The following is a 56,095-nucleotide window of genomic DNA, read 5'->3' as shown; positions in this document are numbered from 1 at the left end:
CGATTGGAGCCGACACATCCCCTTGCTGAGCGGCATCGTGCAGCAACTTTCCCAACCGCTGGACGCGGTGTTCCAAGGCGAGCTGTACTGGCGCCTGGACAACCATGTGCAGGCCGAGGCAGGCAGCGTCAATGCCCGCGGCACCGTCGCCGGGATGCTGGCACGCACGCGGATGACCGAAGAGCAGGGCGCAGGCATCGGACTGTTCGTCTGGGACTGGCCACACGGCCCGGATAACCAGGCCGAGCGCCTGGCACGCCTGGCAGCACTGGGCTTCACCGACAGCCAGCGCCTGAGCGTGGCCATCGATGGCTTTGCCGAAGCAGCGCGCTGGCGCCAGCACTGGTACCACTCGCCCCTGCCCTTCGCCACCGACGGCGTGATCCTGCGCCAGGACAGTCGCCCGGCGGCGCAGCGCTGGCGCGCCCAGGCGCCCTATTGGATCGCTGCCTGGAAATACCCCTTCACCCAGGCGCTGGCGCAGGTCAGGGATGTGCAGTTTCGAATCGGCCGGACCGGGCGCATCACACCCTTGCTCGTATTGCAGCCGGTGACCCTGGACGACCGCCGGATAAGCCAGCTCAGCCTCGGCTCGCTGGCGCGCTGGAAGCAGCTGGATATCCGCCCGGGTGACCAGGTAGCGATCAGCCTGGCCGGCATGACCATCCCACGCCTGCAAAGCGTGGTGCATCGTGCCGCTCGACGCCCCATCGTGCAGGCTCCGGATCCGGCGACCTACCACACCTTCAGCTGCTGGCAGGCACTCGAGGGATGCCAGCAGCAGTTCATCGCCCGCCTCGCCTGGTTGAGCGGCAAGCAGGGCCTCGACCTGCCAGGGCTGGGGGCCGAAACCTGGAAACGCCTTGTCGAAAGTGGCCATATCGTGCAGTTATCCGATTGGCTGAGCCTCGATCAGAAACAGCTGTTCGAGGTACCGGGGATCGCCGAGGCACGAGCCAGGCAATTGCATGCGGCTTTCGCCCAGGCCCGCCGACAGCCCTTCCAGCGTTGGCTGCGAGGCCTCGGCATACCCGCGCCGTCCGGCCTGCAACTGGGCCCCGACTGGCCCACACTGGCCTCCAGAAACATCGAGCAATGGCTTGCCGAACCTGGCGTCGGGCCGGGTCGGGCCGAGCAACTGCAAGCCTTTTTCGCCCACGAGCAGGTCCAGGAACTTGTCCGAAACTTGCGCTCCCATGCAATCGAGGGTTTCTAATTTGCGCGGATCAGGGCAGCATTTCGCTTTCTGCTGCCCAGCCTCGAATGGAGCCCCCCGATGAAACTGCTTTCGTCCATCGCCCTGTCCACCCTGCTCGGCTTCGCCGCCAGCCCGCTGCTGGCCGCCCCAGAGCAGCCGCGACTGACCGGTTGCGCGGCCAAGCGCCAGGCCCTCAGCGAACAGATTGAACAAGCCCGCGCCCATGGCAACAGCGACCAGCAGGCGGGGCTGGAAAAAGCCTTGAGCGAAGTCACTGAACACTGCACCGATGCCGGCCTGCGCAAGGAGCGCGAGCAGAAGGTGCTCGACGCCCGCCACGAAGTGTACAAGCGCACCAAGGAACTGGACGAGGCCATGAAGAAGGGCGACGCGGAGAAGATCAACAAGCGCAAGGACAAACTGGCCGAGGCGAAGAAGGAGCTGCAGGAGGCCCTGGACGAGCTCGAACGCTAACCAGATAGCCCCCACAAGAGCCCCTCTCGGCTCAGTGATTGCGAAACTCGTTATGACAGGCCTTGCACGCCGCCTCGACCTTGTCCATCGGCGCCTTCACCTGGGCCGCGTCCAGTGGCTGGGTACGGGTGACCGCGACCAGCTCGCCAGTGACGCCCTCCAGTTGTCGGGCCAGGTCCTGGAACCGCGCCTGACGCTCCCAGACCTCGGCCCGCGCGCTGCTATCACCCTCGTCACGCGCCTGCGGGAAGTGCTGCCACGGCTCATGGGCCAGGGTATCCAGCTTCACCGCGCCCTCGGCGAACTTCCCGCCATCGAAGGGCAACCGCCCGCGCAGCATGCCGCCCATGTCTTCGCTGGTCTTGAGCATCTGCTTGAAGATCGCCTTGCGCTGGCCCAGCGGCGAGTTGGGGTCGACGCCGTCACAGGCGCTCAGGGCAAGTGCGGCGAGCAGTACTACGGTCAATCGCTTGAACATCACGGTCTCTTCGGCCAGGAAAACGGGCGGCCAGTATCGCCGCCCCGGGGGCAAAGACCAATAGCCACACAGAAAACAGGGGTGAACCTTCATGCTTTTCCCCACACAGGATCGACAACATGAAATCTGCATTGCGCCATCTCGCCTGGGCACTGCCCGCCCTGGCGCTCCTGGCCGGCTGCAATGGCGGTGAAAGCGTCAAGCCCGAACCCCACGCCATCGCCACCTACGTACCAGCTACTTTCAAGGATCTGCCCCAGGTCAGCGACGACGACCTGTTGGCCGGCTTCTACGCCTGGCGCAATGGCTGCGAGAAGCTCAGGCGCGACCCGGTGTGGTCCGCCACCTGCGAAGCAGCCGGCTCGGCAACGGCGAATGCCGCCCAGGTGCGCACCTTCCTCGAACAGAATCTGCAGGTCTATGCCCTGCGTTCCGCGCAGAACAGCGCCAACGGCCTGATCACCGGTTACTACGAGCCGGTCTACCCCGGCAGCCTGGCCCGCACCGACAGCGCGCATGTCCCGGTATATGGGGTGCCCGAGGACATGATCGTGGTCGACCTGGCCAGCGTGTACCCCGAGCTCAAGGGCAAACGCCTGCGCGGGCGCCTTGAAGGACGGGTGCTCAAACCCTACGACACCGCCGAGGTGATCAACCGCGACGGCGCCAAGGCGCCGGTGCTGGCCTGGCTGACCGACCCGATGGACCTGCAATTCCTGCAGATTCAAGGCTCCGGCCGTATCCAGCTGGAGAACGGCCGCCAGTTGCGCCTGGGCTACGCCGACCAGAACGGCCACCCGTACCGCCCGATCGGACGCTGGCTGGTGGAACAGGGACAGCTGCCGAAAGAGGAGGTGACCATGGGCAGCATCCACGCCTGGGCCCAGGCCAACCCGCAGCGCGTGCCCGAGCTGCTGGCCAGCAACCCGAGCTACGTGTTCTTCAGTACCCGCCCGGACAGCAACGAGGGGCCGCGCGGCTCGCTCAACGTGCCGCTGACCGCGGGCTACAGCGTGGCGATCGACCGCAAGGTAATCCCCCTGGGCAGCCTGCTGTGGCTCTCCACCACCCGCCCGGACGGCAGCCCGGTGGTGCGCCCGGTCGGCGCCCAGGACACCGGCGGCGCCATCACCGGCGAAGTGCGTGCGGACCTGTTCTGGGGCACCGGCCACGAGGCCGGCGAGCTGGCGGGGAACATGAAGCAGCAGGGACAGATCTGGATGCTGTGGCCCAAGGGCCAGCCTTTGCCTGAAGTGCCGAAAGTACCCTGACAGACGCTATCGCGGGGCAAGCCCGCTCCCACGATGATTGCGTGGGAGCGGGCTTGCCCCGCGATGCATTCAGATCGATACGACGAAGAACGCCACAATCAGCGCCATCCCGACGAACCACACCAGCGAACGCAGCACCGCCCAGTCCGCCAGGTAGCAGATGATGTAGAGCAGCCGGCTGGTGATGTACACCACCCCCAGCACATCCTGGGTCACCTGCTCGGCATTGCCGACGATATCGGCCACAAGAACCGCCGCGGCAAACGCGGGAAACGCCTCATAGCCGTTCAGCTGGGCAGCATGGGCGCGTCGAGGCAACCCTTCTAGCTTGTCCAGGAACGCACGCGGGTCGTGATTGGCGCGCAGGCCGAAACACCCGCTGCTGAGCTTGGCGATCAATGCGCACAGCGGCGGCAGGAACAGCGCGACGAGAATGCACCACAGGGCAACGGTCATCTACAGGACTCCTTGTTCACAGAGGATCGGTTCACAGCTTCATCACCAGCATGCCGGCCAGGACCAGCCCGCAAGCTAGGAGTCTCGGCCCGCCAAAAGGTTCTTTGAGGTAACGCATGCCCAGCAACACCACGAGGATCACGCTCAGCTCGCGCAGCGCCGCCGCCTCCGCCACCGATCCCAGGTGCATGGCCCACAGCACCAGGGCGTAGCTCAGCAGCACGCACACCCCCACCGCCAGCCCGAGACGCCATTGAGTGCGCCAAAACATGGCGAACGGTGCCCGCCGCGCCATCCCGGCCAGCAAGGGGAACGGCCAGGCGCTGAGCAGGGTCAGCCACACCAGGTAATCCCAGGGCTTGCCCCACAGGCGCACGGCCTGGCCGTCGAACCAGGTGTAGCAGCCGATGCACAGGCCGATCAGCGCCACCACCGGCAGCATCGACCAGGGCAGGCGATCACCGCCACCACCCTGCCACAACAGGCAGGCCATGCCGCAGGGGATCAGCAGGATGCCGATGATCTGCTGCTGGCTGAGCGACTCGCCGGCAAAAGCCAGGGTAAGTCCGAGCACGACCAAGGGCGACAAACCACGCATCAACGGATAGACCAGCCCCAGGTCACCGACGCGATAGGCTTTGATCAGCAGGTAACGGTAGAGCTGCTCGGCCAGCGCCGATGCCAGCAGCCAGGGCCAGATGCCCGCCGGGGGAAAATCGACGAACGCCACCGCCAGAATGGCGAAGACCAGTGCTACCAGGTCCATGCTGGCGATCACCAGAAGGCGTTCGCCGCTGAATTTGACGAGGGTGTTCCAGGTCGCGTGGAGCAGGGCTGCGACCAGTACCAGGGAGGTTGCCAGCACGCGGGGCTCCTTGCGCAATGACCAGGCGGCTGCACGCACTATAACGCTTGCTCCCATAAAGAATCTGCAATCCGTTCTGAGGAACGAATTCGGTATTTCCGGTCATAAGGTGTGTCCCGAGCCCCGCGCCAGATCATCCAAGAACTGCCGAGTTACTCGGGAAACGACTTGGAAGCCACTGTTACAGGATTCGGGATGCTTGAATTAGTTGCCGCGTTTATCTGCCTCACCACCCTCCTCACCTATGTGAACTACCGCTTCATCGGCCTACCGCCGGCCATCGGCGTGATGGTCACCGCACTGCTGTTCTCCCTGATACTGCAGGGCCTGAGCCTGATCGGCTTCCCCGGCCTGGAAGAGCGCGTCGAAGGCTTGATGAACCAGATCGACTTCAATGACCTGTTGATGCACTGGATGCTGTCGTTCCTGCTGTTCGCCGGCGCCTTGCACGTCAACCTCGCTGACCTGCGCAGCTACCGCTGGCCGATCGGCCTCTTGGCCACGATCGGGGTGCTGATCGCCACCGTGGTAATCGGCTACCTGGCGCACTGGGTGTTCGCCCTGTTCGGCTGGAACGTGCCGCTGATCTACTGCCTGCTGTTCGGCGCGCTGATCTCGCCGACCGACCCGATCGCCGTGCTCGGCGCGCTGCGCACCGCCAACGCCTCGAAACCACTGAAGACCACCATCGTAGGTGAGTCGCTGTTCAACGACGGCACCGCGGTGGTGGTATTCACCGTGCTACTGGGCATCATCCAGCTGGGCGAGACCCCGAGCGTGTCTGACACGGCCCTGCTGTTCGCCCGCGAAGCCATCGGTGGAGTGGTGTTCGGCGGGCTGATCGGCTACGCCACCTACCGCATGATCAAGAGCGTCGAGCAGTACCAGGTCGAGGTCATGCTGACCCTTGCGCTGGTGATCGGCGGCTCGGCCATGTGCTACGAGCTGCATGTGTCGGCGCCGATCGCCATGGTGGTGGCCGGCCTGATTATCGGCAACCTGGGGCGCAACCTGGCGATGAACGACATGACACGTCGCTACATGGACGGTTTCTGGGAACTGATCGACGACATGCTCAACGCCCTGCTGTTCGCCCTGATCGGCCTGGAGCTGCTGCTGCTGCCGTTCAACTGGCTGCACCTGGCGGCCGGTGGCGTGCTGGCGCTGGCGGTGCTGGCCTCGCGCCTGCTGACCGTGGCGCCGGCCATCGTGTTGCTGCGCCGCTGGCGGACCGTGCCGAAGGGCACCATCCGCGTGCTGACCTGGGGTGGCCTGCGTGGTGGCGTGTCGGTGGCCCTGGCGCTGTCGCTGCCACAGGGCGATGAACGTGACCTGCTGCTGTCGATCACCTACATCGTGGTGCTGTCGTCGATCCTGGTGCAGGGTCTGACGGTCGGCAAGGTGGTACGCAAGGTCAGCACACAGCCCGAGTAACAACGAGGGAGCGGCGGTGCGCCGCTCCCACGAGCCCTCCAGCGCTTATTCGACCGCGCTGTCCGGGAACTGATCCTGGATGTACTTGATCTCGGTCCGCCCGTGCGGCGCCGGCTGACCATCCTCGCCCAGGTTGACGAAGACCATCTTGTCGACGGTCAGGATCGCCTTGCGGGTGATCTTGTTGCGCACTTCGCACTTGAGGGTGATCGAGGTGCGGCCGAACTCGGTGGCGGTGATGCCCAGCTCGATGATGTCGCCCTGGCGCGAGGCGCTGACGAAGTTGATCTCGGAAATGTACTTGGTCACCACGCGCTGGTTGCCCAGCTGGACGATGGCGTAGATCGCCGCCTCCTCGTCAATCCAGCGCAGCAGGCTGCCGCCGAACAGGGTGCCGTTGGGGTTGAGGTCTTCGGGTTTTACCCATTTGCGGGTGTGAAAGTTCATCTGTACTCCTGACCTGCCTGGCTCACATGGGCTAATGATGGCAGACCGCTCGGCCACCCTCCATTGAACATCGACTATCGTCTCGATTAATCGACAGAAAGTCTTGGGTGTGTCACACGCCCGCGGCTATAATCCCTGCCGTTTAACATGGTCTCCCGCAGTGGTGGCCATCCCGCCACCCGACCGAGGGGCGCTGCAGCAGGCTCGGCCTGTCAGGCTCGGTCGGGGCGTTGTCCGCGCAAGCGGACGCTTAACGCACAACGGCGCCCATTCGCACACTACGAATGGAGGCTCTCAATGAGCGCTGTAAACACGCCTGCTGGTTTTTCCGACTTCAAGGTCGCCGATATCTCCCTGGCCGACTGGGGCCGCAAGGAAGTCATCATCGCCGAATCGGAAATGCCGGCACTGATGGGCCTGCGCCGCAAGTACCAAGCCGAGCAACCGCTCAAGGGCGCGAAGATCATCGGCTGCATCCACATGACCATCCAGACCGCCGTGCTGATTGAAACCCTGGTCGCGCTGGGCGCCGAAGTGCGCTGGTCGTCGTGCAACATCTTCTCCACCCAGGACCAGGCCGCCGCTGCCATCGCCGCCGCCGGTATCCCGGTGTTCGCCTGGAAAGGTGAAACCGAGCAAGAGTACGAGTGGTGCATCGAGCAGACCATCCTGAAAGACGGCCAGCCATGGGATGCCAACATGGTCCTGGACGACGGCGGTGACCTGACCGAAATCCTGCACAAGAAATACCCGGCCATGCTGGACAAGATCCACGGCGTGACCGAAGAAACCACCACCGGCGTGCACCGCCTGCTGGACATGCTGGCCAAGGGCGAGCTGAAAGTCCCGGCGATCAACGTCAACGACTCGGTCACCAAGAGCAAGAACGACAACAAGTACGGCTGCCGTCACAGCCTGAACGACGCCATCAAGCGCGGCACCGACCACCTGCTGTCGGGCAAGCAGGCCCTGGTGATCGGCTACGGCGACGTGGGCAAGGGCTCGGCCCAGTCCCTGCGTCAGGAAGGCATGATCGTCAAGGTCACCGAAGTCGACCCGATCTGCGCCATGCAGGCCTGCATGGACGGTTTCGAAGTGGTCTCGCCATTCAAGGACGGCATCAACACCGGTACCGAAGCCGGCATCAACAAGGACCTGCTGGGCCGCATCGACCTGATCGTCACCACCACCGGTAACGTCAACGTCTGCGACGCCAACATGCTCAAGGCCCTGAAGAAACGTGCCGTGGTCTGCAACATCGGCCACTTCGACAACGAGATCGACACCGCCTTCATGCGCAAGAACTGGGCGTGGGAAGAGGTCAAGCCGCAGGTGCACAAGATCCACCGCACCGGCGCTGGCGTATTCGACCCGCAGAACGACGACTACCTGATCCTGCTGGCCGAAGGACGCCTGGTGAACCTGGGCAACGCCACCGGCCACCCAAGCCGCATCATGGATGGCTCGTTCGCCAACCAGGTGCTGGCGCAGATCTTCCTGTTCGAGCAGAAGTTCGCCGAACTGCCAGCCGCCAAGAAGGCCGAGCGCCTGACCGTGGAAGTGCTGCCGAAGAAGCTGGACGAAGAAGTGGCCCTGGAAATGGTCCGCGGCTTCGGCGGCGTGGTCACCCAGCTGACCCCACAGCAGGCCGAGTACATCGGTGTGACCGTCGAAGGTCCGTTCAAGCCGGACGCCTACCGCTACTAAGCAGCGGCGCCAGCGCCGGGCTATCGCCCTGGTGCTGGCTGGCAACGCGTCGAACCGATGTCCGAGCCAGGCCGGCCCCAACCGTCCTGGCTTTTATTTGCAGGTAGCCGCCCCAGGCGCGCCACCGAAGGAACGAGAGATGTCACAAGAACGCCGCTACAGTTTCGAGTTCTTCCCCACCAAGACCGACGCCGGCCACGAGAAGCTGATGGGCGTCGCCCGCCAGTTGGCCAGCTACAACCCGGACTTCTTCTCCTGCACCTACGGTGCCGGTGGCTCGACCCGCGACCGCACGCTGAACACCGTGCTGCAGCTGGAAAGCGAAGTGAAAGTCCCCGCCGCCCCACACTTGTCCTGCGTGGGTGACAGCAAGGACGACCTGCGCGCCCTGCTCGCCGAGTACCAGGCCGCCGGCATCAGGCGCATCGTCGCCCTGCGCGGCGACCTGCCATCCGGCATGGGCATGGCCAGTGGCGAGCTGCGCTACGCCAGCGACCTGGTCGAGTTCATTCGCCAGGAAAGCGGCGACCACTTCCACCTGGAAGTGGCTGCGTATCCGGAGATGCACCCACAGGCACGTAACTTCGAGGCAGACCTTGCCAACTTCGTGCACAAGGTCAAGGCCGGCGCCGATAGCGCCATTACCCAGTACTTCTTCAACGCCGACAGCTACTTCTACTTCGTCGAGCGCGCACAGAAGCTGGGCGTGGACATCCCGGTAGTGCCCGGCATCATGCCGATCACCAACTACAGCAAGCTGGCACGCTTCTCCGACGCTTGCGGCGCCGAGATCCCGCGCTGGATCCGCAAGCAGCTGGAAGCCTATGCCGACGACACCGTCAGCATCCAGGCCTTCGGCGAGGAAGTGATCACCCGCATGTGCGAGCAATTGCTGCAAGGCGGCGCACCGGGCTTGCACTTCTACACCCTCAACCAGGCCGAGCCGAGCCTGGCGATCTGGAACAACCTGAAGCTGCCACGCTGAAAGATGTTGCCGGTAACAATTAATTAGAGCCATGAAGAAGGCTTTGCCTTAGGCTAAAGCCTTCTTCACTTCCGCCTCGCAATAGGTTACCGGCCAGCATGCAGCACCCTCATTCCGCTCACCCTCAGCTCGTCTACCTGGCATTCGGTCCGGCCACTTACCATCAGGAGGCCTGCTTCAGCATCGTCAGTGCCTTGGCCCACCTGCGATCCACCCCCGGCGTGTCCATGGACATCCAGGTCTACACCGACAACGCCGAGCCCTATCGCAACCTGCCGGTCACCGTTCACCTGCTCGACGAGGCCACCCGCAGAGCCTGGAACCAGCCACACGGCTACCATTTCCGCAGCAAGCACGTGCTGCTGCGCCAGGTCCTTGGGCACCACCCGCTGGCCGTGCTCATCGACACCGACACCTTCTTCCGTACCTCACCCAAGCACCTGTTCGACCGTGTCACCACCGGCAGCCTGCTGTGCAACGCTATTGGCGGACGCTACGGCGAGAACCAGAAATGCCTGCTTTACAAGAACCTGGTCGGCATTCTCGAAGAACGCGGCCTGGCCGACCGCCAGATGCCGCTGGTCAACTCCGGCGTGATCGGGCTCACCGCACAGGATGCCCCGGTCCTGGACCAGTCCATCGCCCTGATGGACGAACTGCACCCATTGGCCAGGGAAGCCTATACGCTCGAGGAGTTCTGCCTTGCAGTGGCGGCTTACCGTACGCTCAAGCTCAACGAGTGTACCGACGTCATCCACCATTACTGGAGCCGCAAAGCCCAGTTCCGCGCAAAGATCCAGGCCTGGCTGCACAAGCACGGCGACGCGCCGTTGAGCGAGGCGGCACTGGCGGACGTTGCGCTGGTCAACGACCAGCTCCCCCGCCCACCGGCCCTGCAACGCCTGGCATACAAGGCCTTGAGCCTTACACTGCCCAGCAAGGAGCGGCAATTCGCCCGCGAGCTGTTGTATGGCTGCTACCCCTACGAAAACGAATTCGATCGGGCATGCGCCTGCGCGTGGTGGGACAAAGCCCTGGAAAACCTCACCCAGCGCGAGGGGCAACCGGCCCCTGAGCAATTGCGCAAGTGCCTGCGCCACCCCGGCCTGCGCCTGGCACTGGGCCAGCGCAGGCAAGAGATCGAGACGCACCTGCTGAAACAGCGGCAGGCCTGACCCGCATGCCGGGCGTGCAACTGCGGGGGTTCCCCACATTGACCCCGCCACGCGCCAGGTACAAGGTCATCCATGCGCTCTGCCTGTTATGGCTTGTCTGCCTGAGTTCCCTGGCCCATGCCGAACGCCTGCGCATCGTCAGCGACGACTGGGCGCCCTACCTCTACCAGGAAAACGGTCAGCCCAAAGGCATCGACTACGAGGTAACCGACGAGGTGTTCAAGCGCCTGGGCGTCGAGGTGCAATGGCAGTTCCTGCCCTGGCGGCGCTGCCTGGCCATGGTCGAGCAAGGCCAGGCGGACGCGGTATTGGATATTTTCCGCGTCGACTCGCGCCAGGGTTACCTGGTCTACCCGGACGAACCCATGTCAGAGGTCGAGTTCGTCCTTTACCAGGCCCGCTCGCGCCCCCATCCGGTCAAACACCTCGAAGACCTGGCCGGGCTGACCGTGGGCACCTCGCCGGGCTACGCCTACGACGGCGACTTCGCTGAATCGCCGCTGTTCCGCCGGGAGCCAGCGCCCAGCCACGAAGCCAACTTTGGCAAGCTGGCGCTAGGGCGCATAGACCTGCTGGTGACCGACCGCAAGGTTGGTCGCTATGTCAGCCGCCAGCTTGGCCTGGAGCAGAACGTCGAGGCGCTGCCCCTGGTGATCAGCCGCCGCCAGCAATACCTGGGGCTGGCCCGCAAGCCAGGTCGCGAGCAGTTGGCACAGGCGTTCAGCGATGAACTGCGACGCTTCAAGCAGGAGCCGGCCTATGCGGCGATCAACGCCCGCTACCTGGGCAATCGGGATTTTCCTATCGCCGTTGAGCAGCAGGAACGCAGCACACCCTGATTGCTCTGTTATACTCGGGCCTTCCCGCCAGGCTCACGCCCGGACGCTCGGCCTCGCAACAGGCATCTCGACCCGCAGCAGCGCACCTTGCGCGCCGCCCGCAGGCTCCAGGATGCGCCGTGAACGCCCAGCTGGACCGGACGCGATCGCATCCCTCCGATGCCCGTCGCGCCAGGCAGAACACCCCATCGGGCCCAGCCCCCACGAGAACAGGATTGCCCATGTCCTTTGCTTCCCTCGGTCTCTCCGAGGCTCTTGTCCGCGCTATCGAGGCAGCGGGCTACACCCAGCCCACTCCGGTGCAACAGCGGGCCATTCCCGCCGTGTTGCAAGGTCGCGACCTGATGGTCGCCGCCCAGACAGGTACTGGTAAAACCGGCGGCTTCGCGCTCCCCATCCTCGAGCGCCTGTTCCCGGGTGGCCACCCCGACAAATCGCAACGCCACGGCCCGCGCCAACCGCGCGTGCTGGTGCTGACCCCGACCCGCGAGCTGGCCGCCCAGGTGCATGACAGCTTCAAGGTCTATGCCCGCGACCTGAACTTCATCAGCGCCTGCATCTTCGGCGGCGTCGGCATGAACCCGCAGGTCCAGGCCATGGCCAAGGGCGTCGACGTCCTGGTCGCCTGCCCGGGCCGCCTGCTCGACCTGGCCGGCCAGGGTAGCGTCGACCTTTCGCGGGTCGAGATCCTGGTGCTGGACGAAGCCGACCGCATGCTCGACATGGGCTTCATCCACGACGTCAAGAAAGTGCTGGCGCGCCTGCCGGCCAAGCGCCAGAACCTGCTGTTCTCGGCGACCTTCTCCAAGGACATCACCGACCTTGCCGACAAGCTGCTGCACAACCCCGAGCGCATCGAGGTCACGCCGCCAAACACCACCGTCGAGCGTATCGAGCAGCGTGTCTACCGCCTGCCGGCCAGCCACAAGCGCGCCCTGCTGGCGCACCTGATCACCCTGGGTGCCTGGGAACAGGTACTGGTGTTCACCCGTACCAAGCACGGCGCCAACCGCCTGGCCGAGTACCTCGAGAAGCACGGCCTGACTGCCGCGGCAATCCACGGCAACAAGAGCCAGAACGCCCGCACCAAGGCCCTGGCCGACTTCAAGGCCAACACCGTGCGCGTGCTGGTCGCCACCGACATCGCCGCCCGCGGCCTGGACATCGACCAATTGCCCCATGTGGTCAACTTCGAGCTGCCCAACGTCGAGGAAGACTACGTTCACCGCATCGGCCGCACCGGCCGTGCCGGTCGCTCGGGCGAGGCCATCTCGATGGTCGCCCCGGACGAAGAGAAACTGCTCAAGAGTATCGAGCGCGTCACCAAGCAGAAGATCCCGGACGGCGACCTGATGGGCTTCGACGCCTCCCAGGTCGAGGCCGAGAAGCCGGAAGTCCGCGAGCGCCAGCAGAACTCTGGTCGCGGTGGCCGCAACCAGCAACCTCGCGGCGAAGGCGGCAAGGAAGGCAGTGGCGGACGCAAGGACAAGGGCAAGGACAAAGGCCGCAACAAACCTGCGGGCGAGAAGCAGGCCGACAAGGAAAAGACCGGCGACAAGCAGCAAGGCCAGCAGCAGCGCAAGCCGCGTGACAAGAAGCCACGCCAGCAGCAGGTCGCACAGGGCCAGAAGGCCATCCCCCCGGTCCCCGCCGATCGTGACCCGGAAGAGTTTCTGGACGACGATGTGGATAACTTCGGCAACCGCGCCGACTACGTCAGTCCTTATCAGAACGCCAAGAACCAAGGCCGCAACCGTCGCCCAGGTGGCAATGGCGGGCAAGGCCAAGGCCAACGCAGTGGTGGTGGCCAGGCTCAAGGTCAAGGCCGTGGCAATGGCCAACAGCGCCAAGGCCAGGGCTCGGGTGAAAAACGCCCGCGCAACGGTGGTGGCAGTAATGGCGGTGCTCGTCGTGACAACAACGGTGGCCGTAACCGCCGTGACGAATCGGCTCGCCAGGAACCCGCCGTGCGCAACCCGCGCGAGTCCCAGAGCGCGCCGGTGATCATTCGCAAGGAATCCAAGCTCGACCGTTACCCAACGCCCGAGCAACTGGACGACCTGCCGAGCCGCCCACGCGGTGAGCGTCCGGCGCTGCTGACCCGCAAGGGCTGATCGAAACACCGAGGGGCCGCTACGCGGCCCTTTCGCGACACAAGGCCGCTCCCACAGGTACTGCGCTACGCCAAAGGGCTACGCTGAACTTGTGGGAGCGGCCTTGTGTCGCGAAAGGGCTGCATAGCAGCCCCTCGGTCGTTCAACTATTATTGCTAATTACTTCTGCTTCACACCTTCAACACTGATATCCAGGTCCAGGGTCTGGGAGGTCTCGCCTGGGCCTTTGATCCCGAAGTCGTTCAGGTTCAGCGTAGTGGTGGCGTTGAAGCCAGCGCGCTCGCCACCCCATGGGTCCTTGCCTTCACCATTGAACACAGCCTTGAAGGTGACCGGCTTGGTCACGCCGTGCAAGGTCAGGTCGCCGGTGACATCAGCGGTCTTCTTACCGGTCGACTTGACGCTGGTGGAGACGAACTTGGCCTGAGGGTACTTCTTCACATCAAGGAAGTCGGCGCTGGCAATGTGCTTGTCACGCTCGGCGTGGTTCGACCACAGGCTGGCGGTCTTCAGGTCGACGCTGATCTTGCTGGCTTCGGGCTCGGCACTGTCCCAGGTGAAGTTGCCGTCGAAGTCCTTGAAGGTGCCGTGGATGAAGCTGTAGCCCAGGTGGCTGATCTTCCAGTCAACGAACGCGTGCTGGCCTTCCTTGTCGATCTTGTATTCGGCGGCCATGGCCTGGCCGGCGGAGATCAGGGCGGTACCGAGCGCCAGAGCGGCAAAAGTCTTTTTCAACATCCTTACTTCCTTCCTTTGCAATTGAGGTTGAGAGTCAAGCTTTGCGGCCCAGCATGCGAGTCAGGGTCGCGTCACGGTCGATGAAATGGTGCTTGAGTGCCGCCAGGGCATGCAGCACCGCGAAAATCACCAGGCCCCAGGCCAGCCAGAGATGGATCACCCCGGCGGTGTCGGCCTGGTCAGGCAGGTCGCTGATCAGCGCCGGCACCTCGAACAGGCCGAACACCGGAATGCCGACACCGTCGGCGGTGGAAATCAGGTAGCCGGCGACCATCACCGCGAACAGGCCCAGGTACAGCGCCAGGTGACCCAGCTTGGCAGCCAGGCGGGTGACCTTGCCATGGTTGACCGGCGCCGGCGGTGGCGGGCTGATGAAACGCCAGAGCACACGCAGCAGCATGACGGCCAGCAGTACCAGGCCGATGCTCTTGTGCAGGTCGGGGCCGGTCTTGCGCCATGGGCTGTAGTAGTCGAGGCCGACCATCCACAGGCCCAGGCCGAACAGGCCGAAGACCGCCAGCGCCACGCCCCAGTGCAGGACGATGCTGACCAGGCCATAGCGGGAAGATGAGTTGCGCAGTTGCATGTTGGCGTATTCCCCGTGAAAGCTGCGCACAAGACTAGCGCTTAACGCATCGAATAAAAGCGTAAAAAATTGCTTCGGATTATCTAAAAATCCGATATTTAGTCTGCAAGCTTCCTATTAAGGAAACATTAACGATAGTCGTTTGGATGTGCCGACGCCATCGCGGGAGCCCGCGATGGCGGCTATAGCGAGATCAGCCGGCCTTGGCCTGGCTGTTGACCACCGGCTTCCTGGCCGGTTCCGACTTGGCGGTGGCCTTCTTCACCGGCGCTGGCTTGGCAGCGGGCTTGTGTGCCTGCTTGGCCGCAGGCTTGGCTGGAGCAGGCTTGGTGGAGGCAGGTTTAACCGCTTCCTCCTTGGCCACAGGTGCCGGGGCGACCGGGGCGGGGGCCGCTGCAGGCGCCGGGGCGATCTCCTCGGCCTTGGCGATTGGCGCGGCCTTGACCTCTGGCTTGTCAGCACCGCCGAACAGACGCGAGAAGAAGCCTGGCTTGTCCTGCTTGGCCTCCTCGACCTTCACAGGCTCCGCCTTGGCCGGAGCCTTGTCGGAGCCGCCGAACAGGTTGGAGAAGAACCCGCCCTTGTCCTTTGCCGCCACGGCGCCCGCTGCTCCAGCGGCGGCGGCGGCGGCAACCGGTGCGGCCTTGGCCGGGTCGAAGGACTTGCCTGCCGCCAGGTCCTGGACCTGGCTCGCAGCGCGCTGGCCGCTGCGCAGGGCGCCTTCGAGGGTGCCAGGGTAGAGTGCGTCGGTATGCTCGCCGGCAAAGGCGATACGCTGGACCGGACGCTCCCACAGACGCCAGTACTTGCTGATCTGGCCTGGGCCGTAGGCCAGGTAAGCGCCTCCCATGCCGGCATCGGTGCTGTAACGACGTACTTCGTAGCCGGTGAAGGCGCCACGGGCCTGCGGATAGAAGGCGTGCAGACGGATCAGCACCTGGTCGACCATCTGCTTGTCACCGAAGGCCTGCAGCAGACGAGCGTTGTCGCCGGACAGGTTGATCACCACGTTGGCGCCGCCCTTGAGCGCCGGCTCGATCCACAGCATGCCCAGGCCGGTGTTGGAGAAGATCTCGCCGGACATGCGCGCACGGCTTTCCCACACCGGGTTCTTGAACTTGAGCATCAATTGGTCGCGCCAGCCGTAGTTGGTGCCCTTCAGCGCGGCCAGGTGCTGGTTGTCCAGGCCCGGGGTCATCTGGATCTTGGCCAGGGCCCGCAGCGGCACGGCCATGACCAGGTAATCGGCCTGGTAACCCACGGCACCGACCTTCACCGTCACCCCATCCTTGTCCTGGACGATGGCGGTGACCGGCGAGCTGGTCTTGATGGTCTTGAGCTGCTTGACGAAGGCCTGGGCCAGCACCGGGCTGCCGCCTGGCAGGCGCGCGGCGCGCAGGTCGCGGTCGCTGACGTTGCGGTAGACGCGGCTCTGCTGGGCGAAATACAACAGCGACAGGCGCGAAGGTTCGTCGTATCGGGTACGGATCTGCTGGTTGACCAACTGACGGGCGGTCGCCGGCAGTTGCAGCTTGTCCAGCCAGGTGGACACGTTCATCTGGTCGAGGGCGAACAGGGTGCTGTTGGCCGCCGGGTTCAGCGGGTCCTCGATGGAGCGGGCCAGGTCGTCCAGGGTCTTCTCGTAGCGCTTGAGGGCCTCGGCAGTGGCCGGTTGCTTGGCAACCAGATCGGTCGCGTTGAAGTACTCGCCGTCGATCAGGTAGCCCGGGGTGCGCACGAATTCCGGCGCCGGCAAAGTGCCGACCTTGAAGCGCTCCAGGTACTGGTTGAGCACCGGCTGGGTCTTGCTGTTGCCGATCCACTCGCTGGTGGCCAACCCCGAACGCCCACCCATGCCCGACTTGGCTTCCAGCAGGGTGACCTGCCAGCCCTTGGCCTGCAGCTCGTAGGCTGCGGTCAGGCCTGCCAGGCCACCACCGACGACGATCGCCGTCTTGTCCTTGGCCAGCGCGGCACCGCTGGACACCCCGATCAATACCAACGCGCACAGGCGCACCCAAGCAGCAGCCATGATGGCGAACTCCGGTTAGAGAAGCGATAGAAGAGACGGGGAAGAATGCCCCGGGAGAGATGCGTTAAGAATACGTCACCTCTGCCGACCCTGCCACCGCAGTGACATCAAGTGCCTTTGACAACTGGTATTTTTGTCAGTAGCCGCTTGTCGCAGGAGCGTGCAGGCTTGGCGGGTACTCCACGGGCATGTCGAGGAAACCGCAGTGATCTACATGGAAGACGTTGCCAGCTGGATTGCCGCACCGCCCATGCCGGCGATCAACTGGCGTACCCCCTCCGGGCTGAGCATCATCTCCAGTGGCATTGCCTACAGCTCGCATTACCAGACAGACGAGGGGCGTATCGGCACCGAACTGATCGTCCGCGGCCAGTGCGATGTGGAATTCATCTTCGGCCAGACAGTCGACTGCCTGCTGCTCGAGGTCGACATCGACACGCCCGAGTGCGTGTCGACTGCCTATTGGCTGACCTTGCGCGACCAGCAATACATCGAGTTCACGCCAGGCCCTGGCCAGCCCGGGCCCTGCTGGCACGACGTGCCTGGGCCGCTCGACCGCCTGACCCTCTCCACCCTGCCCCAGTGCACCGTGCATGTGCGCCAACTGGAGTGGCGCCCGGCCTGGCGTCATTGAGCGGTTGTCCTGCCCCCCGGCATTGCTTAGGCTTACGCGGTCAAACCGTGCCGTAACGCCAGGAGAAGTGCCCATGGGCCTCAACGATCAGTGGATGCAACGCGACCTCAAGGTCCTGTGGCACCCCTGCACCCAGATGAAAGACCACGAGCAGCTGCCGCTGATTCCGATCCGCCGTGGCGAGGGCGTCTGGCTCGAGGACTTCGAGGGCAAGCGCTACCTGGACGCGGTCAGCTCCTGGTGGGTCAACGTGTTCGGCCATGCCAACCCGCGCATCAACCAGCGCATCAAGGACCAGGTCGACCAACTCGAGCACGTGATCCTGGCCGGCTTCAGCCACCAGCCGGCGATTGAGCTGTCCGAACGGTTGGTAGCCATGACCCCGGCCGGCCTGGAGCGGGTGTTCTACGCCGACAATGGCTCGTCGTGCATCGAAGTGGCGCTGAAGATGAGCTACCACTATTGGCAGAACATCGGCAAACCGCAGAAAAAGCGCTTCGTCACCCTGACCAACAGCTATCACGGCGAGACCATCGCGGCGATGTCGGTGGGCGACGTGCCGCTGTTCACAGAGACCTACAAGGCCCTGCTGCTGGACACCATCAAGGTGCCCAGCCCGGACTGCTACCTGCGCCCCAAAGGCATGGGCTGGGAGGAGCACTCACGGAACATGTTCGCGGCCATGGAGCAGACCTTGGCCGAACATCACGCCAGCATCGCCGCGGTGATCGTCGAGCCGCTGATCCAGGGCGCCGGCGGCATGCGCATGTACCACCCGGTGTACCTCAAGCTGCTGCGCGAGGCCTGCGACCGCTACGACGTGCACCTGATCCACGACGAGATCGCCGTGGGCTTCGGCCGCACCGGCACGATGTTCGCCTGCGAGCAGGCCGGCATCCGCCCGGACTTCCTGTGCCTGTCCAAGGCCCTGACCGGCGGCTACCTGCCCCTGGCCGCCTGCCTGACCACCGACAAGGTGTACCAGGCCTTCTATGACGACTACCCGACCCTGCGCGCGTTCCTCCACTCGCACAGCTACACCGGCAACCCCCTGGCCTGCGCCGCGGCCCTGGCGACCCTGGACATCTTCGCGCAGGACAACGTCATCGAAGCCAACAAGGCCCTGTCGGCGCGCATGGCCAGCGCCACCGCGCACCTGGCCGACCACGCCCATGTCGCCGAGATCCGCCAGACCGGCATGGCCCTGGCCATCGAGATGGTCCGGGACAAGGCCAGCAAGACCGCCTACCCCTGGCAGGAGCGTCGCGGCCTGAAGGTCTTCGAGCATGCCCTGACACGTGGCGCGCTGTTGCGCCCGCTGGGCAGCGTGGTGTACTTCCTGCCGCCCTACGTGATCACCCCGGAGCAGATCGACTTCCTGGCCGAAGTGGCCAGCGAAGGGATCGACATCGCCACCCGCGACCGCGTCAGCGTGGCGGTGCCGGCCGACTTCCACCCGGATTTCCGCGATCCGGGCTAGGCCCCAAGCCTTCACACGGCCCCCTGTAGGAGCGGCCTTGCCGAGGCGTCGGACCGGTCGGAAAGGGCTGCGCAGCAGCCCCAGGTTTTCAGCTTCGCAGCAGAAATTGCCGGGGCCGCTTTGCGGCCCTATCGCGACACAAGGCCGCTCCTACAGGGACGCTGCCCCCATTCAGATTCCGAGTAGAACCATGAGACTCTCCCGCTTCTTCATCGACGCCCCGCTTGGCCTTGGCGAGCACGAGCTCCCCGAAGCCCAGGCCCACTACATCGGCCGCGTCCTGCGCATGGCCGCCGGCGACGCCGTGCAGCTGTTCGACGGCAGCGGCCAGGAATACCTCGGCCAACTGCTCGAGGTGGGCAAGAAAAGCGTGCGCGTCAGCCTCGACCAGGCCCTCCCCGGCCAGGCCGACTCGCCGCTGCGCATTCACCTCGGCCAGGGCCTGTCCCGCGGCGAGCGCATGGACTGGGCGATCCAGAAGGCCACCGAACTGGGCGTCAACGAAATCACCCCGATCGTCAGCGAACGCTGCGAGGTGCGCCTGAAGGATGAGCGCGCCGACAAGCGCCTGGCCCACTGGCGCCAGGTGGCGATCAGCGCCAGCGAGCAGTGCGGTCGCTCGACCCTGCCGGTCATCCACCCGCCGGTTACCCTGGCCGAATGGCTCAAGGACACCGAGGCCGACCTCAAGCTGGTGCTGCACCCGGTGGCCGAACCGCTGACCCGTCACGAAAAACCTGCAAAGCTGGCCTTCCTGATCGGCCCGGAAGGCGGCCTGAGCGATGCGGAGGTCGAACAGGCCAAGGTCAGCGGCTACCACGCCGCTCGCCTCGGCCCACGGGTGCTGCGTACCGAGACAGCGCCGGTGGTGGCCTTGTCGGTAGCGCAGCAGTTGTGGGGCGACTTCTAAGACACGTAGAAGAACACCGCGACGAAGTGCATCAGGCTGCCGGCGATAACGAACAGGTGCCAGATGCCATGCCAGTGGCGGAACCGGCTGTCGAAGGCGAAGAAGATGATGCCGACGGTGTAGAACACGCCGCCGGCCGCCAGCCAGGCGAAGCCGGCACCGCCCAGGCTGTGCAGCAGCGGCTTGACCGCCACCAGCACGATCCAGCCCATCAGCGCGTAGATGATGATCGACAGGATCCGTGCCTCCGAACGCGGCTTGATCTCCTGCAGCATGCCGACCAGCGCCAGCCCCCAGACTACCCCGAACAAGCTCCAGCCCCACGGCCCGCGCAAGCTGACCAGGCAAAAGGGCGTGTAGCTTCCGGCAATCAGCAGGTAGATCGACAGGTGGTCGAGCTTGCGCATGATCCGCTTCGCTCGTCCGCGGGTGCTGTGGTAGAGGGTGGAGATGCTGTAGAGCAACAGCAGGGTAAAGCCGTAGATGGAGAAACTGACGATCTTCCAGGGATCGCCCTGCAGGCCGGCCACGACGATCAGCCAGACTGCGCCAATACAGGCCAGGACCGCACCGACCAGGTGGGTCCAGGCGTTGAAACGTTCACCGTAGTACATGCAAGCACAGACCTCGCTACGCCGTTCGGGTTCCTGAAAGCCCTATCACGGGGCAAGCCCAGACACCATCCTAGCCGGCGGCAGGTTGCAGTTGCGCGTCACGCACCAATCTTTCCAGCCCCGCCAGGTCCGGCACCCGCGCCACCTGCTCGCCCACCTGCACCGCCGCCAACTCCAACCCCGCCAACGGCACGTCGACATAGTTCAGCTGGCTGTCGAGCTTGCACGAGCGCGGGATACCCTGCAGCAGCAAAGCCAGGTAGCGCAGCCCGGTATCCCCCAGGGCGTTGAGCACCATCACCCGCGCCCGCTCGCCGCAAGGAGTCTGCCCGCCGCAAGCCGCCTCGAAGCCGATCAACGGCAGCCGTTGCTGGCGCCAGTCGACCCAGCCCAGGTGCCAGGCCGGTTCCCCTGGCTCACAAGCAATGACACGGTGTCCGATCAGCTCAGCCACCGCCACGTTGGGCAACACCAAGGTGCGGTCGCCCAGGGGCAGCAGCAACCCGGTCAGGCTGCTGCGCTGGCCGGCAATATGTTCAAGCATGGGGTTGGCTCCAGTGGGCGATGCTCTGCAGCAGCACCGATTCCTGGTACGGCTTGCCGAGGTATTCATTGACGCCAATGGCCATGGCCCGGTCGCGGTGCTTCTGGCCGGTACGCGAGGTGATCATGATGATCGGCAGCTGGCTCAGGCGCTCATCGCGACGGATCCGCGTGGCCACTTCGAAGCCGTCCATGCGCGGCATCTCGATATCCAGCAACAGCACATCCGGACGGTGCTCCTCGAGCAGCGCCATGGCATCGACGCCGTCCTTGGCCGTCAGCACGCTCATGCCGTGACGCTCGAGCAGGCGGCTGGTGACCTTGCGCACGGTCACCGAGTCGTCCACCACCATCACCAGCAATGGCCGCCGGGGCACCGGGCCAGTCAGCGCATGCGCCGCCTCGGCCACGCCCGGCAGGCGCGCCAGACGCCGTTGCTGTCCGCGCAACTGGCCAAGCAGGTCGAGAATCAGCACCACCCGCCCGTCCCCGAGCAGGGTGGCACCGGACAGCCCCGGCACTGCGGCGAACTGCGGGCCGAGGCTCTTGACCACGATCTCGCGGCTGGGCGACAGGCTGTCGACCTGGATGGCGAACGACTGCTCATGGGAATGGGTCAGCAGCACCGGCAGCGGCACGCTCTGGCCCAGCAGGCCGGGCTGGCCGCCGCCCTGCAGCAGGTCGCCGAGGTAGCGCAGCGCGTAGTCGTGGCCCGCGTAGCTGTAGCGCGGCGGGTCGAGCCGGTAACAGGCCTCCAGCTCCGCCGGTGGCACGCGCACGATGCCCTCGATGGTGTTCAGCGGAATGGCATACTGTTCCTCGTCCACGTGCACCATCAGCGCCCGGTTCACCGACACCGTGAACGGCAGGCGAATCAGGAAACGCGCGCCCTTGCCGGGACTGGACTCGATGCTCATCGAGCCGCCCAGTTGCTTGACCTCTTCATGGACCACATCCATGCCCAGGCCGCGGCCGGAGATCTGGGTGATCTTCTCGGCCGTGGAGAACCCGGGACGCAGGATGAACTGCAGGATCTCGTGGTCGCTCAGGCGCGCCTGCGGATCAAGCAGGCCACGCTTGATGGCCTTGTTGCGTACCGCCTCCAGCGGCACCCCGGCGCCGTCGTCGCTCATCTCGATGACGATGTCGGCGCCTTCGTGCAGCAGGTTCAGGTGAATGGTGCCCTGCTCCGGCTTGCCGGCGGCCAGGCGTGCCTCGCGGGCCTCCAGGCCATGGTCGACGGCGTTGCGCAGCATGTGTTCCAAGGGCGCCACCATGCGCTCGAGCACGCTGCGGTCAAGTTCGCCCTCGGCGTTGCCGACCACCAGCTCGACCTGCTTGCCCAGTTCGCTGGCCACCTGCCGTACCACCCGCTGCAAACGGGGTACCAGCCGCTCGAAAGGCACCATCAGGGTAGCGGTCAGGCCCTCCTGCAGCTGGCTGTTGACCCGCGCCTGCTGCTGCAGGAGGCTGTAGGCTTCCTGGGCCCTCTGCAGCAGGGTTTCCTTGAGGTCGAGCAGGTCCGAGGTGGATTCGAACAGTGCCCGCGACAATTGCTGCAGCTGGGAATGGCGGTCCATCTCCAGGGGGTCGAAATCGTCATAGGTGTCACCCTCGAACTGGTGACGGCTGGAAATCCGCCCCTGGGTCTCGATGTCCAGGCGCAACAGCTGGTCGCGCATGCGCTCCAGCGTGGTTTCCATCTCGTTGAGGGCGAACTGCGCATCGTTGACCTGCTGCTCGATACGCCCACGAATGACCGAGTGCTCACCGGCCAGGTTGCCCAGGTCGTCGAGCAGTTCGGCATCGACCTTGACCATATCGCCCGCCCGCTCGGGGGCTACGGCCGGGATTTCGGCGGGGGCCGGCTCGACCTGGGCCTGGCCGGCCACGCTGTCGGTCAGGGCGGCGCTGGAGAAGTTGCGGATGTAGTCGATCAGCGCCGTGGCCGCATGCAGCGGCTCGCCCAGGCGCGCCGCGTCGAGCATGTGCGCCAGGCGGTCATGGCAATTCTGCAGCAGGCTGAACAGGGCCGGCGTCGACGGCAGGCGCCCGGCGGCGAGCAGTTCGTAGAGAAATTCCAGCTCATGGGCGAGGTCGCCGATGGCGGCGATCTCGACCATGCGCGCGCCGCCCTTGAGCGTGTGCAGGTCGCGCAGCAGGTTCTCCACCTCGACCGTGTTGCGCGGGTCGGCCTGCCAGCGCGCCAGGGACTCGGCCGCGCTCTCGAGGATATCGGAGCTCTCTTCGAGGAATACCTCAAGCAGCTGCTTGTCGCCCTCGGTTTCTTCGTTGTCCTCCTGCGGCTCGCAGGCGACGGGAGGCGGGGCGCTGTGGCGGAACTCGCGCAACTCGCCCAGCAACGCCACCGCCGACAGCGGTGGCTGGCCCTCGCGCAGGCTGCGCAGCATTTCGGCCAGGGCGTCATGGCTGCGCCGGAGCAGCTCGAACAGCGCCGGGCCGGCACCTAGCCGGCGGTCCACCAGGCCTTCATAGAGCAGCGCCAGTTCCTGGGCCAGCACCTCGACGGCGCCGATCGCCGCCATCTGCGCCCCGCCCTTGAGGGTGAGCACATCGTGCTGCAGCGCCGACAGCGGCGACAGGCTGTCCGGATCGGACTTCCATTGCCGCAAGGCCTGGTCGGCACCGTCGAGGATATCCCCGGCTTCTTCGAGGAACAGCTCGACCAGTGCGGGGTCCGGCAACTCGCCTGGCGCTGTCAGCACCGTCACGCCGTTCGCCCCGACCAGCCCCAGGGCGGCAGGGTCGAGGGCATCGTCGAGCAGGCCATGCAGGGCAGCCAGGCATTCAGGCCGTGGGTTCGGGTCCTGGCCGGCGGCAATCTCGTCGAACAGGTCGAGCAGCGCCTCGTGGGCTTGCCGGGCGACAGCGAAGAAGCGCGGCGTGACCGCCAGGCTGCCCTCCTCAACCGCGCCATACAGGTCCAGCAGCCCTTCGCAGACCTCATCGACCTGCCACAGCTCGGCCTGGTGCGCGCCATGACCGAGGGTGGTCATTTCCTCGAGCAGCAGGTGCAGTTCGTGGTGCTGCGCAGGGTCGCCCTGCCAGTTGGCGAGCCGTGCCTCGGCATCGAGCAGGATGTCCATACCCATGGTCAGGAAGGTGGCCGTCAGCTGCGGGTCGCGTCGGGCCCGCCGCGGCGGGTGCGGTTCGGCCTGGAGCTGGGCCAGCCGGGCGTCGACCGTCTGCCCGACCTGCTCGATCAGCCCGGCGGCCCCGGGGATGGGCGCCAACGGCGTGCTGCCCAGCTGGGCCAGGCCCAGGTGGAACAGCGCACGCGCCGCCTCCAGCAGTTCGATCTCGGCCACTTGCAGGGGCAACTGGTGCCCCTTGTATTCGCGCACCAGGCGGTCCAGGGCGGTGGCCAGCTCCGCCACCGGCATCACGCCGGCCATGGCGGCGCTGCCCTTGAGGGTGTGCAGGGCGCGTTGCAGGCTGTCACTGACCGCGCTGCCGCGGCCGTCGACCGCCAGCAGGAAGCCTTCGAGCCCGGCCAGGTGACCTTGGGCCTCGTTGCGGAAGATCTCCAGCAATTGTGGATCGAGCCCATCGATACTGGCACTGGCCGGCGTGTCGTTGAGCGCCAGCGCATGCAGGTGCCCGGCCAGTTGCTCGATCTCGGCCGTGGGCGGCAACTGGCTGGCGGCGAAATCGGCCAGCAGGTCGGGCAGGCGCACGAACACCTGCTGCAGGGCCACCAGGCCTTCGGCGCTGAGCACGATGCGCCCTTCCAGCACCCGATTGAGGAGGTGCTCGGCGCCCCAGGCCAGCTCGGCCACGGCTTCGGCGTGGACCATCCGCCCACTGCCCTTGAGCGTGTGCAGTGCCCGGCGCACCTCGATCAATGCCTCGCGCAGGCCGTTGTCGGCGCGCCAGCGCAGCCATTGGCGCTCGATTTCCGGCAGCAGCTCGCCGGCTTCTTCGAGGAACACCTCGCGCAATTCATCGTCGATACCGTCCAGCGCCTGCTCGCCGCCGGCGGCTGCCGTGTCGCGCGCGCACTGCACGCCCAGCGCGGCCAGGCTGGCCCGGGCCATGTCGATGAAGCGCTGGGCGTCGGCCAGCGGATCGGCCACCCGCCATTGCAGCCAGGCCTCGCCGGCACTCAGGGCATCGGCCAGGTGCGCCAGTTCGTCCGCTTGCGGCTCATCCTCCAGGTGCACCAGCCAGCCCTGCACATAACCCGCGCAACCGGCAAACACCTCGGCGGCGGCCGGCAGCATCAGCATCGCCAGCGCCCCGCGCACCTGCTGGAGCAAGCCGGGCAGGGCCTGCAGGCGCTGGCGCGACCAGTCGGACTCCAGGCAATCGCCGATCAGGTCCTTGGCCTGCTGCAGCACGTTGAGCGACTCGTTGAGCACCAACTGGCGGATTTCGGCCAGGTCCGAGCCGGGCAAACTGCCGGGGGTGGTTTCCTCCAACGGTCCGACCATGCCGTTGAGGGTGGCCTCGACATACAGCAGTGCCCCGGCGACATCCATCAGCAGCGCTTCATCCACGGCGCCGTCCTTTTCGACCAGTGCCTGCAGCGCCAGCACCTGGTCGATGATCACCCGCCGCGGCTGCTGGAAGCCCAGCACCGCCAGGGTGTCGGCCACATGCCGCAAGGGCGGCAGCAGCGACTCCAGTGGCTCGCTGGGCGAGCGCTCGCCGCCGACGAAGGGGTCGAGGCGGTCCTTGATGCGCATCAGGTCGTCGCAAAGTGCCATCACCACCGAGCGCAGCGCATCGCGCCCCGGGCCGGCCTGCATGTGCTCGCGCCAGCTGCCCAAGGACAGGTCGAGGTTGGCCAAGTCCGCCGCCCCGGCCAGCCGTTGCCCCAGGTCGCCCAGCAGGCTGCCCTGGGCCAAGGGCTCGGCACCACGGCAGACCCGCAACTGGTTGAGCAGCGGCATGACCACCAGCGGCAGGTCGTGGCGCGCGCCGCGCAGGCGGTCCAGGTACGGCGGCAATTGCTCGAGCCCGCGGAACAGCGCCCCCAGGCAATCGCCGCGTGGGCTCACCTGACCGTCGGCCATGGCCCGCCCGAGCAGCTCCAGTTCCTCGGCCAGGCGCATCGCGCCCGGTAGCGCGAGCATGTGCAGGCAGCCGTGGACCTGGTGCAGGTTGTCGACGAAGAACGCCAGCATCGACAGGTCGCCCGGTTCCGCCGAGAAGCGCTCCAGGGCCTGGCGCGCCTGGCCCAGGCAATCGAGGATCGGCGCCTTGGTCCAGGCCAGGGCCACCGTGTCGTGGCGCTCGCCGGACGGGTTCAGGTGCGCCTCGCTCACGAGCGCTCCACCGGCTTGGGCAGGGTGAAGCCGGACACCGAGCGGCGCATCTCGCTGGCCATGCGCGCCAGGTGGCGGATACTGTCGGCGGTGGCGCCGGAGCCGGCGGAGGTCTGTGCGGTGATCTGCTGGATCACCGCCATGGTGTGGGAAATCTGCCCTGCCGAGGAGGTCTGCAACTGGGCGGCGTCGGAAATGCTGTGGATAAGTTCGGCCATGGTCTGCGACACACCCTCGATTTCCGCCAGGGCCACCCCGGCATCCTGGGCCAGGCGCGCGCCACGCACCACTTCGGCGGTGGTCTGCTCCATGGAGATCACCGCCTCGTTGGTATCGGCCTGAATGGTGCGCACCAATGCCTCGATCTGCCGCGTCGCCGAAGAGGAGCGCTCGGCCAGGCGTTGTACTTCATCGGCCACCACGGCGAAGCCGCGACCGGCCTCGCCGGCCAGCGAGGCCTGGATCGCCGCGTTGAGGGCGAGGATGTTGGTCTGGTCGGCAATGTCGTCGATCAGGCTTACGATGTCGCCGATCTCTTGGGAGGACTCGCCCAGACGCTTGATCCGCTTGGCGGTGTCCTGGATCTGCTCGCGGATGTTGTCCATGCCGTGGATGGTGTTGTGCACCACCTCGTTGCCCTTGTTGGCGATGGCCACCGAGCGCTCGGCCACCTTGGCCGACTCGTAGGCGTGGGCCGAGACGCGGTCGATCGACTCGACCATGTCGCCCACCGCCTCGGAGGCCTCGCTGATCTGCTCGGCCTGGTGCTCGGAGGCCTTGGCCAGCTGGCGGGCGGTGTTCTGGGTGTCCTGCACGGCGGCGGCGACCTGCTCGGCGCTGTGGTTGATGGTGGCCACCAGGTCGCGCAGCTGGTCGACCGAGTAGTTGATCGAGTCGGCGATGGCGCCGGTGAAGTCCTCGGTGACCGACACCGTGACGGTCAGGTCGCCGTCGGCCAGTTCCTCGATCTCGTCGAGCAGGCGCATGATCGCCTGCTGGTTGCGTTCGTTCTTCTCGGCGGTCTCGCGCAGCTGGCGGTGGGTGGCGCGCACCATCACCAGGCCGATGAGGATGATCGAAGCCAGCGCCAGCAGGCCGAGCACGTAGCCGCCGACGGTGTCCAGGGTGCGCCCGCCGGCCAGGTTCTCGAAACCGTTGGCCAGGTGCGAGGCCTCGTCGAGCAGGGTCTGCGACAGGCTGAAGATATTGCCGGCGGCCTCGCGTACCCGGAACAGTTCGGGCGAGGTCTCGAGGATCTCGTCCACCGAACCCGAGACGAACTGGAACAGCTCGGCGATCTCGGCCAGTCGCGCCCGGGCGTCGGCGTCCTCGACCCGGGTGACCTGGATCGCCGGGTTGCCGGCGAGCATGCCTTCGAGCACCTGGCCGAAGCGGCTGGCGTCGCGACCGAAGGCATCGGCGGCCTGCACCGAGGATTCGTCGCCGGCCAGCACGGTATTGACCGAGCCGAGAATGCGTTCGGCCAGCAGCAACTGGCGCTGGGCCACCGCCACCTGGTTGGCAGGCGCGCCGCTCTGCAGCAGGATCTCCACCACCTTCTCGTACTCGACCTGCAGCTGCGGCACGGTTTCGGCCAGGGTGGCCGCGACCTGATGCAGCGACAGCACGGTCTGTTCGCTGGCGAGGATGGTGTCGGTGTTCTTGCGCAGGTTCTCCCAGTCCTGGCGCACCGCGTCCATCTCGTCGCGCACCGTCACCGGCGCGGCGGGCAGGCCGGTGGTCTTGTCGCCCTCGCGCAGGTAGCCCCAGCGCCGCTCGAAGTCGTTGCGCGCGTCGCTGAGCAGCTTGAACGCCAGCGCCTTGCCCGCCGCCGCCTCGGTGGCGTTCTTGGCAATGCGCTGGGACAGCACGCGCAGCTCGCCGGCATGGCCGATGTACTGCTTGTCGTGGTTGGCCTGGGTGTTGAGGTAAGCGAAGTTGGCGAACAGCAGGACGATCGACAGGATCAGCACCACGAACAGCACGGTGATCTGCGCAGTGCTGCGCGGGCGCTGGGCCAGGGCGGCTGGCGAGACGCCTGCGGTGGCTACGGAAGGTCCTGGCTTGTTCACGTCGAAAATCCTCTACAACGCCACATCGAGAAAACCCGGGGCCTGTGCCAGGGCGAACGGGCTGAAGATCGCCCAATTGCGTTCACGGGGGAAATGGCCCTGCACGAAGGGCGTGGCCGCGCGGATCAATGGCTGCGGCGGCGACAGCTCGAGGCTGCTCAGGGCGAAGTGCTGCAGGCCGACCACTTCGTCCACCAACAGCCCGGCGAACAGCTCCTCATGGTCCAGCACCAGCACCCGCCGTTGCTTGCCCGCCGCCGCCGGGCCAAGGCCGAAGAACGCGCACAGGTCCATCACCGGCAACAGCCGCCCGCGCAGGTTGGCCACCCCGCGAACCCACGGCTGCACCCCCGGCACTCGACTGCTACGGGGCTCGCGCAGCACCTCGGCAACCTCGCCCATGGGCGCGACGAACCACTGCCCGGCAATGCGAAAGCCGATGCCGCTCCACTGCTGCAGGCGGGTGTCCTGCGGTGGCTGGTCGGCCACCAGCAGGCGGCAGCGCCGGTCGATGTCCAGCAACAGCTCGAAGGCGGTCAGCGACGCGCCCTGGGGCCGGGTGGTCAAGCGCCGAGCACTTCTTTCAACTTGGCGATCAGCGCCTCCTCCTCCACCGGCTTGGTCAGGAAATCGCGGGCACCCTGGCGCTGGGCCCAGATTCGGTCGGTTTCCTGGTCCTTGGTGGTCACCACGATCACCGGAATGGCGCTGGTTTCCGGATCCTTGCTCAGTTGCCGGGTGGCCTGGAAGCCGTTCATGCCAGGCATGACGATGTCCATCAGCACGGCATCGGGCTTCTCCTGGCGGGCCAGGGCCACGCCGTCGGCGCCATTGTCAGCCTTGAGCACCCCATAGCCGCTTTTCTCCAGCCATTCGGTCAATCTGTACATCTCTGTCGGCGAGTCGTCGACAATCAGAATTCGGGCCATGCTGTTTCCCCATCAGGAAATAGAGACGCCGTCCGGCGAGGGCGGCGTCAGGGTGCGTGTGGGTCCTGCGCGGCGAAACCGGGCACACTGGCACGGATCGCGTCGAGCAGTTCTTCCTTGCTGAACGGTTTGGTCAGGAACTGATCGGAGCCGACCACCCGGCCGCGGGCCTTGTCGAACAGGCCATCGCGGGAAGACAGCAGGATCACCGGGGTGTCCTTGAACGTATTGTTGTGCTTGATGATGGCGCAGGTCTGGTAACCGTCAAGGCGCGGCATCAAGACATCGACGAAGATGATCCGGGGCTTGTGATCGACGATCTTGGCCAGGGCGTCGAAGCCGTCACTGGCGGTGATCACCTCGCAGCCGGCCTCGCCGAGCAACATCTGCGCGGTGCGGCGGATCGTGCGGGAGTCGTCGATCACCATCACCTTCAGGGGTTGTTCCATAGTTGCGCTTCTGCCTGGGAGCGAATTCGCCAAAAGGCCGTGCAGGCCATGTGCCTGGCCTTTTTAACACAGTCCAGAGGGCCATTCCATCCGCCCGCCCCTTGACCGTGGGCGCGCCCGGCGCCACCCTGAGCCACTTTTCTTTCGTGCCATCGCGGCCCCTGCCGCCAAGAGGAACTACCCCATGAGCGTTCGCCTCGGGATTGTCATGGACCCCATCGCGTCCATCTCCTACAAAAAGGACAGCTCGCTGGCCATGCTGCTGGCTGCCCAGGCCCGCGGCTGGAGCCTGTTCTACATGGAACAGCGCGACCTGTACCAGGCCCAGGGCAAGGCCCGCGCGCGGATGCGCCCGCTCAAGGTGTTCGCCGACCCCGCCCGCTGGTTCGAGCTGGGCGAGGAGCAGGACAGTCTGCTGAACGAGCTGGACGTGATCCTGATGCGCAAGGACCCGCCCTTCGACATGGAGTTCGTCTACAGCACCTACCTGCTGGAGCAGGCCGAAGCCGAAGGCGTGCTGGTGGTCAACCGCCCACAGAGCCTGCGTGACTGCAACGAGAAGCTGTTCGCCACGCTGTTCCCGCAGTGCACGCCGCCGACCCTGGTCAGCCGTCGCCCGGACATCATCCGAGAATTCGCGGCCGAGCACGGCGATGTGATCCTCAAGCCGCTGGATGGCATGGGCGGCACCTCGATCTTCCGCCACCGGGCCGGCGACCCCAACCTTTCGGTGATCCTCGAGACCCTGACCGCCCTCGGCGCCCAGCAGATCATGGCCCAGGCCTACCTGCCGGCGATCAAGGACGGCGACAAGCGCATCCTGATGATCGACGGCGAGCCGGTGGACTACTGCCTGGCGCGCATCCCGGCCAGCGGCGAGACCCGCGGCAACCTGGCTGCCGGCGGACGCGGCGAAGCCCGGCCGCTGAGCGAGCGCGACCGCTGGATCGCCGCCCAGGTCGGCCCGACCCTGCGCGAGAAGGGCCTGCTGTTCGTCGGCCTGGACGTGATCGGCGACTACCTCACCGAGATCAACGTCACCAGCCCGACCTGCATTCGCGAGATCGATGCTGCCTACAACACCGGCATCGGCGGCCGCTTGATGGACGCCATTGATCGCAAGCTGCAGGCGCGCTGACCGCCGACACGTGGCAAACCCGCGGAGTGGGGTATGATGCCGGTCCTTTTTCGCTGACCTGCGCCCTGTTTCGCGGTTGCTGGATACCTGATGACGCTGCCTGCCGACATCCCCGCCGACCTGCTGCCACCCCGCGTTCGCCCGGTGGACAGGCTCGGCTTCACCCTGTTCCTGGCCGCCCTGGTGCACCTGGCGCTGATTTTGGGCGTGGGATTCACCGTGGTCAAACCGGCCGACATCCGCCACACCATGGACATCACCCTGGCCACCTTCAAAAGCGAAAAAGCGCCCGAGAAGGCCGACTTCCAGGCCCAGGACAACCAGCAGGGCAGCGGCACCCTGGATAAAAAGGCGGTGCCCAAGACCACCGAGGTCGCGCCGTTCCAGGACAGCAAGATCAACAAGATCACCCCGCCGCCGGCGGCCAAACCGGAAAACCCGCCCGCACCGGCGAAGTCCGTGGTCGCCACCCAGGCGCCGAAAACCCAGAAAGTCGAGCCCAAACCGAAGGAAAGCAAGCCGCAGCCCAAGCCCGAGGCCAAGGTGCCGGACTTCGACAGCTCGCAGCTGTCCAGCCAGATTGCCAGCCTCGAGGCCGAGCTGTCCCATGAGCAGCAGCTGTATGCCAAGCGCCCGCGCATCCATCGCCTGAACGCTGCCTCGACCCTGCGCGACAAGGGCGCCTGGTACAAGGAAGAGTGGCGTAAGAAGGTCGAGCGCATCGGCAACCTCAACTACCCCGAAGAGGCCAGGCGCCAGCAACTGTACGGCAGCTTGCGGATGATGGTATCGATCAACCGCGATGGCTCGCTGTACGAAGTGCTGGTGCTGGAGTCCTCTGGCCAGCCGGTGCTGGACCAGGCAGCCCAACGCATCGTGCGTCTGGCGGCGCCATTCGCGCCGTTCACCGGCGACCTGGCGGAGTTCGACCGCCTGGAGATCATCCGCACCTGGCGCTTTGCCCGGGGTGACCGGCTGTCGAGCAACTGATCGGAGCCGCGTTGCGGCCCATCGCTGGCAAGCCAGCTCCCACAGGGACAGCGCATGGCTTGAGTTCTGCACGATCGGTGTGGGAGCCGGCTTGTCAGTCTCGTCACCTGGCGCCACACTAGCGGTCATGAAAACCCTCGCCCCCAGCTACCTCAAGCACCAGTTCCTGATTGCCATGCCGCACATGGCCGATCCGAACTTTGCCCAGACCCTCACCTACATCGTCGAGCACAATGCCCACGGCGCCATGGGCCTGGTGGTCAATCGCCCGCAGGAGCTGAACCTGGCCGACATCCTCGAGCAGTTGCGCCCGGACGACGAGCCGCCCGCCAGCACCCTGCACATCCCGATCTACCAGGGTGGCCCGGTGCAGACCGACCGCGGTTTCGTGCTGCACAGCAACGACCGCAGCTACCAGGCCACGGTCGAGCTGGAGGGCCTGTCGCTGTCCACTTCCCAGGACGTGCTGTTCGCCATCGCCACCGGCGATGGCCCGCGCAAGAGCCTCATCACCCTGGGCTACGCGGGCTGGGAAGCCGGCCAGCTGGAGGCGGAGCTGGCCGACAATGCCTGGCTCAACTGCCCCTTCGACCCCGAGATCATCTTTGGCCTGGCCAGCGACCAGCGCCTGGGCGCCGCCGCCGCGAGCCTGGGGATCAACCTCAGCCTGCTGACCAGCCAGGCGGGCCACGCCTGATGGCCGAACTGCGTCTACTGCTGGGCTTCGACTATGGCACCCGACAGATCGGCGTGGCCGTCGGCCAGGTGATCACCGGCCAGGCCCGCGAGCTGTGCACGCTGAAGGCCCAGAACGGCGTACCGGACTGGAACCAGGTCGAGAAGCTGATCAAGGAATGGAAACCCGACGCGATCGTTGTCGGCCTGCCGCTGAACATGGACGGCACGCCCAGCGAGATGAGCGAGCGCGCCGAGAAATTCGCCCGGCGCCTTCACGGCCGCTACAACCTGCCGGTGCACACCCACGACGAACGCCTGACCACCTTCGAGGCCAAGGGCGAGCAGATGGCCCGAGGCGGGCGCCACGGCAGCTACCGCGACAACCCGGTCGACGCCATCGCCGCCGCCCTGCTGCTGCAAGGCTGGCTGGAGGCCAACACTTAAATCCGCTTTGCCGCCGGGCGTATCCGGCGCCCGCCTTCCGAGGAGCACGCAATGAGCCTACCCAATCCCGCCGATCTGATCCGGCAGATGGCCGTCGACCTTCGCGCCCACCTGGCCCGTCGCGGCATCAGCGAGCCACGCTTCATCGGCATCCGCACCGGCGGCGTGTGGGTGGCCCAGGCCCTGCTGGCCGAGCTGGGCGACCAGGGCCCGCTGGGAACCCTGGATGTGTCCTTCTACCGCGACGACTTCAGCCAGAACGGCTTGCACCCGCAGGTGCGCCCTTCGGAGCTGCCGTTCGAGATCGAAGGCCAGCACCTGGTGCTGGTGGATGACGTGCTGATGAGCGGGCGCACCATCCGCGCCGCCCTCAACGAGCTGTTCGACTATGGCCGCCCGGCCAGCGTGACCCTGGCCTGCCTGCTCGACCTGGATGCCGGCGAATTGCCGATCCGGCCGAATGTAGTCGGCGCCACCCTGTCCCTGGCCGCCCATGAACGGGTAAAATTGACCGGACCCACGCCGCTCGCCCTCGAGCGCCAGGACCTCGCTCCCGCTTCCGCCCTTTAAGAGTCCCCCGCGATGACGCCACTCGACGCCAAGCGCCCGCTGCAGCTCAATGACCAGGGCCAGCTGCGCCACTTCCTCTCGCTCGACGGTTTGCCCCGCGAACTGCTCACCGAGATCCTCGACACCGCCGACTCGTTCCTCGAAGTCGGCGCCCGGGCCGTGAAGAAAGTCCCGTTGCTGCGCGGCAAGACCGTGTGCAACGTGTTCTTCGAGAACTCCACCCGTACCCGCACCACTTTCGAACTGGCCGCCCAGCGCCTGTCGGCCGACGTGATCAGCCTGAACGTATCGACTTCCTCGACCAGCAAGGGCGAGACCCTGTTCGACACCCTGCGCAACCTGGAGGCCATGGCCGCCGACATGTTCGTCGTGCGCCACTCCGATTCCGGCGCCGCCCACTTCATCGCCGAGCATGTGTGCCCGGACGTGGCAGTAATCAATGGCGGTGACGGCCGCCACGCCCACCCGACCCAGGGCATGCTCGACATGCTCACCATTCGTCGGCACAAGGGCGGCTTCGAAAACCTCTCCGTGGCCATCGTCGGCGACATCCTGCACTCGCGGGTGGCGCGCTCGGACATGCTCGCGCTCAAGGCGCTGGGCTGCCCGGACATCCGCGTGATCGGCCCGAAGACGCTGATCCCGATTGGTATCGAACAGTACGGGGTGAAGGTCTACACCGACCTCGCCGAAGGTCTCAAGGATGTCGACGTAGTGATCATGCTGCGCCTGCAGCGCGAGCGCATGGCCGGCGGCCTGCTGCCCAGCGAGGGCGAGTTCTACCGCCTGTTCGGCCTGACCACCGCGCGCCTGGCCGGGGCCAAGCCGGATGCCATCGTCATGCACCCGGGTCCGATCAACCGCGGCGTGGAAATCGAATCGGCGGTGGCCGACGGCCAGCACTCGGTGATCCTCAACCAGGTCACCTACGGCATCGCCGTGCGCATGGCCGTGCTGTCCATGGCCATGAGCGGGCAGAACGCGCAACGTCAATTCGACCAGGAGAACGCCCAGTGACCATCAGCATTATCGGCGCCCGGGTCATCGATCCTGCCAGCGGCCTGGACCGCATCACCGACCTGCACCTGGACGGCGGGCGCATCGCCGCCATCGGCGCGGCGCCGGCCGGCTTCAACGCCAGCCGCACGATCCAGGCCGACGGTCTGGTAGCCGCGCCGGGCCTGGTCGACCTCGGTGTCTCCCTGCGCGAGCCGGGCTACAGCCGCAAGGGCAACATCGCCAGCGAAACCCGCGCCGCCGTCGCTGGCGGCGTCACCAGCCTGTGCTGCCCACCGCAGACCAAGCCGGTGCTGGACACCTCGGCAGTCGCCGAACTGATCCTCGACCGCGCCCGCGAGGCGGCCAACAGCAAGGTATACCCGATCGGTGCCCTGACCAAGGGCCTGGAAGGCGAGCAACTGGCCGAACTGGTGGCCCTGCGCGACACCGGTTGCGTGGCCTTCGGCAACGGCCTGAAGGAAATCCCCAACAACCGCACCTTGGCCCGCGCCCTGGAATACGCGGCGACCTTCGACCTGACCGTGGTGTTCCACTCCCAGGACCGCGACCTGGCGCAAGGCGGCCTGGCCCACGAAGGCCCCATGGCCAGCTTCCTCGGCCTGCCGGGCATCCCGGAAACCGCCGAGACCGTGGCCCTGGCCCGCAACCTGCTGCTGGTCGAGCAGAGTGGCGTGCGCGCCCACTTCACCCAGATCACCAGCGCCCGCGGCGCCCGGTTGATCGCCCAGGCCCAGGCGCTGGGGCTGCCGGTCACCGCCGACGTGGCGCTGTACCAGCTGATCCTCACCGACGAAGCGCTGCGCGACTTCTCCAGCCTGTACCACGTGCAGCCGCCGCTGCGCACCGCCGCCGACCGCGACGGCCTGCGCGAGGCGGTGAAGTCCGGGGTGATCCAGGCGATCAGCAGCCATCACCAGCCTCACGAACGTGATGCCAAGCTGGCGCCGTTCGGTGCCACCGAGCCGGGTATCAGCAGCGTCGAGCTGCTGTTGCCACTGGCCATGACCCTGGTCGAGGACGGACTGCTCGACCTGCCAACCCTGCTGGCACGCCTGAGCAGCGGCCCGGCTGCCGCAATGCGCTTGCCGGCCGGCGAGCTGAAGGTGGGTGGCGCGGCGGACCTGGTGCTGTTCGATCCGAAAGCGTCCACCGTGGCAGGCGAGCAGTGGCTCTCTCGCGGTGCGAACTGCCCGTTCATCGGCCACTGCCTGCCGGGCGCGGTGCGTTATACCTTGGTCGACGGGCACGTCTGCCACGAAGCCTGAGTTGTATCACGCCTGGAATGCGGGGGCCGCTTTGCGGCCCTTTCCGACCGGTCCGACGCCTCGGCAAGGCCGCTCCCACATCGTGGGTGTTGCGCCTTGAAACTGCGCCAACCACTCATCCCCCAAGGTTGAAATCCTTCCCCCCTCCCCCCATATGAGTCTGCATCAGGCATTTTCGCCCCGCTGCGTGGAGACTCTCCCTTGACTACCATCGTTTCTGTCCGCCGTAACGGCAAAGTCGTCATGGGCGGCGACGGCCAGGTTTCCCTCGGCAACACCGTGATGAAAGGCAACGCCAAGAAAGTCCGTCGCCTGTACAACGGCCAGGTCATCGCCGGCTTCGCCGGTGCAACCGCCGATGCCTTCACGCTGTTCGAACGCTTCGAAGCCCAGTTGCAGAAACACTCCGGCCATCTGGTGCGCGCCGCCGTCGAGCTGGCCAAGGAATGGCGCACCGACCGTACCCTGAGCCGCCTGGAAGCCATGCTGGCCGTGGCCAACAAGGACGCCTCGCTGATCATCACTGGTAACGGCGACGTGGTCGAGCCCGAGGACGGCCTGATCGCCATGGGCTCCGGCGGTGCCTACGCCCAGGCCGCGGCCCGCGCCCTGCTGAACAAGACCGACCTCTCGGCCCGTGAGATCGCCGAGACCGCCTTGAACATCGCCGGCGACATTTGCGTGTTCACCAACCACAACCTGACCATCGAGGAGCAGGACCTGGCCGAGTGATCAGCTGTTCTGGCGCCCCATCCCGGTGATGGGGCTTTTCCACGCTGACCCACTTTGCCGAAGGACCACATTCATCATGTCCATGACCCCCCGCGAAATCGTTCACGAACTGAACCGCCACATCATCGGCCAGGACGACGCCAAGCGCGCCGTCGCCATCGCCCTGCGCAACCGCTGGCGGCGCATGCAGCTCCCCGCCGAGCTGCGTGCCGAAGTGACGCCCAAGAACATCCTGATGATCGGCCCCACCGGTGTCGGCAAGACCGAAATCGCCCGCCGTCTGGCCAAGCTGGCCAATGCGCCGTTCATCAAGGTCGAGGCGACCAAGTTCACCGAAGTCGGCTACGTTGGCCGTGACGTCGAGTCGATCATCCGCGACCTGGCCGACGCCGCGCTGAAGATGCTGCGCGAGCAGGAGATCGTGCGCGTGCGCCACCGCGCCGAGGACGCCGCCGAAGACCGTATCCTCGACGCCCTGCTACCGCAGGCGCGGGTCAGCAGCTTCAGCGAGGAAGCCCAGCAGTCCAGCACCGACTCCAACACCCGCCAGCTGTTCCGCAAGCGCTTGCGCGAAGGCCAGCTGGACGACAAGGAAATCGAGATCGAAGTCGCCGAGAACATGGGCGTCGAGATCGCCGCGCCGCCCGGCATGGAAGAGATGACCAACCAGCTGCAGAGCCTGTTCGCCAACATGGGCAAGGGCAAGCGCAAGAGCCGCAAGCTGAAGGTCAAGGACGCCCTGAAGATGGTCCGCGACGAGGAAGCCGGCCGCCTGGTCAACGAGGAAGAGCTCAAGGCCAAGGCCCTGGAAGCGGTCGAGCAGCACGGCATCGTGTTCATCGACGAGATCGACAAGGTGGCCAAGCGTGGCAACGTCGGCGGCGCCGATGTGTCCCGTGAAGGCGTGCAACGCGACCTGTTGCCGCTGATCGAAGGCTGCACCGTCAACACCAAGCTGGGCATGGTCAAGACCGACCACATCCTGTTCATCGCCTCCGGTGCGTTCCACCTGAGCAAGCCGAGCGACCTGGTGCCCGAGCTGCAGGGTCGCCTGCCGATCCGTGTCGAGCTCAAGGCGCTGACCCCGGAAGACTTCGAGCGCATCCTCAAGGAACCGCATGCCTCGCTGACCGAACAGTACAGCGCCCTGCTCAAGACCGAGGGCCTGAACATCGAGTTCGCCGCCGACGGCCTCAAGCGCCTGGCCGAGATCGCCTACCAGGTCAACGAGAAGACCGAGAACATCGGTGCCCGCCGCCTGCACACCCTGCTCGAGCGCCTGCTCGAAGAGGTGTCGTTCAGCGCCGGCGACCTGGCCAGCGCCCACGACGAGACGCCGATCCACATCGACGCCGCCTATGTGAACAGCCACCTGGGCGAGCTGGCGCAGAACGAAGACCTGTCGCGCTATATCCTGTAAGACCGCATGGGGCCGCTACGCGGCCCCCTTGCACAATCCCCTGAATCTCCCGAAGCTTGCACCATCAGCTCACCAGAGATTCCAGCCATGGCCCGCCTGCCTACCGCCATCAACCTGCACAAAGCCTCCAAGACCCTCACCCTCACCTACGCCCCCGGCGAGGTCTACCACCTGCCCGCCGAATTCCTGCGCGTGCATTCCCCCTCCGCCGAGGTCCAGGGCCACGGCAACCCCATCCTGCAATTTGGCAAGATCAACGTCGGCCTCAGCGGTCTGGAACCGGCCGGTCAATATGCACTGAAACTGACCTTCGACGACGGCCATGACTCCGGATTGTTCACCTGGGAGTACCTCGAGCAGTTGTGCCTGCGCCAGGAGCAGCTGTGGGCCGAATACCTCGACGAATTGCACAAGGCCGGCAAATCCCGCGACCCGTCCGAATCGGTGGTGAAATTGATGCTCTAGCTCAAGGCTCGCAGGCTTTAGAGCGCATTTTCTAATCTCATCTGCTTGAATGCCTTGATGACTGCCAAAGATTGGCTGTCTTGCGCATTACACGAAAGTCGGGTAACCAATGGAGCTGGCAAGTTCCCTGCATCGCCTTGAAGGCAGGCAGGGCCGGGCCGGTATGTAGAGGTCGCGAGCGAAAGCAGGTTGTCTTCACACGCAGAAACCCACGCAGCTCATCATCGGCACGCATCCGGTCGCAGCACCGCTGTTCCTTATCACTGGTCACCCGAGTAGCAGTACCGGGCTGTCACAGCACACCGGTACTCGTCTCAGGACAACGGAGCGTCGTAGATGAGTAACAAGAACAACGATGAGTTGCAGCGGCAGGCCTCGGAAAACACCCTGGGACTGAACCCGGTCATCGGCATTCGCCGCAAGGATCTGCTGACATCGGCGCGCACGGTGCTGCGCCAGGCAGTACGCCAGCCCTTGCACAGCGCCAAGCACGTTGCGCATTTCGGCCTGGAGCTGAAGAACGTGCTGCTGGGCAAGTCGGCCCTGCAGCCCGAGGGCGACGACCGCCGCTTCGCCGACCCGGCGTGGAGCAAGAACCCCCTGTACCGCCGCTACCTGCAGACCTACCTGGCCTGGCGCAAGGAGCTCAACGACTGGATCAGCGAAAGCGACCTGTCGCCCCAGGACATCAGCCGCGGGCAGTTCGTCATCAACCTGGTGACCGAGGCCATGGCCCCCACCAACACCCTTTCCAACCCCGCCGCGGTCAAGCGCTTCTTCGAGACCGGCGGCAAGAGCCTGCTCGACGGGCTGTCCAACCTGGCCAAGGACATCGTCAACAACGGCGGCATGCCCAGCCAGGTGAACATGGATGCCTTCGAGGTCGGCAAGAACCTCGGCACCAGCGAAGGGTCGGTGGTGTACCGCAACGATGTGCTGGAGCTGATCCAGTACAGCCCCATTACCGAGCAGGTGCACAGCCGTCCGCTGCTGGTGGTGCCGCCCCAGATCAACAAGTTCTACGTGTTCGACCTGAGCCCGGAAAAGAGCCTGGCGCGCTTCTGCCTGCGCTCCCAGCAGCAGACCTTCATCATCAGCTGGCGCAACCCGACCAAGGCCCAGCGCGAGTGGGGCCTGTCGACCTATATCGACGCGCTCAAGGAGGCGGTCGACGCGGTGCTGGCGATCACCGGCAGCAAGGACCTGAACATGCTCGGCGCCTGCTCCGGCGGCATCACCTGCACCGCGCTGGTGGGTCACTACGCCGCGCTCGGCGAGAAGAAGGTCAACGCCCTCACCCTGCTGGTGAGCGTGCTCGACACCACCGTCGACACCCAGGTCGCGCTGTTCGTCGACGAGCAAACGCTGGAGGCGGCCAAGCGCCACTCCTACCAGGCTGGCGTGCTCGAAGGCAGCGACATGGCCAAGGTGTTCGCCTGGATGCGGCCCAACGACCTGATCTGGAACTACTGGGTCAACAACTACCTGCTGGGCAACGAACCGCCGGTGTTCGACATCCTGTTCTGGAACAACGACACCACCCGCCTGCCGGCCGCATTCCACGGCGACCTGATCGAAATGTTCAAGAACAATCCGCTGACCCGCTCCGACGCCCTCGAAGTGTGCGGCACCGCCATCGACCTGAAGAAGGTCGACTGCGACATCTACAGCGTCGCCGGCACCGCCGACCACATCACCCCGTGGCAATCGTGCTACCGCTCGGCGCACCTGTTCGGCGGCAAGATCGAGTTCGTGCTGTCCAACAGCGGCCATATCCAGAGCATCCTCAACCCGCCGGGCAACCCCAAGGCACGCTTCATGACCGGCGAGGACCGCCCGGACGACCCGGTGGCCTGGCAGGAGAACGCCATCAAGCACGCCGACTCCTGGTGGCTGCACTGGCAGGCCTGGCTGGGCGAGCGCGCCGGCGAACTCAAGAAGGCGCCTACAAAGCTGGGTAACCGCACCTATACCGCAGGCGAGGCCGCACCGGGAACATACGTGCACGAGCGTTGAACCGAACCGCCGCGATGGGCCAGTCGGCTCATCGCGGCGCTACCTTCACCACAGAGTCACGCGCATGCCGCAACCGTACATCTTCAGGACCGTCGAGCTGGACGATCAGTCCATCCGCACCGCGGTCCGCCCGGGCAAGCCACACCTGACGCCGTTGCTGATCTTCAACGGCATCGGCGCCAACCTCGAGCTGGTATTCCCTTTCATCGAGGCGCTGGACCCGGACCTGGAAGTCATCGCCTTCGACGTGCCCGGGGTCGGCGGCTCGTCGACGCCGCGCCACCCCTACCGCTTTCCCGGCCTGGCCAAGCTGACCGCGCGCATGCTCGACTATCTGGACTACGGCCAGGTCAACGTCATCGGTGTGTCCTGGGGCGGCGCCCTGGCCCAGCAATTCGCCCACGACTACCCGGAGCGCTGCAAGAAGCTGGTGCTGGCCGCCACCGCCGCCGGCGCGGTGATGGTACCGGGCAAGCCCAAGGTGCTGTGGATGATGGCCAGCCCGCGGCGCTATGTGCAGCCCTCCCATGTGATCCGCATCGCCCCGCTGATCTATGGTGGCGGCTTCCGGCGCGACCCTGAGCTGGCCATGCACCACGCCTCCAAGGTCCGTTCGGGCGGCAAGCTGGGCTACTACTGGCAACTGTTCGCCGGACTCGGATGGACCAGCATCCACTGGTTGCACAAGATCCACCAACCCACCCTGGTGCTGGCCGGCGACGACGATCCGTTGATCCCATTGATCAACATGCGCCTGCTGGCCTGGCGAATTCCCAATGCCCAGCTACACATAATCGACGACGGCCACCTGTTCCTGATCACCCGGGCCGAAGCCGTCGCGCCGATCATCATGAAATTCCTCGAGCAGGAACGCCAACGCGCGGTCATGCACCCTCGGCCAGCGGCCAGGGGTTAGAAAGGCTTTTTATGCGTCAGCACAGGCGAGTTGTGGCCAAGCCCAGCGCACCTTCGCGCGGGCGGGCCGCGACGAGGCCAACGCGGAAATGGATCTGACGAAGGAGTGTTGGCATGAAGGACAAACCGGCCAGAGGGATGACACCGGTCCCCGCCACGAGCATGAACGTGCAGAACGCCATCACCGGCCTGCGCGGTCGCGACCTGATCTCGACCCTGCGCCAGGTCGGCCGGATCGGCCTGCGCAACCCGCTGCACACCGCGCACCATCTGCTGAGCCTGGGCGGCCAGCTGGGCCGTGTGCTGATCGGTGACAGCGCCTATCAACCCCATCCCCGCGACGCGCGCTTCAGCGACCCGACCTGGAGCCAGAACCCGTTCTACCGTCGCGGCCTGCAGGCCTACCTGGCCTGGCAGAAGCAAACTCGCCTGTGGATCGAGGAAAGCAGCCTGGCCGACGATGACCGCGCCCGGGCACAGTTCCTGTTCAACCTGGTCAGCGACGCCTTCGCGCCGAGCAACTCGCTGCTCAACCCGCTGGCGATCAAGGAGCTGTTCAACACCGGCGGCCTGAGCCTGCTGCGCGGGGCCAGCCACCTGCTCGACGACCTGCGCCACAACGACGGCCTGCCGCGCCAGGTGGACGAACGGGCCTTCGAAGTCGGTGGCAACCTGGCCGCCACCCCTGGCGCGGTGGTGTTTCGCAACGAGCTGCTGGAGCTGATCCAGTACAAGCCCATGAGCGAGAAACAGTACGCCCGGCCATTGCTGGTGGTACCGCCGCAGATCAACAAGTTCTACATCTTCGACCTCGGCCCGACCAACAGCTTCGTCCAGTACATGCTCAAGCAGGGCCTGCAGGTGTTCATGGTCAGCTGGCGCAACCCTGACCCGCGTCATCGCGAATGGGGCCTGTCCAGCTACGTGCAGGCCCTGGAGGAGGCGCTCAACGCCTGCCGCAGCATCAGCGGCAGCCGTGATCCCAACCTGATGGGCGCCTGCGCCGGCGGCCTGACCATGGCCGCCCTGCAGGGCCACCTGCAGGCCAAGAAGCACCTGCGCAAGGTGCGCAGCGCCACCTACCTGGTGAGCCTGCTCGACAGCCAGTTCGACAGTCCCGCCAGCCTGTTCGCCGACGAGCAGACCATCGAGGCGGCCAAGCGCCGCTCGTACCAGCGCGGCGTGCTAGACGGCGGCGAAGTGGCGCGCATCTTTGCCTGGATGCGCCCCAACGACCTGATCTGGAACTACTGGGTCAACAACTACCTGATGGGCAAGACCCCGCCGGCGTTCGATATCCTCTACTGGAACGCCGACAACACCCGCCTGCCCGCCGCCCTGCACGGCGACCTGCTGGACTTCTTCAAGCTCAACCCACTGACCTTTCCGGAAGGCCTGGAAGTGTGCGGTACACCTATCGACCTCAAGCAGGTCGGGCTGGACAGTTTCACCGTGGCCGGCAGCAACGACCACATCACCCCGTGGGACGCTGTCTACCGCTCGGCGCTGCTGCTCGGTGGCGACCGACGTTTCATCCTGGCCAACAGTGGGCATATCCAGAGCATCATCAACCCACCCGGCAATCCCAAGGCCTACTACCTGGAAAACCCCAAGCTCTCCAGCGACCCACGGGCCTGGTTCCACGATGCCCAGCGGCGCGACGGCAGCTGGTGGCCGTTGTGGCTGGAGTGGATCAGCGAGCGCTCCGGCACGCTGAAGGCGCCACGCGAGGAACTGGGCAACGCCACCTATCCACCGCTGGGCCCCGCGCCAGGCAGCTACGTACTGGCGCGCTGACCGGATGAAGACCCGCGACCGTATCCTCGAATGTGCCTTGCAGCTGTTCAACCGCCAGGGCGAGCCGAACGTCTCGACCCTGGAGATCGCCAATGAACTGGGGATCAGCCCCGGCAACCTGTACTACCACTTCCACGGCAAGGAGCCGCTGGTGATCGGCCTGTTCGAGCGTTTCGAAGAGGAGCTGATGCCACTGCTCGATCCGCCCCTGGATGTGCGCCTGGACGCAGAGGACTACTGGCTGTTCCTGCACCTGATCGTCGAGCGCATGGCCCAGTACCGCTTTTTGTTCCAGGACCTGTCCAACCTCACCGGGCGCCTGCCCAAGCTGGCGCGAGGCATGCGCAGCCTGATCAACGCCCTCAAGCGCACCCTGGCCGCGTTGCTGGCCAGCTTGAAGGGCCAGGGCCAGGTGACCAGTGAGACCCAGGCGCTGGGGCAACTGGTGGAGCAGATCACCCTGACCCTGATGTGCTCGCTGGACTACCAGCGGGTGCTGGGGCGCGAGGGCGACGTGGGGGTGGTGGTATACCAGGTGATGATGCTGGTGGCGCCGCATCTGCAGGCACCGGCGCGCAGGGCGGCGGAGCAGTTGGCGATGCGCTATCTGGAAGGCTGAAACGATCACCGGGCAAACCCACCCCCACGCGTCCCGTGCAGGCTTCGTGGGAGCGGGCTTGCCCCGCGATCAGGGCGACGCGGTGTCAGGCCTGGGTGGCCGCGTTCACCGGAGCCGACGGCGTGCTGCTGGTCGGGGCCGCGCTCGGAGCCGGAGCCGCAGTGGCGGCGGGCGTTGGAGCGGCCGGCTTGGCTGCCGCAGGCTTGGCCGGAGCGGCTTTCTTCACGGCCGGCTTTTTGGCCGCAGCGGGTTTGGCCGCCGCAGGCTTGGCCGCCGGTTTGGCCGCCACGGTTTTCGCCGCAGGCTTGGCCGCCGCGGTTTTCGCCGCAGGCTTGGCCGCCGGTTTGGCCACGGCGGTCTTGGTCGCAGGCTTGGCTGCCGCCTTGGCCAGGGGCTTGGCCGCAGTCTTGCCGGCACTGGTCTTGGAGATCGGCGTCACCGACGCGCCGGTCAGTTTCTCGATCTGCTTGGTCAGCGAATCGACCTGCTGGTGCAGGGCCTTGATCTCATTGCGGCTGGGCACGCCCAGGCGCGAGATGGCACTGTTCAGGCGCTTGTCGAAAGCCTCTTCCAGCTCACTCCACTTGCCCAGCGCACGGTCCTTCACGCCAGACACCCGGGAGTTGGTCGACGACTTTGCGCTTTCGGCCACGTCTTCGGCGGTTTTCTTCGCCTGTTTCTCAGCCTTTTCGCCATCCTTCACCAGCGAATCGAACAGCTTGGGACCGTCCTGGTCGATCTTGGAGTAGATACCCAGGCCAGCCAACCAGATCTTGCGGGAGTACTTCTCGATTCCGCCGATCCAGGAACTGCCTTCTTTCTCGGTGTTCTTCTTGCCAGCCATCCTGCTCTCCTTATGGTTTGTGCGCGACGCGCTCGAGCAGCTCATGCAGCTGTTCAAGCTTGATGGACAACGCCTCAACGTCATGTTTAGACGGAATGCCGAGGCGATTCAAGGCGCGACCGACACGGGCGTCGAAGGCTTTCTCGATTTTGTCCAGCTGGACCTCGACCTTGCCGCGTACCCGGCTGACTTCCTGGGTGGCTTCGTCGAGATGGCCGTTGGCGGCTTCGATCTCTTTACCCAGGCGCTTCTTGCCGCGTTTTTCGACGCCTTCGCCGGCCTTCACCAACTCCTTGAAGTAGTCGGAACCTTCCTGGCCGACGCGGGCGTAGGCACCGATGCCCGCCAGCCAGATCTTGCGGGCGTAGCCGCGTACCTCACCCAGGGTACTGCCTTGGGCGTCGTCTTTCTGCTTGAGATTCACTTTGGCCATGCTCTGCACCTCATGCTCGTTCAAGGGAGGGAGGAACTGCCCTGGGAGGCAGGGCTTGAGCGTGAAGGTAGGCGGAAAAATTAGAATCCTCACCCTAAGGTGGGCCGTATTGCCGCTTCAGGCCTGCTGGGTGTAGGCGCGGCCTTGTGCCACGCCTACAAGGGATCGGGACGGTACGGGCGAATCAGGCCAGCGCCTTGTCCAGCGCCCGCTCGATCTCGCCCTTGATGCTGGCGCTCATCATCGACAGCATCATGCCCAGCTTCAGCTCGACTCTGATGGTGTCCTCGCCAATGTGCACGCTGCCATTGGCACCACTGCGCGTCACATCGACGCGGTCGCCATTCCAGGTGGCCTTGAGGTCGTATTCGCGGCTGAGCCTGTCGACCAGCGCCTCGGCCTTGGCACGGGCGGCGTCACGGCCGAGGGAGTGTTTGCGTTCGACGCTGATCTGGGTCATGCGGGTGATCCTGGATATGAAGACATAATCGCCATTATGCCCGCCCCCTCTGCATGACACACCCCGCCAAGACAAATCCGCCCGCAGCCCCTAGAATGGCCGTAATTTTTTTCTGGTGAAGCGATATGACCGACCAGCGCAAAGGCGACCACGCCGAACCCACTACCCACTTCGGCTACCAGGACGTGCCCGAGAGCCAGAAGGCGAAGAAAGTCGCCGAGGTGTTCCACTCGGTGGCCGCCAAGTACGACCTGATGAACGACGTGCTGTCCGGCGGCATGCACCGCCTGTGGAAACGCTTCACCATCGAGCTGTCCGGCGTGCGCAGCGGCAACCGGGTGCTGGACATCGCCGGTGGCACCGGCGACCTGGCCGCCAAGTTCTCGCGCCTGGTCGGCCCGACCGGCCAGGTGGTGCTGGCCGACATCAACGACTCGATGCTCAAGGTCGGCCGTGACCGCCTGCTCGACCGCGGCGTGGCCGGCAACATCGAGTTCGTCCAGGCCGACGCCGAGAAGCTGCCGTTCCCGGACAACCACTTCGACTGCGTGACCATCGCCTTCGGCCTGCGCAACGTGACCCACAAGGACGAAGCCATCCGTTCCATGCTGCGGGTGCTCAAGCCCGGTGGCCGCCTGTTGATCCTGGAGTTCTCCAAACCGACCAACAAGCTGATGTCCAAGGCCTACGACGCCTACTCGTTCGCCTTCATGCCGCTGGCCGGCAAGCTGATCACCAACGACGCGGAAAGCTACCGCTACCTGGCCGAATCGATCCGCATGCACCCCGACCAGGAAACGCTCAAGAGCATGATGGTCGAGGCCGGCTTCGACCGCGTCACCTACCACAACATGACCAGCGGCATCGTCGCCGTGCACCGGGGGATCAAGCCCTGATGCTCCTGGCCGGCCTGCTCGCCAGCGCCGAGCACGGGCTCAACCGTGTCCTGCGCCTGGACAGCACCGCCCTCCCGCGCCTGGCGGCGCTGGAGGGCCGGGTGATCGAGATCGACTGCGTGCAGCCGGCCCTGAAGCTGTTCGTGCTGCCCGACGAGGAAGGCCTGATGCTCGCCGCCCACTGGGAGGGCGAGGTCGACTGCACTCTGCGTGCCCCCGCCGGGCGCCTGGCGCAGCTGGCCCTGGCCAAGGACAAGACCGCCGTACTGCACAGCCCCCAGGTCGAACTGCATGGCGACAGCGCGGTGCTGCTCGACCTGTTCGGCATCGTGCAAGACCTGGAGCTGGACTGGGAATACGAGCTGCAGCGCTGGCTGGGCCCGGTGCCCACCGCGCTGATCGCCGGCCACCTGCGCCTGCGCGCGCGCTGGACCCGCCAGGGTCTGGCCCGTTTCGGCGAGAACCTCTCCGAGTACCTGGCCGAGGAATCCCGCACCCTGGTCGGCAAACGCGAAGCCGAAGCGGCGTTCAGCGAGCTCGATGCGCTGAAAGTCGACATCGAACGTCTCGAGGCGCGCCTGCGCCGCCTCGCCCACACTCTTGATACCAGCGATAACGCATGAAGCTGCTCGCCGTCCGCCGTCTGTTGCGCATCCAGCGCGTCGTGATCCGCTACCGCCTCGATGACCTGCTGTTCGAACAGCCCCTGCTGCCCTGGTGGCTGGCCAGCCTGCGCCTGCTGATGCCCTGGCGCTGGCTGCCGCGCAAGCCCCTGGAGCTGAGCCGCGGCGCGCGCCTGCGCCTGGCGCTGCAGGACCTGGGGCCGATCTTCATCAAGTTCGGCCAGTTGCTCTCCACCCGCCGCGACCTGCTGCCCACCGACATCGCCGACGAGCTGATGCTGCTGCAGGACCGGGTACCGCCGTTCGACCCGCAGCACGCCGTGGCGCTGATCGAGGGACAGCTCGGGGCGAAGGTGGCCGAGGTGTTCAGCCGCTTCGACGTCGAGCCGCTGGCCTCGGCCTCGGTGGCCCAGGTCCACGCCGCGCGCCTGAAGAGCGGCGAGGAAGTGGTGGTCAAGGTGGTGCGCCCGGGCCTCAAGCCGGTCATCGCCCAGGACCTGGCCTGGCTGTTCCTGATCGCCAAGGCCGCCGAACGCGCCTCGGCCGATGCCCGTCGCCTGCACCCGGTGGAGATCGTCGGCGACTACGAGAAGACCATCTATGACGAGCTCGACCTGCTGCGCGAGGCGGCCAACGCCAGCCAGCTGCGGCGCAACTTCGAAGGCTCCGAGCTGATGTACGTGCCCCAGGTGTACTGGGACTTCTGCCGGCCCAAGGTGCTGGTGATGGAGCGTATCTACGGCGTTCCGGTCACCGACATGGTCACGCTGGCGGACCAGCGCACCGACATGAAGATGCTCGCCGAGCGGGGTGTGGAAGTGTTCTTCACCCAGGTGTTCCGTGACAGCTTCTTCCACGCCGACATGCACCCGGGCAACATCTTCGTCAGCACGGTCAAGCCATGGAGCCCGCAGTACATCGCCATCGACTGCGGCATCGTCGGCAGCCTCACCGCCGAGGACCAGGACTACCTGGCCCGCAACCTGATCGCCTTCTTCAAGCGCGACTACCGTCGCGTGGCCCAGTTGCACATCGATTCGGGCTGGGTGCCGGCGCAGACCAAGGTCAACGAATTCGAGGCGGCGATCCGCACCGTGTGCGAGCCGATCTTCGAAAAACCGTTGAAGGACATCTCCTTCGGCCAAGTGCTGATGCGCCTGTTCCAGACTGCCCGGCGCTTCAACATGGAAGTCCAGCCGCAGCTGGTGCTGCTGCAAAAGACCCTGCTGAATATCGAAGGCCTGGGCCGCCAGCTTTATCCCGACCTGGACCTGTGGAGCACCGCCAAGCCGTTCCTCGAACGCTGGATGCGCGAGCGCATGAGCCCGAAGGCGGTTATCGGCAACCTGTACAGCCAGGCCGAGCAGTTGCCGCACCTGGCCGACATGACCCGCGACCTGCTCGAGCGCCTGTCGCAACCGCACCTGCACGATCCGCAACTGCCCGAGCGACGCCGCGCCGGCGACAACTGGGCGCTGCGCCTGCTCGGTGCCGGCCTGCTGGGTGGCGGAGCGACGCTGGCCGCCGGCGCCGTCAGCCTCAGCGCCCCGGCCGCCTGGCCGGCGTGGCTGATGCTGGCCGCGGGCCTGTACCTTATCGTGCGCCGATAGCCAGCCGCGCCGTCGGCTGGCACACTAGCGCACAGGGGCCCGGTACGGGAGCGGGCCTGGTTTGGAGTCGACGATGAAAGACTGGCTGGACGAGATCAAGTGGAACAGCGATGGCCTGGTGCCGGCGATCGCCCAGGACCACAAGACCGGGCGCGTGCTGATGATGGCCTGGATGAACCGTGAATCCCTCGCCCTGACCGCCGCCGAGCATCGCGCCATCTACTGGTCGCGCTCGCGGGGCAAGCTGTGGCGCAAGGGCGAAGAGTCGGGCCATGTGCAGAAACTGCATGAAATGCGCCTGGACTGCGACGCCGACGTGATCATCCTGATGGTCGAGCAACTGGGCCATATCGCCTGCCATACCGGCCGCGAAAGCTGCTTCTACCGCGTCTTCGAGGACGGCCAGTGGAAAACCGTCGACCCGGTCCTGAAGGATCCGAACGCCATCTACAGCGCAGGACACTGACATGAGCGACACCCTGAACCGCCTCGCCGAGGTGCTGGAAGAACGCAAGCACGCGGCGCCGGACAGCAGCTACGTGGCCAGCCTGTATCACAAGGGCCTGAACAAGATCCTCGAGAAGCTCGGCGAAGAGTCCATCGAGACCATCATCGCCGCCAAGGATGCCGCCGTCAGCAAGGATTACAGCGATGTCATCTATGAAACCGCAGACCTGTGGTTTCATAGCCTGGTCATGCTCAGCGCGCTGGGCCAGCATCCGCAGGCGGTGCTCGACGAGCTGGAGCGTCGGTTCGGGTTGTCCGGGCATGATGAGAAGGCTGCGCGTCAGCCGTCTGCCTGAAGATTGCCGGGGGCGCGTTGCGCCCCTTTCCGACCGGTACGACGCCTCGGCAAGGCCGCTCCTACAGGGGGCCGCGTCGCCTGAACGATTCGCTGAACCCTGTGATGGGCTGCAAGGCAGCCCCAGGGCCCGATAGACCGACACACATTTTTCAGGAGTACGAAATGGGCATTTTTGACTGGAAACACTGGATCGTCCTGCTGGTCGTCGTGGTGCTGGTGTTCGGCACCAAGAAACTGAAGAACTTCGGCAGCGACCTGGGCGAATCGATCAAGGGCTTCCGCAAGGCCATGAACGAAGAAGAAACCAAGCCCGCCGAGCAGACCCCGCCGCCGGCCCAACCGGTTCCGCCGGTGCAGAACACCGCGCAGCAGGCCCAGGGCCACACCATCGAGGGCCAGGCCCAGCCGGTCCAAGAGCCACAGCGGAAAGACTGACCCATGTTCGGCATCAGTTTCAGCGAGCTGCTGCTCGTCGGCCTGGTCGCCCTGCTGGTGCTCGGCCCCGAGCGCCTGCCGGGGGCCGCGCGCACCGCGGGCCTGTGGATCGGCCGCCTCAAGCGCAGCTTCAACGCGATCAAGATGGAGGTCGAGCGCGAGATCGGCGCCGACGACATCCGCCGCCAGCTGCACAACGAGCACATCCTGCAGATGGAGCAGGAGGCCAAGCGCATCCTCAACCCGCTGACGCCACCGGCGCAGCCGCCGACCAGCGCTGAAACGCCCGCCACACCCGCCGTCGAAGCCGCCCCCGCGCAACCGACCGCGACGCCACCCTCCGAGCCGCCCCAACCGCCACGAGCCCCATGAGCGAGAATCCGGAACATGACCAGCCGATGCCGCTGGTCTCGCACCTGACCGAACTGCGCACCCGCCTGCTGCGCTGCGTCGCCGCCATCTTCCTGATCTTCGCCGGGCTGTTCTCCTTCGCCCAGCAGATCTACACCCTGGTCTCGGCGCCGCTGCGCGCGCACCTGCCGGCCAACGCGACGATGATCGCCACCGACGTGGCCTCGCCGTTCCTGACGCCGTTCAAGCTGACCATGATCGTCTCGCTGTTCCTGGCGATCCCGTTCATCCTGCAGCAGATCTGGGGCTTCATCGCTCCGGGCCTGTACCGCCACGAAAAGCGCATCGCCATCCCGCTGCTGGTATCGAGCATCGTCCTGTTCTATGCCGGCATGGCCTTCGCCTACTTCCTGGTGTTCCCGCTGATCTTCGGCTTCTTCGCCAGCGCCACCCCCGAGGGCGTGTCGATGATGACCGACATTTCCAGCTACCTCGACTTCGTCATGACCCTGTTCTTCGCCTTCGGCGTCGCCTTCGAAATCCCGGTGGCGGTGGTGCTGCTGGTGTGGATCGGCGTGGTCGACGTGCAGTACCTGAAGAAGATCCGCCCGTACGTGATCATCGGCTGCTTCGTGGTCGGCATGATCCTCACCCCGCCGGACATCTTCTCCCAGACCCTGCTGGCCGTGCCCATGTGGATGCTGTTCGAGGTCGGCGTGCTGTGCGGCAGCCTGATCCGCAAGCGCAGCCACGAGCCGGACGAAGCGAACAACGACCACAACGACCAGCCGCCTGCGACCCAACCGTGAACCTGTTGCTTCTTGAAGAGGCCGACTTCGTGTCGGCCGACCGTGTCGTCCTGGCCGATCGCCGCTTCACCCATATGCAGGAGATCCACCGCGTGGCGGTGGGCGACAGCCTGCGCGTCGGGCGCATCGGCGGCCTGATGGGCAAGGCCGAGGTCATCCGCCTCGAAGGCCACGGGGCCGAACTGCGGGTGGCCTTCGACCAGCCGCCGCCGGCCAAGCTGCCGCTGACCCTGGTGCTGGCCGTGCCGCGGCCAAAGATGTTGCGTCGGCTGTTCCAGACGGTCGCCACCCTGGGCGTGCCGCGGCTGATCCTGGTCAACAGCTACAAGGTCGAGAAGAGTTTCTGGCAAACGCCGTTCCTCCAGCCCGAGACCATCCGCGAAAACCTCATTCTCGGCCTGGAGCAAGCCCGTGACACGGTGCTGCCGGAAGTGATCATCGAGAAGCGCTTCAAGCCCTTCGTCGAAGACCGCCTGCCCGCCATCGCCGAAGGCTCCTTGGGCCTGGTCGGCCACCCCGGCCCCTATCCTGCCTGCCCGCGCGCCGTGGAAGGCCCGGTGACCCTGGCGATCGGCCCCGAAGGCGGTTGGATCCCCTACGAGGTCGAGCTGCTCGGCAAGGCCGGACTGGCCCCGGTACAGCTGGGCGATCGCATCCTGCGGGTGGAAACGGCGGTCACCGCCCTGCTCTCGCGAATTTTCTGACGCAATAGTCAAGTTTTTGCCATCAAGTTTCCCCGCCCCGCGCCGATGGCCTGTGCAACAGAACAATAATCCGCACTGCCGCGCGCCGGGGAGTCGTCTATGTACCGTTGGTTTGCCCAGTCACTGGGAAATGTAAGCGTCAATCGCAAGTTGGGGATCGGCTTCGGCCTGGTGCTGCTGCTCACCCTCGGCATCACCTTCACCGGCTGGCTGGGCATCGACAGCGTCACCAGCCGTGGCGACAAGCTCGGCAACATCTCGGTGATCCACCAGTACACCCAGGACCTGCGCCTGGCCCGCCTGGGCTATGAGCGCAACCGAGACGACGCCGCCGTGGCGGAACTGGAAAAAGCCCTGGCCAACCTCGAGCGCCAGGTGCAGTTCATGCTCGGCCAGATCGAGCTACCCGCCGACCGCCAGCGCCTGGACAAGCAGCAGGACGCCGTGCGCCAGTACCAGCAGGCCTTCACCGAACTCAAGCAGGCCGGCCTGCGCCGCGAGGCCAGCCGCGCCACTTTGGGCGACAGCGCCGACAAGGCCGCCGAGCTGATCGCCAAGGTCCAGCAGCGCCTGTTGCAGGGCGGCGATATCCAGCAGTACCAGGAGGTGGTGCAGGTCGCCGCCCTGTTGCAGCAGGCACGCTTCCAGGTGCGCGGCTACACCTACAGCGGCAAGGCCGAGTTCCAGCAGACCGCGCTCGGCGCCATCGACCAGGCCATGACCGTGCTCAAGGCCCTGCCAGGCAAGCTTCCGGCCGAATTCGCCGCCAGCCTCGACGACGCGGCCAGCGCACTGGCCGCGTACCGCGACGCGGTGAACCAGTTCGGCAACGCCCAGACGGCCAGTGAGCAGGCGCTGGCGCGCATGGCCGCGCAAGGCCAGGTGCTGCTGTCCGCCAGCCAGGAAATGACCGTTTCGCAAACCACCGTGCGTGACCAGGGCACCCAGCAGGCCAAGACCCTGCTGGCCGGCGCCACCGCCCTGGCGCTGCTGCTGGGGGTGCTGGCCGCCTTCGCCATCACCCGGCAGATCATCGTGCCGCTGCGCCAGACCCTCGCCGCCGCCGAGCGCGTGGCCGGCGGCGACCTGCGCCAGGACCTCAAGGCCGATCGGCGCGACGAACTGGGCCAGCTGCAGGCCAGCATGCAGCGCATGACCCAGGGCCTGCGTGAGCTCATCGGGGGCATTGGTGACGGCGTGACGCAGATCGCCAGCGCCGCCGAGGAACTGTCGGCGGTCACCGAGCAGACCAGCGCCGGGGTCAACAACCAGAAGGTCGAGACCGACCAGGTCGCCACCGCCATGAACGAGATGGCCGCCACCGTCCAGGAAGTGGCGCGCAACGCCGAGCAAGCCTCGGAAGCGGCGCTGATGGCCGACCAGCAGGCCCGCGAGGGTGACAAGGTGGTGGGCGAGGCGATCAGCCAGATCGAGCGCCTGGCCGGCGAGGTGGTCAACTCCAGCGAAGCGATGAGCCAGCTCAAGGCCGAGAGCGACAAGATCGGCAGCGTGCTGGATGTGATCAAGTCAGTGGCACAACAGACCAACCTGCTGGCGCTCAACGCCGCCATCGAAGCCGCCCGTGCCGGCGAAGCGGGCCGTGGCTTCGCCGTGGTCGCCGACGAGGTGCGCAGCCTGGCCCAGCGCACCCAGCAGTCCACCGAGGAGATCGAGGAACTGATCGCCAGCCTGCAGAATGGCACCGAGCGCGTGGCCAGCGTCATGGACAGCAGCCGCGCCCTGACCGACAGCAGCGTCGAGCTGACCCGTCGCGCCGGCGACTCGCTGGGCACCATCACCCGCACCGTGTCGTCGATCCAGTCGATGAACCAGCAGATCGCCACCGCCGCCGAACAGCAGAGCGCCGTGGCCGAAGAGATCAACCGCAGCGTGATGAACGTGCGCGACATCTCCGACCAGACTTCGGCGGCCAGTGAGGAGACCGCCAGCTCCAGCGTCGAGCTGGCCCGCCTGGGAACGCATCTGCAGGGCCTGGTGGGGCGTTTCAGGCTCTAATTCGCGGCTTGCGGGCTGTAGGCACTACCCTTCAGCCCGCAGAGAATTTTCCTACTCGATTTGCAGGTCCAGTCCGACGGACTTCCGGCCGATGAGCAAAGGCCATGGCGGCACTCTGCCGCCATGGCCTTTTCTCAATCGGACGGAGACCTGCCATGTTCGGATACCTTGACCGCCAGCTCGGCAACCTCGGCGTCGGGCTCAAGCTCACCCTGGGTTTCGCCGTGGTGCTGCTGCTCACCCTGGCCACCACACTCAGCGGCTGGCGTGCGCTGGACGGCGCCATCGAGCGCTCGGAACAACTGAGCGACATCGGCCAACTCAACGATCTGACCCGTGACCTGCGCGCCGAGCGCATCACCTACCGAGTACTCGCCGACGACGTCAGCAGGACACGCATCGCGACCATCCTGGACCAGTTGCACGATCGCCTGACCCTGCTGCAGCAACGCAGCGGCGTCGATTCGTCGCGGCAGATGCTGAACCAGAAACTGCAGTTGCTCCAGCGCCTGAAGGCCGACTTCGCCATCTTGCAAGGCACCGTGGACAGCCGTGAAGGCTTGCGCGCGGCGATGCAGGCGCAGGCGGGCGTGCTCGAAACCGTGATCGACGACCTGCAGACCCAGGCCTTGCTGAAACTGCCCGGCGACGGCCGGCAGGGTAGCGTGGTCGGCCTCATGGATACCCTGGGCCGCCATATCGAGTCCGCCAGCCAGCAAAGCCTGGTGCCAGCCTATGCCTTCTCGCCCCGGGACAGCTTTGCCAGCATGGGCGATGACGCGCTGCAGGCGGCGAATGCCAGCCTGGGCCAGTTGCTGCGGGCAATCACCCCGCTGGAACTGCCCGGCACATTGACCCAACGCCCACAGGTGGAACTGGACCGCTACCGCGACGTCCTGCACCAATACCGCGAGGCCGCGCTCAAGGTCGAGCAGTTGCAGGACGGCATGGAGAAGATAGGCGACGAACTGCAGGCTGTGAGCCGCGAACTGAGCGAGCGCAAGGTCGAGCAGCGCGACAACGAGGCCCTGGCCGACCGTTCGCTGCTGACCAGCGTGGCTGTACTAGCACTGGTGTTCGGCATCCTCGCTGCCTGGCTGATCACCCGGCAGGTCACCCAGCCCCTGCGCCAGGTGCTGGCCCAGGCCGCGCGTATCGCCCGCGGCGACCTCAGCCAGGTACAGACGGTGCAGCGCCGCGACGAGATGGGCCAGCTGCAGGCCAGCATGCGCGAGATGACCTTGAGCTTGCGCGAGCTGCTTGGCGGCATCGACCAAGGCGTCGGTCACCTGTCCCGGGCAGCGACGGCGCTGGCCGGCGCCAGCGTGGACACCCGCGAGCGCATTGGCCAGCAACAAGAGGAGACCGACCAGGTGGCCACGGCGATGAACCAGATGAGCGCCACGGTGCAGGAGGTCGCGCAAAATGCCGAGCAGGCCTCCCAGGCGGCCACCACCGCCGACCGCCAGGCCCAGCTGGGCGACCAGGTGGTGGCCGAGGCGATTGCCCGTATCGAGCAGTTGGCAGGGCAGATGGACCACTGCCTCACGGCCATGGGTCACCTGGCCGGTGAAAGCCAGCGTATCGGTTCGATTCTCGATGTGATCAAGTCGGTGTCCGAGCAGACCAACCTGCTGGCGCTCAACGCCGCCATCGAGGCGGCCCGGGCAGGCGAGGCCGGGCGCGGTTTCGCCGTGGTGGCCGACGAGGTGCGCGGCCTGGCCCAGCGCACGCAGCAGTCGACCGAGGAGATCGAACTGCTGATCGACAGCCTGCACCGTGGCACTGACGAGGTCACCGGTCTGCTGGACGACAGCAAGCGCCTGACCGGGCAAAGCGTCGAACTCAGCCGCAAGGCTGGCGCTGCGCTGGGGCAGATTACCGAGACGGTGTCGACGATCCAGGGGATGAACCAGCAGATTGCCACGGCCAGTGAGCAGCAGAGCGTGGTGGCCGAGCAGATCAACCGTAGCGTGATCAATGTGCGGGATGTGTCGGAGCAGACGCGGGCGGCCAGTGAACAGACTGCGGTTTCGAGTGGGGAGTTGGAGCAGTTGGGACAGCAGTTGCGGGGCATGGTGGGAAGGTTCAATCTCTAAGCCTTGCAGGCGCGCCCAGATCGCCAGGACCTGAAACCAGACCGACGGCTTTGGCTTTGGCTTTGGCTTTGGCTTTGGCTTTGGCTTTGGCTTTGGCTTTGGCTTTGGCTTTGGCTTTGGCTTTGGCTTTGGCGATCAGAAGATTAACACCACAGCCCACTAGCGACAGCTGCGTCAGCCCAGGCGCCGCCCGTACCTTCGCGACTTCAGGAGGCCGAAC

Annotated in this window: 55 protein-coding genes, 1 pseudogene and 1 riboswitch (1 of these 57 cut by a window edge); of the genes and pseudogenes, 38 read left to right on the top strand and 18 right to left on the bottom strand. The window is 65.8% G+C overall.

Going from position 1 to position 56,095, the window contains the following annotated elements; translation table 11 throughout:
- Positions 1–1,216: the 3' portion of an NAD-dependent DNA ligase LigB gene (gene ligB, locus ACVWZ5_RS18925; protein ID WP_084943353.1), read on the top strand. Its footprint begins 455 nt before the window's first position; the window shows 1,216 of its 1,671 coding nt (coding positions 456–1,671); its start codon lies beyond the left edge, outside the window; it ends in the stop codon at positions 1,214–1,216.
- A 60-nt stretch (positions 1,217–1,276) separates the two neighbouring features.
- On the top strand, positions 1,277–1,672 hold the full coding sequence (locus ACVWZ5_RS18920) for a DUF1090 domain-containing protein (RefSeq protein WP_084943357.1): 396 nt from the start codon (positions 1,277–1,279) through the stop codon (positions 1,670–1,672).
- Positions 1,673–1,703: 31 nt separating this feature from the next.
- Here ACVWZ5_RS18920 and ACVWZ5_RS18915 read toward each other — a convergent pair whose 3' ends face one another.
- Entirely contained in the window at positions 1,704–2,150 is a 447-nt protein-coding gene (locus ACVWZ5_RS18915) for a c-type cytochrome (protein WP_062572626.1), read from the bottom strand.
- Between the two features lie 119 nt (positions 2,151–2,269).
- Here ACVWZ5_RS18915 and mltA point away from each other — a divergent pair, with 119 nt between their 5' ends.
- Positions 2,270–3,421, top strand: coding sequence for a murein transglycosylase A (gene mltA / locus ACVWZ5_RS18910; RefSeq protein ID WP_062572625.1), 1,152 nt, complete (start codon positions 2,270–2,272; stop codon positions 3,419–3,421).
- Positions 3,422–3,490: 69 nt separating this feature from the next.
- Here the strand turns inward: mltA and ACVWZ5_RS18905 are convergent, their stop codons facing one another.
- Together ACVWZ5_RS18905 and ACVWZ5_RS18900 are read right to left on the bottom strand one after the other, a co-directional pair.
- The gene (locus ACVWZ5_RS18905; RefSeq protein ID WP_062572624.1) at positions 3,491–3,877 is read right to left on the bottom strand and encodes an MAPEG family protein; all 387 of its coding nucleotides are present in this window, start codon (positions 3,875–3,877) and stop codon (positions 3,491–3,493) included.
- A gap of 31 nt (positions 3,878–3,908) precedes the next feature.
- Complete coding sequence (locus ACVWZ5_RS18900; protein WP_062572623.1) at positions 3,909–4,742, bottom strand: DMT family transporter; 834 nt, start codon at positions 4,740–4,742, stop codon at positions 3,909–3,911.
- Between the two features lie 195 nt (positions 4,743–4,937).
- Here ACVWZ5_RS18900 and ACVWZ5_RS18895 point away from each other — a divergent pair, with 195 nt between their 5' ends.
- A complete protein-coding gene (locus tag ACVWZ5_RS18895) occupies positions 4,938–6,176 on the top strand; it encodes a cation:proton antiporter (RefSeq protein WP_096048853.1) in 1,239 nt (412 codons plus the stop codon).
- 45 nt (positions 6,177–6,221) lie between these two features.
- Here the strand turns inward: ACVWZ5_RS18895 and ACVWZ5_RS18890 are convergent, their stop codons facing one another.
- The gene (locus ACVWZ5_RS18890; RefSeq protein WP_050707228.1) at positions 6,222–6,623 is read right to left on the bottom strand and encodes an acyl-CoA thioesterase; all 402 of its coding nucleotides are present in this window, start codon (positions 6,621–6,623) and stop codon (positions 6,222–6,224) included.
- A 179-nt stretch (positions 6,624–6,802) separates the two neighbouring features.
- A riboswitch (S-adenosyl-L-homocysteine riboswitch) is annotated at positions 6,803–6,899 on the top strand.
- 21 nt (positions 6,900–6,920) lie between these two features.
- On the opposite strand from ACVWZ5_RS18890, the gene ahcY reads away from it, so the two are divergent.
- From ahcY to ACVWZ5_RS18865, 5 genes are all read left to right on the top strand, one after another.
- Positions 6,921–8,330, top strand: a complete 1,410-nt coding sequence (ahcY, locus tag ACVWZ5_RS18885; RefSeq protein ID WP_028688336.1) for an adenosylhomocysteinase — start codon at positions 6,921–6,923, stop codon at positions 8,328–8,330.
- Between the two features lie 139 nt (positions 8,331–8,469).
- Positions 8,470–9,315: a methylenetetrahydrofolate reductase [NAD(P)H] gene (gene metF / locus ACVWZ5_RS18880; RefSeq protein WP_062572621.1), complete on the top strand. Its 846-nt coding sequence runs from the start codon at positions 8,470–8,472 to the stop codon at positions 9,313–9,315.
- A gap of 98 nt (positions 9,316–9,413) precedes the next feature.
- Entirely contained in the window at positions 9,414–10,490 is a 1,077-nt protein-coding gene (locus ACVWZ5_RS18875) for a hypothetical protein (RefSeq protein ID WP_062572620.1), read from the top strand.
- 5 nt (positions 10,491–10,495) lie between these two features.
- A complete protein-coding gene (locus ACVWZ5_RS18870; RefSeq protein WP_280070562.1) occupies positions 10,496–11,329 on the top strand; it encodes a substrate-binding periplasmic protein in 834 nt (277 codons plus the stop codon).
- Positions 11,330–11,550: 221 nt separating this feature from the next.
- Complete coding sequence (locus tag ACVWZ5_RS18865; protein WP_062572619.1) at positions 11,551–13,443, top strand: DEAD/DEAH box helicase; 1,893 nt, start codon at positions 11,551–11,553, stop codon at positions 13,441–13,443.
- A gap of 159 nt (positions 13,444–13,602) precedes the next feature.
- Here ACVWZ5_RS18865 and ACVWZ5_RS18860 read toward each other — a convergent pair whose 3' ends face one another.
- The 3 genes from ACVWZ5_RS18860 to ACVWZ5_RS18850 form a co-directional block, all read right to left on the bottom strand.
- A complete protein-coding gene (locus ACVWZ5_RS18860; RefSeq protein WP_084943365.1) occupies positions 13,603–14,181 on the bottom strand; it encodes a YceI family protein in 579 nt (192 codons plus the stop codon).
- A gap of 34 nt (positions 14,182–14,215) precedes the next feature.
- Positions 14,216–14,767, bottom strand: a complete 552-nt coding sequence (locus tag ACVWZ5_RS18855; RefSeq protein ID WP_084943368.1) for a cytochrome b — start codon at positions 14,765–14,767, stop codon at positions 14,216–14,218.
- A gap of 193 nt (positions 14,768–14,960) precedes the next feature.
- Positions 14,961–16,799: a flavin monoamine oxidase family protein gene (locus ACVWZ5_RS18850; protein WP_084943371.1), complete on the bottom strand. Its 1,839-nt coding sequence runs from the start codon at positions 16,797–16,799 to the stop codon at positions 14,961–14,963.
- 205 nt (positions 16,800–17,004) lie between these two features.
- Here ACVWZ5_RS18850 and ACVWZ5_RS18845 point away from each other — a divergent pair, with 205 nt between their 5' ends.
- From ACVWZ5_RS18845 to ACVWZ5_RS18835, 3 genes are all read left to right on the top strand, one after another.
- On the top strand, positions 17,005–17,433 hold the full coding sequence (locus ACVWZ5_RS18845; protein WP_062572615.1) for a hypothetical protein: 429 nt from the start codon (positions 17,005–17,007) through the stop codon (positions 17,431–17,433).
- Positions 17,434–17,506: 73 nt separating this feature from the next.
- Entirely contained in the window at positions 17,507–18,913 is a 1,407-nt protein-coding gene (locus ACVWZ5_RS18840) for an adenosylmethionine--8-amino-7-oxononanoate transaminase (protein WP_280070561.1), read from the top strand.
- A gap of 190 nt (positions 18,914–19,103) precedes the next feature.
- A complete protein-coding gene (locus ACVWZ5_RS18835) occupies positions 19,104–19,823 on the top strand; it encodes a 16S rRNA (uracil(1498)-N(3))-methyltransferase (protein ID WP_062572613.1) in 720 nt (239 codons plus the stop codon).
- Here ACVWZ5_RS18835 and trhA read toward each other — a convergent pair.
- From trhA to pilG, 7 genes are all read right to left on the bottom strand, one after another.
- Positions 19,820–20,437 carry a PAQR family membrane homeostasis protein TrhA gene (gene trhA / locus ACVWZ5_RS18830; RefSeq protein ID WP_028688347.1) on the bottom strand — a complete coding sequence of 206 codons (618 nt, stop codon included), beginning with the start codon at positions 20,435–20,437 and terminating at the stop codon, positions 19,820–19,822. The two genes, ACVWZ5_RS18835 and trhA, sit on opposite strands and share 4 nt — an antisense overlap.
- 70 nt (positions 20,438–20,507) lie before the next feature.
- Positions 20,508–20,981, bottom strand: coding sequence for a chemotaxis protein CheW (locus ACVWZ5_RS18825; protein WP_028688348.1), 474 nt, complete (start codon positions 20,979–20,981; stop codon positions 20,508–20,510).
- Positions 20,974–26,271 (bottom strand): Hpt domain-containing protein, encoded by a 5,298-nt coding sequence (locus ACVWZ5_RS18820; RefSeq protein WP_280070560.1) that lies wholly within the window; start codon positions 26,269–26,271, stop codon positions 20,974–20,976. Before ACVWZ5_RS18820 ends, ACVWZ5_RS18825 begins: the two co-directional genes overlap by 8 nt.
- Complete coding sequence (locus ACVWZ5_RS18815; RefSeq protein ID WP_143514963.1) at positions 26,268–28,292, bottom strand: methyl-accepting chemotaxis protein; 2,025 nt, start codon at positions 28,290–28,292, stop codon at positions 26,268–26,270. Before ACVWZ5_RS18815 ends, ACVWZ5_RS18820 begins: the two co-directional genes overlap by 4 nt.
- Before the next feature lie 63 nt (positions 28,293–28,355).
- On the bottom strand, positions 28,356–28,910 hold the full coding sequence (locus ACVWZ5_RS18810; protein WP_028688351.1) for a chemotaxis protein CheW: 555 nt from the start codon (positions 28,908–28,910) through the stop codon (positions 28,356–28,358).
- Complete coding sequence (gene pilH, locus ACVWZ5_RS18805; RefSeq protein ID WP_028688352.1) at positions 28,907–29,272, bottom strand: twitching motility response regulator PilH; 366 nt, start codon at positions 29,270–29,272, stop codon at positions 28,907–28,909. Before pilH ends, ACVWZ5_RS18810 begins: the two co-directional genes overlap by 4 nt.
- Positions 29,273–29,319: 47 nt before the next feature.
- The gene (pilG, locus tag ACVWZ5_RS18800) at positions 29,320–29,721 is read right to left on the bottom strand and encodes a twitching motility response regulator PilG (RefSeq protein ID WP_028688353.1); all 402 of its coding nucleotides are present in this window, start codon (positions 29,719–29,721) and stop codon (positions 29,320–29,322) included.
- 184 nt (positions 29,722–29,905) lie between these two features.
- On the opposite strand from pilG, the gene gshB reads away from it, so the two are divergent.
- The 14 genes from gshB (at position 29,906) to ACVWZ5_RS18730 (ending at position 43,790) form a co-directional block, all read left to right on the top strand.
- Positions 29,906–30,859, top strand: a complete 954-nt coding sequence (gene gshB / locus ACVWZ5_RS18795) for a glutathione synthase (protein ID WP_062572611.1) — start codon at positions 29,906–29,908, stop codon at positions 30,857–30,859.
- A gap of 90 nt (positions 30,860–30,949) precedes the next feature.
- Entirely contained in the window at positions 30,950–31,849 is a 900-nt protein-coding gene (locus ACVWZ5_RS18790) for an energy transducer TonB (protein ID WP_062572610.1), read from the top strand.
- A 127-nt stretch (positions 31,850–31,976) separates the two neighbouring features.
- The gene (locus tag ACVWZ5_RS18785; protein WP_028688356.1) at positions 31,977–32,546 is read left to right on the top strand and encodes a YqgE/AlgH family protein; all 570 of its coding nucleotides are present in this window, start codon (positions 31,977–31,979) and stop codon (positions 32,544–32,546) included.
- A complete protein-coding gene (ruvX, locus tag ACVWZ5_RS18780; RefSeq protein WP_028688357.1) occupies positions 32,546–32,971 on the top strand; it encodes a Holliday junction resolvase RuvX in 426 nt (141 codons plus the stop codon). Before ACVWZ5_RS18785 ends, ruvX begins: the two co-directional genes overlap by 1 nt.
- 51 nt (positions 32,972–33,022) lie before the next feature.
- On the top strand, positions 33,023–33,541 hold the full coding sequence (gene pyrR / locus ACVWZ5_RS18775) for a bifunctional pyr operon transcriptional regulator/uracil phosphoribosyltransferase PyrR (RefSeq protein WP_028688358.1): 519 nt from the start codon (positions 33,023–33,025) through the stop codon (positions 33,539–33,541).
- A gap of 12 nt (positions 33,542–33,553) precedes the next feature.
- The gene (locus ACVWZ5_RS18770) at positions 33,554–34,558 is read left to right on the top strand and encodes an aspartate carbamoyltransferase catalytic subunit (protein WP_062572609.1); all 1,005 of its coding nucleotides are present in this window, start codon (positions 33,554–33,556) and stop codon (positions 34,556–34,558) included.
- Positions 34,555–35,826: a dihydroorotase gene (locus ACVWZ5_RS18765; RefSeq protein WP_084943377.1), complete on the top strand. Its 1,272-nt coding sequence runs from the start codon at positions 34,555–34,557 to the stop codon at positions 35,824–35,826. The genes ACVWZ5_RS18770 and ACVWZ5_RS18765 overlap by 4 nt, the downstream gene beginning before the upstream one ends.
- Before the next feature lie 201 nt (positions 35,827–36,027).
- The gene (gene hslV / locus ACVWZ5_RS18760; protein WP_028688361.1) at positions 36,028–36,558 is read left to right on the top strand and encodes an ATP-dependent protease subunit HslV; all 531 of its coding nucleotides are present in this window, start codon (positions 36,028–36,030) and stop codon (positions 36,556–36,558) included.
- Positions 36,559–36,634: 76 nt separating this feature from the next.
- The gene (hslU, locus tag ACVWZ5_RS18755) at positions 36,635–37,978 is read left to right on the top strand and encodes an ATP-dependent protease ATPase subunit HslU (protein WP_062572607.1); all 1,344 of its coding nucleotides are present in this window, start codon (positions 36,635–36,637) and stop codon (positions 37,976–37,978) included.
- An 87-nt stretch (positions 37,979–38,065) separates the two neighbouring features.
- Positions 38,066–38,443: a gamma-butyrobetaine hydroxylase-like domain-containing protein gene (locus tag ACVWZ5_RS18750; RefSeq protein ID WP_011536058.1), complete on the top strand. Its 378-nt coding sequence runs from the start codon at positions 38,066–38,068 to the stop codon at positions 38,441–38,443.
- A 336-nt stretch (positions 38,444–38,779) separates the two neighbouring features.
- On the top strand, positions 38,780–40,459 hold the full coding sequence (gene phaC / locus ACVWZ5_RS18745) for a class II poly(R)-hydroxyalkanoic acid synthase (protein WP_062572606.1): 1,680 nt from the start codon (positions 38,780–38,782) through the stop codon (positions 40,457–40,459).
- 64 nt (positions 40,460–40,523) lie between these two features.
- Positions 40,524–41,375 (top strand): poly(3-hydroxyalkanoate) depolymerase, encoded by an 852-nt coding sequence (gene phaZ / locus ACVWZ5_RS18740; protein WP_028688364.1) that lies wholly within the window; start codon positions 40,524–40,526, stop codon positions 41,373–41,375.
- A 113-nt stretch (positions 41,376–41,488) separates the two neighbouring features.
- On the top strand, positions 41,489–43,171 hold the full coding sequence (gene phaC / locus ACVWZ5_RS18735) for a class II poly(R)-hydroxyalkanoic acid synthase (RefSeq protein ID WP_062572605.1): 1,683 nt from the start codon (positions 41,489–41,491) through the stop codon (positions 43,169–43,171).
- A gap of 4 nt (positions 43,172–43,175) precedes the next feature.
- Positions 43,176–43,790 carry a TetR/AcrR family transcriptional regulator gene (locus tag ACVWZ5_RS18730; protein WP_028688366.1) on the top strand — a complete coding sequence of 205 codons (615 nt, stop codon included), beginning with the start codon at positions 43,176–43,178 and terminating at the stop codon, positions 43,788–43,790.
- 85 nt (positions 43,791–43,875) lie between these two features.
- Here ACVWZ5_RS18730 and ACVWZ5_RS18725 read toward each other — a convergent pair whose 3' ends face one another.
- The 3 genes from ACVWZ5_RS18725 to ACVWZ5_RS18715 form a co-directional block, all read right to left on the bottom strand.
- Entirely contained in the window at positions 43,876–44,634 is a 759-nt protein-coding gene (locus ACVWZ5_RS18725) for a phasin family protein (RefSeq protein WP_084943379.1), read from the bottom strand.
- Positions 44,635–44,644: 10 nt separating this feature from the next.
- Positions 44,645–45,067: a phasin family protein gene (locus tag ACVWZ5_RS18720; RefSeq protein WP_028688368.1), complete on the bottom strand. Its 423-nt coding sequence runs from the start codon at positions 45,065–45,067 to the stop codon at positions 44,645–44,647.
- A 184-nt stretch (positions 45,068–45,251) separates the two neighbouring features.
- Positions 45,252–45,527, bottom strand: coding sequence for a polyhydroxyalkanoic acid system family protein (locus tag ACVWZ5_RS18715; protein ID WP_062360240.1), 276 nt, complete (start codon positions 45,525–45,527; stop codon positions 45,252–45,254).
- Positions 45,528–45,652: 125 nt separating this feature from the next.
- Here ACVWZ5_RS18715 and ubiE point away from each other — a divergent pair, with 125 nt between their 5' ends.
- From ubiE to ACVWZ5_RS18655, 12 genes and pseudogenes are all read left to right on the top strand, one after another.
- Positions 45,653–46,423 (top strand): bifunctional demethylmenaquinone methyltransferase/2-methoxy-6-polyprenyl-1,4-benzoquinol methylase UbiE, encoded by a 771-nt coding sequence (ubiE, locus tag ACVWZ5_RS18710; RefSeq protein WP_028688370.1) that lies wholly within the window; start codon positions 45,653–45,655, stop codon positions 46,421–46,423.
- Positions 46,423–47,046, top strand: a complete 624-nt coding sequence (locus tag ACVWZ5_RS18705; protein ID WP_062360242.1) for a ubiquinone biosynthesis accessory factor UbiJ — start codon at positions 46,423–46,425, stop codon at positions 47,044–47,046. The genes ubiE and ACVWZ5_RS18705 overlap by 1 nt, the downstream gene beginning before the upstream one ends.
- Complete coding sequence (ubiB, locus tag ACVWZ5_RS18700; RefSeq protein ID WP_062572603.1) at positions 47,043–48,656, top strand: ubiquinone biosynthesis regulatory protein kinase UbiB; 1,614 nt, start codon at positions 47,043–47,045, stop codon at positions 48,654–48,656. The genes ACVWZ5_RS18705 and ubiB overlap by 4 nt, the downstream gene beginning before the upstream one ends.
- A gap of 73 nt (positions 48,657–48,729) precedes the next feature.
- Positions 48,730–49,122: a phosphoribosyl-AMP cyclohydrolase gene (gene hisI, locus ACVWZ5_RS18695; RefSeq protein WP_011536069.1), complete on the top strand. Its 393-nt coding sequence runs from the start codon at positions 48,730–48,732 to the stop codon at positions 49,120–49,122.
- 1 nt (position 49,123) lies between these two features.
- On the top strand, positions 49,124–49,459 hold the full coding sequence (locus tag ACVWZ5_RS18690) for a phosphoribosyl-ATP diphosphatase (protein ID WP_028688373.1): 336 nt from the start codon (positions 49,124–49,126) through the stop codon (positions 49,457–49,459).
- A gap of 164 nt (positions 49,460–49,623) precedes the next feature.
- Positions 49,624–49,896, top strand: coding sequence for a twin-arginine translocase TatA/TatE family subunit (locus ACVWZ5_RS18685; RefSeq protein ID WP_028688374.1), 273 nt, complete (start codon positions 49,624–49,626; stop codon positions 49,894–49,896).
- Positions 49,897–49,899: 3 nt separating this feature from the next.
- Entirely contained in the window at positions 49,900–50,268 is a 369-nt protein-coding gene (tatB, locus tag ACVWZ5_RS18680) for a Sec-independent protein translocase protein TatB (protein WP_028688375.1), read from the top strand.
- Complete coding sequence (gene tatC / locus ACVWZ5_RS18675) at positions 50,265–51,056, top strand: twin-arginine translocase subunit TatC (RefSeq protein WP_062360244.1); 792 nt, start codon at positions 50,265–50,267, stop codon at positions 51,054–51,056. The genes tatB and tatC overlap by 4 nt, the downstream gene beginning before the upstream one ends.
- The gene (locus tag ACVWZ5_RS18670) at positions 51,053–51,760 is read left to right on the top strand and encodes a 16S rRNA (uracil(1498)-N(3))-methyltransferase (RefSeq protein ID WP_062572602.1); all 708 of its coding nucleotides are present in this window, start codon (positions 51,053–51,055) and stop codon (positions 51,758–51,760) included. Before tatC ends, ACVWZ5_RS18670 begins: the two co-directional genes overlap by 4 nt.
- 99 nt (positions 51,761–51,859) lie before the next feature.
- Positions 51,860–53,776 carry a HAMP domain-containing methyl-accepting chemotaxis protein gene (locus tag ACVWZ5_RS18665; protein ID WP_062572601.1) on the top strand — a complete coding sequence of 639 codons (1,917 nt, stop codon included), beginning with the start codon at positions 51,860–51,862 and terminating at the stop codon, positions 53,774–53,776.
- A gap of 104 nt (positions 53,777–53,880) precedes the next feature.
- Positions 53,881–54,972: pseudogene (locus tag ACVWZ5_RS18660) on the top strand (methyl-accepting chemotaxis protein); the annotation flags it as partial.
- A gap of 9 nt (positions 54,973–54,981) precedes the next feature.
- Complete coding sequence (locus ACVWZ5_RS18655) at positions 54,982–55,875, top strand: methyl-accepting chemotaxis protein (protein WP_418796402.1); 894 nt, start codon at positions 54,982–54,984, stop codon at positions 55,873–55,875.
- Here the strand turns inward: ACVWZ5_RS18655 and ACVWZ5_RS18650 are convergent.
- On the bottom strand, positions 55,865–56,095 hold a 231-nt coding region (locus ACVWZ5_RS18650; protein WP_457340783.1), incomplete at its 5' end, for a hypothetical protein. The two genes, ACVWZ5_RS18655 and ACVWZ5_RS18650, sit on opposite strands and share 11 nt — an antisense overlap.

It is taken from the genome of Pseudomonas sp. TE6283, assembly GCF_054060555.1.
The sequence above is the reverse complement of the archived record's forward strand: the minus strand, read 5'-3'. Positions and strand labels throughout refer to the sequence as shown.

Coding starts and splice junctions, on each gene's coding strand:
- ACVWZ5_RS18920 (WP_084943357.1), top strand. CDS start 1,277: ATGAAACTGCTTTCGTCCATCGCCCTGTCCACCCTGCTCGGCTTCGCC.
- ACVWZ5_RS18915 (WP_062572626.1), bottom strand. CDS start 2,150: ATGTTCAAGCGATTGACCGTAGTACTGCTCGCCGCACTTGCCCTGAGC.
- mltA (WP_062572625.1), top strand. CDS start 2,270: ATGAAATCTGCATTGCGCCATCTCGCCTGGGCACTGCCCGCCCTGGCG.
- ACVWZ5_RS18905 (WP_062572624.1), bottom strand. CDS start 3,877: ATGACCGTTGCCCTGTGGTGCATTCTCGTCGCGCTGTTCCTGCCGCCG.
- ACVWZ5_RS18895 (WP_096048853.1), top strand. CDS start 4,938: ATGCTTGAATTAGTTGCCGCGTTTATCTGCCTCACCACCCTCCTCACC.
- ACVWZ5_RS18890 (WP_050707228.1), bottom strand. CDS start 6,623: ATGAACTTTCACACCCGCAAATGGGTAAAACCCGAAGACCTCAACCCC.
- ahcY (WP_028688336.1), top strand. CDS start 6,921: ATGAGCGCTGTAAACACGCCTGCTGGTTTTTCCGACTTCAAGGTCGCC.
- metF (WP_062572621.1), top strand. CDS start 8,470: ATGTCACAAGAACGCCGCTACAGTTTCGAGTTCTTCCCCACCAAGACC.
- ACVWZ5_RS18875 (WP_062572620.1), top strand. CDS start 9,414: ATGCAGCACCCTCATTCCGCTCACCCTCAGCTCGTCTACCTGGCATTC.
- ACVWZ5_RS18870 (WP_280070562.1), top strand. CDS start 10,496: ATGCCGGGCGTGCAACTGCGGGGGTTCCCCACATTGACCCCGCCACGC.
- ACVWZ5_RS18865 (WP_062572619.1), top strand. CDS start 11,551: ATGTCCTTTGCTTCCCTCGGTCTCTCCGAGGCTCTTGTCCGCGCTATC.
- ACVWZ5_RS18860 (WP_084943365.1), bottom strand. CDS start 14,181: ATGTTGAAAAAGACTTTTGCCGCTCTGGCGCTCGGTACCGCCCTGATC.
- ACVWZ5_RS18855 (WP_084943368.1), bottom strand. CDS start 14,767: ATGCAACTGCGCAACTCATCTTCCCGCTATGGCCTGGTCAGCATCGTC.
- ACVWZ5_RS18850 (WP_084943371.1), bottom strand. CDS start 16,799: ATGGCTGCTGCTTGGGTGCGCCTGTGCGCGTTGGTATTGATCGGGGTG.
- ACVWZ5_RS18840 (WP_280070561.1), top strand. CDS start 17,507: ATGGGCCTCAACGATCAGTGGATGCAACGCGACCTCAAGGTCCTGTGG.
- ACVWZ5_RS18835 (WP_062572613.1), top strand. CDS start 19,104: ATGAGACTCTCCCGCTTCTTCATCGACGCCCCGCTTGGCCTTGGCGAG.
- trhA (WP_028688347.1), bottom strand. CDS start 20,437: ATGTACTACGGTGAACGTTTCAACGCCTGGACCCACCTGGTCGGTGCG.
- ACVWZ5_RS18825 (WP_028688348.1), bottom strand. CDS start 20,981: ATGCTTGAACATATTGCCGGCCAGCGCAGCAGCCTGACCGGGTTGCTG.
- pilH (WP_028688352.1), bottom strand. CDS start 29,272: ATGGCCCGAATTCTGATTGTCGACGACTCGCCGACAGAGATGTACAGA.
- pilG (WP_028688353.1), bottom strand. CDS start 29,721: ATGGAACAACCCCTGAAGGTGATGGTGATCGACGACTCCCGCACGATC.
- gshB (WP_062572611.1), top strand. CDS start 29,906: ATGAGCGTTCGCCTCGGGATTGTCATGGACCCCATCGCGTCCATCTCC.
- ACVWZ5_RS18790 (WP_062572610.1), top strand. CDS start 30,950: ATGACGCTGCCTGCCGACATCCCCGCCGACCTGCTGCCACCCCGCGTT.
- ACVWZ5_RS18785 (WP_028688356.1), top strand. CDS start 31,977: ATGAAAACCCTCGCCCCCAGCTACCTCAAGCACCAGTTCCTGATTGCC.
- ruvX (WP_028688357.1), top strand. CDS start 32,546: ATGGCCGAACTGCGTCTACTGCTGGGCTTCGACTATGGCACCCGACAG.
- pyrR (WP_028688358.1), top strand. CDS start 33,023: ATGAGCCTACCCAATCCCGCCGATCTGATCCGGCAGATGGCCGTCGAC.
- ACVWZ5_RS18770 (WP_062572609.1), top strand. CDS start 33,554: ATGACGCCACTCGACGCCAAGCGCCCGCTGCAGCTCAATGACCAGGGC.
- hslU (WP_062572607.1), top strand. CDS start 36,635: ATGTCCATGACCCCCCGCGAAATCGTTCACGAACTGAACCGCCACATC.
- ACVWZ5_RS18750 (WP_011536058.1), top strand. CDS start 38,066: ATGGCCCGCCTGCCTACCGCCATCAACCTGCACAAAGCCTCCAAGACC.
- phaC (WP_062572606.1), top strand. CDS start 38,780: ATGAGTAACAAGAACAACGATGAGTTGCAGCGGCAGGCCTCGGAAAAC.
- phaZ (WP_028688364.1), top strand. CDS start 40,524: ATGCCGCAACCGTACATCTTCAGGACCGTCGAGCTGGACGATCAGTCC.
- phaC (WP_062572605.1), top strand. CDS start 41,489: ATGAAGGACAAACCGGCCAGAGGGATGACACCGGTCCCCGCCACGAGC.
- ACVWZ5_RS18730 (WP_028688366.1), top strand. CDS start 43,176: ATGAAGACCCGCGACCGTATCCTCGAATGTGCCTTGCAGCTGTTCAAC.
- ACVWZ5_RS18725 (WP_084943379.1), bottom strand. CDS start 44,634: ATGGCTGGCAAGAAGAACACCGAGAAAGAAGGCAGTTCCTGGATCGGC.
- ACVWZ5_RS18720 (WP_028688368.1), bottom strand. CDS start 45,067: ATGGCCAAAGTGAATCTCAAGCAGAAAGACGACGCCCAAGGCAGTACC.
- ACVWZ5_RS18715 (WP_062360240.1), bottom strand. CDS start 45,527: ATGACCCAGATCAGCGTCGAACGCAAACACTCCCTCGGCCGTGACGCC.
- ubiE (WP_028688370.1), top strand. CDS start 45,653: ATGACCGACCAGCGCAAAGGCGACCACGCCGAACCCACTACCCACTTC.
- ACVWZ5_RS18705 (WP_062360242.1), top strand. CDS start 46,423: ATGCTCCTGGCCGGCCTGCTCGCCAGCGCCGAGCACGGGCTCAACCGT.
- ubiB (WP_062572603.1), top strand. CDS start 47,043: ATGAAGCTGCTCGCCGTCCGCCGTCTGTTGCGCATCCAGCGCGTCGTG.
- hisI (WP_011536069.1), top strand. CDS start 48,730: ATGAAAGACTGGCTGGACGAGATCAAGTGGAACAGCGATGGCCTGGTG.
- ACVWZ5_RS18690 (WP_028688373.1), top strand. CDS start 49,124: ATGAGCGACACCCTGAACCGCCTCGCCGAGGTGCTGGAAGAACGCAAG.
- ACVWZ5_RS18685 (WP_028688374.1), top strand. CDS start 49,624: ATGGGCATTTTTGACTGGAAACACTGGATCGTCCTGCTGGTCGTCGTG.
- tatB (WP_028688375.1), top strand. CDS start 49,900: ATGTTCGGCATCAGTTTCAGCGAGCTGCTGCTCGTCGGCCTGGTCGCC.
- tatC (WP_062360244.1), top strand. CDS start 50,265: ATGAGCGAGAATCCGGAACATGACCAGCCGATGCCGCTGGTCTCGCAC.
- ACVWZ5_RS18665 (WP_062572601.1), top strand. CDS start 51,860: ATGTACCGTTGGTTTGCCCAGTCACTGGGAAATGTAAGCGTCAATCGC.
- ACVWZ5_RS18655 (WP_418796402.1), top strand. CDS start 54,982: ATGGGCCAGCTGCAGGCCAGCATGCGCGAGATGACCTTGAGCTTGCGC.